The organism is Actinomyces provencensis (assembly GCF_900155435.1).
GTDB classification, from domain to species: Bacteria; Actinomycetota; Actinomycetes; order Actinomycetales; family Actinomycetaceae; genus Pauljensenia; species Pauljensenia provencensis.
In genome coordinates this window covers 2,603,368-2,661,038 of record NZ_LT700212.1, presented here as the reverse complement: position 1 = coordinate 2,661,038, position 57,671 = coordinate 2,603,368, and the positions used below count along the sequence as shown (strand labels likewise).

General features: G+C 69.3%; 38 protein-coding genes and 1 pseudogene (2 of these 39 only partly in view). 26 read left to right on the top strand and 13 right to left on the bottom strand.

Translation table 11 applies throughout. The features are described from left to right. The 3 genes from BQ9890_RS15470 to BQ9890_RS11585 form a co-directional block, all read right to left on the bottom strand. On the bottom strand, positions 1–2,799 hold part of the coding region annotated (locus tag BQ9890_RS15470) for a murein biosynthesis integral membrane protein MurJ (protein ID WP_075891675.1) (this coding region is incomplete at its 3' end). Its footprint begins 595 nt before the window's first position; 2,799 of 3,394 annotated nt are visible. Then, positions 2,800–5,046, bottom strand: coding sequence for a DUF6049 family protein (locus tag BQ9890_RS11590; protein WP_075891673.1), 2,247 nt, complete (start codon positions 5,044–5,046; stop codon positions 2,800–2,802). It lies immediately after the preceding gene. Next, positions 5,046–5,582: an NUDIX hydrolase gene (locus BQ9890_RS11585; RefSeq protein ID WP_078062413.1), complete on the bottom strand. Its 537-nt coding sequence runs from the start codon at positions 5,580–5,582 to the stop codon at positions 5,046–5,048. The genes BQ9890_RS11590 and BQ9890_RS11585 overlap by 1 nt, the downstream gene beginning before the upstream one ends. A 494-nt stretch (positions 5,583–6,076) precedes the next feature. Here BQ9890_RS11585 and BQ9890_RS11580 point away from each other — a divergent pair, with 494 nt between their 5' ends. The 6 genes from BQ9890_RS11580 (at position 6,077) to BQ9890_RS11555 (ending at position 14,772) form a co-directional block, all read left to right on the top strand. Further along, complete coding sequence (locus tag BQ9890_RS11580) at positions 6,077–7,513, top strand: CCA tRNA nucleotidyltransferase (RefSeq protein ID WP_407638916.1); 1,437 nt, start codon at positions 6,077–6,079, stop codon at positions 7,511–7,513. A 130-nt stretch (positions 7,514–7,643) separates the two neighbouring features. Beyond that, positions 7,644–8,315 (top strand): TetR/AcrR family transcriptional regulator, encoded by a 672-nt coding sequence (locus tag BQ9890_RS11575; protein ID WP_075891671.1) that lies wholly within the window; start codon positions 7,644–7,646, stop codon positions 8,313–8,315. Next, positions 8,308–9,276 carry an ABC transporter ATP-binding protein gene (locus tag BQ9890_RS11570; RefSeq protein ID WP_075891669.1) on the top strand — a complete coding sequence of 323 codons (969 nt, stop codon included), beginning with the start codon at positions 8,308–8,310 and terminating at the stop codon, positions 9,274–9,276. Before BQ9890_RS11575 ends, BQ9890_RS11570 begins: the two co-directional genes overlap by 8 nt. After that, complete coding sequence (locus BQ9890_RS11565) at positions 9,273–10,868, top strand: ABC transporter permease (protein ID WP_075891667.1); 1,596 nt, start codon at positions 9,273–9,275, stop codon at positions 10,866–10,868. The genes BQ9890_RS11570 and BQ9890_RS11565 overlap by 4 nt, the downstream gene beginning before the upstream one ends. 93 nt (positions 10,869–10,961) lie before the next feature. Continuing rightward, positions 10,962–12,425 carry an NADP-dependent phosphogluconate dehydrogenase gene (gene gndA / locus BQ9890_RS11560; RefSeq protein ID WP_075891665.1) on the top strand — a complete coding sequence of 488 codons (1,464 nt, stop codon included), beginning with the start codon at positions 10,962–10,964 and terminating at the stop codon, positions 12,423–12,425. A gap of 106 nt (positions 12,426–12,531) precedes the next feature. Next, the gene (locus BQ9890_RS11555; protein WP_078062592.1) at positions 12,532–14,772 is read left to right on the top strand and encodes a transglycosylase domain-containing protein; all 2,241 of its coding nucleotides are present in this window, start codon (positions 12,532–12,534) and stop codon (positions 14,770–14,772) included. 337 nt (positions 14,773–15,109) lie between these two features. On the opposite strand, the gene rplI is transcribed toward BQ9890_RS11555, so the two are convergent. The 6 genes from rplI to BQ9890_RS11525 form a co-directional block, all read right to left on the bottom strand. Further along, the gene (rplI, locus tag BQ9890_RS11550; protein WP_075891661.1) at positions 15,110–15,568 is read right to left on the bottom strand and encodes a 50S ribosomal protein L9; all 459 of its coding nucleotides are present in this window, start codon (positions 15,566–15,568) and stop codon (positions 15,110–15,112) included. Between the two features lie 23 nt (positions 15,569–15,591). After that, positions 15,592–15,834: a 30S ribosomal protein S18 gene (rpsR, locus tag BQ9890_RS11545; protein ID WP_043534730.1), complete on the bottom strand. Its 243-nt coding sequence runs from the start codon at positions 15,832–15,834 to the stop codon at positions 15,592–15,594. Positions 15,835–15,985: 151 nt separating this feature from the next. Then, positions 15,986–16,570 (bottom strand): single-stranded DNA-binding protein, encoded by a 585-nt coding sequence (locus BQ9890_RS11540; RefSeq protein WP_075891659.1) that lies wholly within the window; start codon positions 16,568–16,570, stop codon positions 15,986–15,988. A gap of 53 nt (positions 16,571–16,623) precedes the next feature. Further along, a complete protein-coding gene (rpsF, locus tag BQ9890_RS11535) occupies positions 16,624–16,914 on the bottom strand; it encodes a 30S ribosomal protein S6 (protein ID WP_043534766.1) in 291 nt (96 codons plus the stop codon). Positions 16,915–17,738: 824 nt separating this feature from the next. Next, a complete protein-coding gene (locus BQ9890_RS11530; RefSeq protein ID WP_075893130.1) occupies positions 17,739–19,181 on the bottom strand; it encodes a GuaB1 family IMP dehydrogenase-related protein in 1,443 nt (480 codons plus the stop codon). A 125-nt stretch (positions 19,182–19,306) separates the two neighbouring features. Then, positions 19,307–20,680 carry an MATE family efflux transporter gene (locus BQ9890_RS11525; RefSeq protein WP_143226330.1) on the bottom strand — a complete coding sequence of 458 codons (1,374 nt, stop codon included), beginning with the start codon at positions 20,678–20,680 and terminating at the stop codon, positions 19,307–19,309. A gap of 602 nt (positions 20,681–21,282) precedes the next feature. Here BQ9890_RS11525 and dnaB point away from each other — a divergent pair. The 17 genes and pseudogenes from dnaB (at position 21,283) to BQ9890_RS11445 (ending at position 48,878) form a co-directional block, all read left to right on the top strand. Then, positions 21,283–22,647, top strand: coding sequence for a replicative DNA helicase (dnaB, locus tag BQ9890_RS11520; protein WP_075891657.1), 1,365 nt, complete (start codon positions 21,283–21,285; stop codon positions 22,645–22,647). 309 nt (positions 22,648–22,956) lie between these two features. Next, the gene (locus tag BQ9890_RS11515) at positions 22,957–23,367 is read left to right on the top strand and encodes a hypothetical protein (protein WP_075891655.1); all 411 of its coding nucleotides are present in this window, start codon (positions 22,957–22,959) and stop codon (positions 23,365–23,367) included. Continuing rightward, positions 23,364–23,684, top strand: a complete 321-nt coding sequence (locus BQ9890_RS11510) for a hypothetical protein (protein ID WP_075891653.1) — start codon at positions 23,364–23,366, stop codon at positions 23,682–23,684. The genes BQ9890_RS11515 and BQ9890_RS11510 overlap by 4 nt, the downstream gene beginning before the upstream one ends. A 38-nt stretch (positions 23,685–23,722) precedes the next feature. Beyond that, the gene (locus tag BQ9890_RS11505; RefSeq protein ID WP_143226328.1) at positions 23,723–24,733 is read left to right on the top strand and encodes a hypothetical protein; all 1,011 of its coding nucleotides are present in this window, start codon (positions 23,723–23,725) and stop codon (positions 24,731–24,733) included. 351 nt (positions 24,734–25,084) lie between these two features. Next, positions 25,085–27,355 (top strand): annotated as a pseudogene (locus tag BQ9890_RS16730) (Ig-like domain-containing protein); the annotation flags it as partial. Between the two features lie 262 nt (positions 27,356–27,617). Next, the gene (locus BQ9890_RS11500; RefSeq protein WP_143226327.1) at positions 27,618–31,154 is read left to right on the top strand and encodes an Ig-like domain-containing protein; all 3,537 of its coding nucleotides are present in this window, start codon (positions 27,618–27,620) and stop codon (positions 31,152–31,154) included. A gap of 18 nt (positions 31,155–31,172) precedes the next feature. Beyond that, the gene (locus BQ9890_RS11495; protein ID WP_075891647.1) at positions 31,173–32,138 is read left to right on the top strand and encodes an AAA family ATPase; all 966 of its coding nucleotides are present in this window, start codon (positions 31,173–31,175) and stop codon (positions 32,136–32,138) included. Positions 32,139–32,221: 83 nt separating this feature from the next. After that, the gene (locus BQ9890_RS11490; protein WP_230297917.1) at positions 32,222–33,457 is read left to right on the top strand and encodes a DUF58 domain-containing protein; all 1,236 of its coding nucleotides are present in this window, start codon (positions 32,222–32,224) and stop codon (positions 33,455–33,457) included. Further along, positions 33,454–35,988: a transglutaminase TgpA family protein gene (locus BQ9890_RS11485; protein ID WP_143226326.1), complete on the top strand. Its 2,535-nt coding sequence runs from the start codon at positions 33,454–33,456 to the stop codon at positions 35,986–35,988. Before BQ9890_RS11490 ends, BQ9890_RS11485 begins: the two co-directional genes overlap by 4 nt. Then, the gene (locus tag BQ9890_RS11480) at positions 35,981–37,375 is read left to right on the top strand and encodes an RDD family protein (protein WP_075891642.1); all 1,395 of its coding nucleotides are present in this window, start codon (positions 35,981–35,983) and stop codon (positions 37,373–37,375) included. Before BQ9890_RS11485 ends, BQ9890_RS11480 begins: the two co-directional genes overlap by 8 nt. Beyond that, positions 37,368–38,336, top strand: coding sequence for a PP2C family protein-serine/threonine phosphatase (locus BQ9890_RS11475; RefSeq protein ID WP_075891639.1), 969 nt, complete (start codon positions 37,368–37,370; stop codon positions 38,334–38,336). Before BQ9890_RS11480 ends, BQ9890_RS11475 begins: the two co-directional genes overlap by 8 nt. Beyond that, positions 38,333–40,177, top strand: a complete 1,845-nt coding sequence (locus tag BQ9890_RS11470) for an FHA domain-containing protein (protein ID WP_078062411.1) — start codon at positions 38,333–38,335, stop codon at positions 40,175–40,177. Before BQ9890_RS11475 ends, BQ9890_RS11470 begins: the two co-directional genes overlap by 4 nt. Before the next feature lie 2 nt (positions 40,178–40,179). Then, complete coding sequence (locus BQ9890_RS11465) at positions 40,180–41,940, top strand: serine/threonine-protein kinase (protein WP_195907669.1); 1,761 nt, start codon at positions 40,180–40,182, stop codon at positions 41,938–41,940. After that, positions 41,937–42,788 carry an FHA domain-containing protein gene (locus BQ9890_RS11460; protein ID WP_230297916.1) on the top strand — a complete coding sequence of 284 codons (852 nt, stop codon included), beginning with the start codon at positions 41,937–41,939 and terminating at the stop codon, positions 42,786–42,788. Before BQ9890_RS11465 ends, BQ9890_RS11460 begins: the two co-directional genes overlap by 4 nt. After that, the gene (locus BQ9890_RS11455) at positions 42,785–47,233 is read left to right on the top strand and encodes an FtsK/SpoIIIE domain-containing protein (protein ID WP_075891630.1); all 4,449 of its coding nucleotides are present in this window, start codon (positions 42,785–42,787) and stop codon (positions 47,231–47,233) included. Before BQ9890_RS11460 ends, BQ9890_RS11455 begins: the two co-directional genes overlap by 4 nt. Positions 47,234–47,379: 146 nt before the next feature. Continuing rightward, a complete protein-coding gene (locus tag BQ9890_RS11450) occupies positions 47,380–47,646 on the top strand; it encodes a WXG100 family type VII secretion target (RefSeq protein ID WP_075891628.1) in 267 nt (88 codons plus the stop codon). A 104-nt stretch (positions 47,647–47,750) separates the two neighbouring features. Next, the gene (locus BQ9890_RS11445) at positions 47,751–48,878 is read left to right on the top strand and encodes a Tle-like phospholipase domain-containing protein (protein WP_075891626.1); all 1,128 of its coding nucleotides are present in this window, start codon (positions 47,751–47,753) and stop codon (positions 48,876–48,878) included. A 283-nt stretch (positions 48,879–49,161) separates the two neighbouring features. Here the strand turns inward: BQ9890_RS11445 and BQ9890_RS11440 are convergent, their stop codons facing one another. Continuing rightward, positions 49,162–50,580 carry an IS1380 family transposase gene (locus BQ9890_RS11440; protein WP_075891624.1) on the bottom strand — a complete coding sequence of 473 codons (1,419 nt, stop codon included), beginning with the start codon at positions 50,578–50,580 and terminating at the stop codon, positions 49,162–49,164. 900 nt (positions 50,581–51,480) lie between these two features. Here BQ9890_RS11440 and BQ9890_RS11435 point away from each other — a divergent pair. Continuing rightward, complete coding sequence (locus BQ9890_RS11435) at positions 51,481–51,672, top strand: hypothetical protein (protein ID WP_075891622.1); 192 nt, start codon at positions 51,481–51,483, stop codon at positions 51,670–51,672. Between the two features lie 10 nt (positions 51,673–51,682). Here the strand turns inward: BQ9890_RS11435 and BQ9890_RS11430 are convergent, their stop codons facing one another. Next, complete coding sequence (locus BQ9890_RS11430; protein ID WP_143226325.1) at positions 51,683–52,471, bottom strand: variant leucine-rich repeat-containing protein; 789 nt, start codon at positions 52,469–52,471, stop codon at positions 51,683–51,685. A 444-nt stretch (positions 52,472–52,915) separates the two neighbouring features. Here BQ9890_RS11430 and BQ9890_RS11425 point away from each other — a divergent pair, with 444 nt between their 5' ends. Continuing rightward, on the top strand, positions 52,916–54,325 hold the full coding sequence (locus BQ9890_RS11425) for a variant leucine-rich repeat-containing protein (RefSeq protein WP_143226324.1): 1,410 nt from the start codon (positions 52,916–52,918) through the stop codon (positions 54,323–54,325). Positions 54,326–54,346: 21 nt separating this feature from the next. Here the strand turns inward: BQ9890_RS11425 and BQ9890_RS11420 are convergent, their stop codons facing one another. Continuing rightward, a complete protein-coding gene (locus BQ9890_RS11420) occupies positions 54,347–56,335 on the bottom strand; it encodes a hypothetical protein (RefSeq protein WP_075891616.1) in 1,989 nt (662 codons plus the stop codon). 215 nt (positions 56,336–56,550) lie between these two features. On the opposite strand from BQ9890_RS11420, the gene BQ9890_RS11415 reads away from it, so the two are divergent. Further along, positions 56,551–56,856, top strand: a complete 306-nt coding sequence (locus BQ9890_RS11415) for a hypothetical protein (protein WP_143226323.1) — start codon at positions 56,551–56,553, stop codon at positions 56,854–56,856. Positions 56,857–57,183: 327 nt separating this feature from the next. Here BQ9890_RS11415 and rarD read toward each other — a convergent pair whose 3' ends face one another. After that, positions 57,184–57,671 carry the 3' end of an EamA family transporter RarD gene (rarD, locus tag BQ9890_RS11410; RefSeq protein ID WP_078062410.1) on the bottom strand. Its footprint extends 559 nt past the window's final position, so 488 of the gene's 1,047 nt are visible here — the last part of the coding sequence; the start codon falls outside the window, past its right edge; its stop codon occupies positions 57,184–57,186.

Here is a 57,671-nt window from a genome sequence, read left to right as displayed (position 1 = left end):
GGAGCCAGCTGCCGGGACGCCGGTGTCGCCAGCGGTCGGTCCGGGCGCCGGTGGGGGCGGGAAGGAGAGGGTGGCTGAGGGACCGGCCGCACCCGGGGAGTCCACCCCGCCGGGTCCGTGAAGAGGGTCCTCCGGCTCGGGGACCCGGGATGCCGACCCACCCTGCTGGTCGTCCTCGTCAGGGGAGACGTCGTCGGGGACGCCCTCGCCCCCCTGTCCCTGGTCGGACCCGGCACCGGCGTGGGGCCAGTGGGGACGCCCGTCCCCGGCGTCCCCCGCTGCAGCCTCGGGTACGGCTGCGGAGTCCCGCGTCTGCGTGGACGACGTGGCGTCCGTGTCGGGTCCGGGTGTGGCGGCATCGAACGGGACGTCCGGTGGAGGAACGGGCAGAGCGGTGTCGGCACCCGGAGTGAGGGCGGGAGCACCCTCCGGGGAGTCACCGTCGGCGGTACTCCGTCCGTCGTCCCGTGACCCCGGCCCCACGTGTTCCTCCGGAGGGGTCCTGCTGTCCTCGGTTCCCTCGTGTTCGGGTGCGAGCGGTGGCACCACCTGGGCGCCCCCGGCGTCGCGGGGACGGAGGATCTCGTCGAATGAGGGCAGTTCCTCGCGTCGACGTGCGGCGAGCCGGTCCACTGACAGGCGGGGGATGGCGGGGAACTCGCCGGTGTTGGTCAGGTCGGAGGCAGACCACGCGGCCCCGACGGCCGACCATGTCGTGGCCCCGGAGGCCTCCCCGTGACCGGCAGTGGCACCTGTGGGACCGTCCTCGTCGCCCTGTGCTGCCGTTGCCGGCGCCTCGGTGGGGTGGTCCTGCGGCGGGCGCACACGGTCCTCCCCGACGCGCTCGGCATCGGGGGCACCGGGTCCGGTGCCGTCCTGGTCCCGCTCCATGGCGCCCTCCGTGGTTCGACCATCCTGTGTCAACCCATTATCCCCGTCCCCGCCACCGGAGCGTCCCGCCACGACACGGCGGAGGGCAGTGGGCAGGGGGAGGCGCTGCGCGAGGGCGGGGAGGACACGTCCGGAATCCTCCGGGTCGATGAGTCGGAGCACCACTGTGTAGACCAGCGTGACGACCACCGCGACCAGGAGGAGCTTGCCCCCCGCCATCAGGTAGCGCACCAGGCGGGACCCGGGGTCGGAGACCGGCCCGAGCAACTGGATGACCCCCGCACCGACCAGGAAGGAGGCGACGGCGGCGATGAGGAACTTCAGGTAGGAGGCGACGATGCGACCGGGATTGACCTCGCGCACGACCCGCGCGACCCAGAACACGGCGATGAACCCCTGGAGCAGTCGGCAGGCGGTCTCACCCAGTGCCGCCCCTGCCGTCCACCACTCGGGGCCGGCCAGGGCGAAGACCGACCATCCGACGGCCACCTGGAGCAGGGTGGGCACGATGCCCATGAGGAACACCGGGCGGGCGTCCTCGAGGGCGAAGAAGACGCGCTGGCTCATGAGGACCATGCCGGTGGAGGCCACTCCCGGCATGAGGGCCAGCAGCACCCACGAGTAGGCACGGGCGACCTCGGGAGTGGCCCCGGGTGGCAGGGCCAATTGCATCATCGGGACGGCGCCGGCCATGAGGATGGCCGCGGCCAGCAGGGAGAGCAGGGAGATCAGGCGGACACCCTGGTGGTAGTTCGCAGCCATCGTCTCGCCGTCGCGGTCCGCGGCGGCGTCGGCCAGCCGGGTGAAGATCGCGGTGGCCAGGGAGACCGAGATCAGGGACTGCGGGACCATGTAGATCATGAACGCGGTGGTGTAGGAAGCGATCCCGGCCAGGAGGACGTCCTTGCCGGCCGCGAAGGTGTCCACCTGGGTGGCGAGGTTCGACGTCGAGAGGATCCCGATCTGGCTGATGCCGAGGGTGGCGAAGGTCCAGCCCGCCACCTTCGACGCCGTGCCGAAGGAGGTGCCGCGGAAGTGGAAGTCCAGGCGCAGGGAGACGTCCGCCCGGCGCATGGGGATGATCAGCACCAGGGCCTGGAGGAGGACGCCGAGGGTGGCGCTTCCCGCGAGGACCCAGAACTGGGCCGAGGAGAAGTCCTCGACGTGGAAGATCCCGTCACCCGGTGCCGGGCCCCACATGACCAGGAAGGCCACCAGCCCGGCGATGCCGACGATGTTGTTGACGACGGGAGCCCACATGTAGGGCCCGAAGATCCCGCGGGCGTTGAGGAGTTCCCCCAGCAGGTTGTAGACGCCGTAGAAGAAGATCTGGGGCAGGCACAGGAGGGTGAAGGCGATGCTGAGGGACCGCAGCTCACCCGAGTAGCCCTTCGCGAACAGCGTGACCAGGAGGGGGGCGGCCACCATGGCGAGCATGGTCGCCGCGAAGAGGATTGTCCCTGCCAGGGTGATCAGCCGGTTGACGTAGACGTTGCCGGAGCGGGACTTGAGCGCACGCACGATCTGTGGGACGAGGACGGCGTCGAAGACACCCGCGGCGAGCAGGTTGTAGACGGTGTTGGGAAGGTTGTTCGCCACGCCGAAGGCCGCCGAGACGCTCCCGGCCCCCGTGCCGATGCACGCCAGGAGCAGGAAGTTGCGGGCGAAGCCGAGCACGCGGGAGACCAGCGTTCCCGAGGCCATGACCATGGATGAACGCAGCAGCGACGTCCTGCGGGGTGCGCCGACGACGTCCGGCTCCCCGTCAGTCCCGGTGCCCGGACCCTCGATGGGCTGGGGCACGCCCGGAACGGCGGGGATCTCCGGGAAGGCCGGTACTCCGGCATCCGAATCCCTCCCCGGAGGGGGTGGGGGAGGCAGGGGTGGGGTCGCCCGCTCGTCACTCATTCATTCCTCCTCCGTTGCCGAACGGTCCCGAAGTCTACGGCGCACCGTGCGCGTCACGCCCACGACGAGCATCAGCGCCAGCAGTCCCGCCACCACGGCCGTGCCGGCGTCCTCCCATCCCGCGCGCATGCGCACGGTCACGGACTGGGAGTCGTCGAGGACCTGGCCGCCGGGCGTGGAGACCCGGTATCCCACCGTGATGTCACCCGAGCCGATGGCCGTCACGGGCACGTCCACCGACACGCTGGAGCCTGCGGGAATGGTGGACATCTGTGTGGACGTCACCCTCAGGCGTGGGTCGGAGGGCTCCAGTGTCACGACCACGTCGACGTCCCAGGGGAGGTCGTTGGTGACACGGACGGGGAAGTTCGCCGACTTGTTGATGAGGTTGACGGTGGCGGAGGGCTCCGCGCGAACTGCGGTGAGGAGGGAGTGGACGAGGTCACGGAAGTCGTTGAGCCGCCCCTCCCGCTCCGACTCGGTCCCCGTGGCGGAGAGGGTCTCCAGCGCCGAGTCCTCCAGGCGGTCCTGGAGGGCTCGGGGTTCCGGGATGGCCTCGGCCAGGGAGGAGGTGCTGGTCAGTGCCGAGGAGATCTCCGCGAATGCCTGCGTGGTGACCTCGTCGAGTGCCGGGGCCTCCCCGACGGTCCGGCGCTCCAGGTCCGTCGGTTCGGAGTCGACGACCTGGCTGAAGGTCAGGGGTTCGACCCAGCGCTGGCCGAGCAGTGCAGAGAGGCGGGACTCGAGGTCGGTGTCCAGTGCGGTCCCCCGGGCAGTGGGCACGAACAGGGTGCGCGACTGGTTGGGGAGCTCACGGGTGATGACCGCGGAGAGGGCGGTGAGCACCTGCTCCGTGTCGAGTCTGTCCGAGGCCGACGTCGGGTCCCAGCTGAGGAGGTCCGCCAGGGCCTCCTGCGAGGACAACACCGTGACGGTGGAGTCCTGCGCCCCCCGGACGGAGTTCTCACCCGTGGCAGGGTCGACCTCGACCCGTGCGACGGAGGTGAAGGAGACCTGGTCCGTCGGTGCCAGTGCACCGGGGGGTGCGATGAAGGTCTCCCCGGGGAATGCCTGGAGCACCTGTCGCCCGAAGGTCTCCGACGTGGGCCACACAACGTTGCGGACCACGTCCGCCGTACCTCCGGTGAGTCGGGTGGCGCGTGAGTCGGAGGCGAGGTCGAGGAGGTCCTTCGAGTCACTCATCGACAGGGCCGCGAGGTCGGCGTCCCAGCTGGGCAGTGCCACGACCTCCTGGGCGCGGTCCAGCAGGGTGCGTGTGTAGGACGTCATCGGCGGCCTGTCGTCGCCCCCCGAAGTGGGTGTGTCCCCGCCGGACGGGGGCGACGCGTCCTGGGACGGGGCGTCCGTGGCGGTGGTGGACGGTGAGGGGGTGGCGGAGGTCGTGCCGGGAGTGGGCGTGGACGAGGGCGACGTGGAGCCGGGGCTCGGCGTGACCGAGGGGGAGGGCGTGAGCAGGCCCGACTGCTGGTCCCCTCCGGAGTTGCCGCCCTCCACCCCCAGGAGGACCTCCGGGTCGATCGCGAGCGTCACACCGTCCGTGCCCGCCAGCCTCAGCGCTGTGGAGGTCTCCGTCGAGGAGTCGGTGGCGGAGGCACTGGTCCAGGGGACGAGGGTCCCGATGCGGGTGGGGGCGACCTCGTAGCCGGAGTCCCACACGAGGAAGGTGCGGTCCCGGCCGCTGGCCGCACCGGCGCTGACGTCCACGGAGAGGCCACGCGGTCCCCATCCGAAGGATTGTCCGAGGGGGAGCCGGGACGTCTCCAGGGTCAGGGAGAAGGGGAGGCTGGCCCCGGGCGACGGGGCCGAGTCGAGGGTGGCGGTGGCGACCAGGGCCCCCGCGAGCTGTGTGCCCGAGAGAAAACCCGTCAGCTGGTCCTGGGTGAAGGCGGTGACGGACTGGAGGTGGACCTCGATGTGGACGGTGCCCTCGAGCGCGGTGTCGGTCGAGTTGGTGATGGTGCCCGTGACGACCACGTGGTCCTGGGTGGTGAGCACGCGGGGTGCGAGGTCCTCGATCTCGACGTCCAGGCCGGAGTCATCGGCTGTCGTCGCGCTCCCGAGCACTGCGGGACGGGTGGTGTCCGCCGGGGTCCCCTCCGTGGCCGATGCTGGCGCCGTGAGAGCTGTCGGGACCATGAGACAGGCTGCCAGCAGCGTGAGCACCACTCCGCGGGCGCGGGCGGTGCGGGGGGCGATCCGATGCGGACCGGGTCGTCGCAGTCGCATCAGCCCTCCCGGTACAGGAGATCCAGGGCGAGCCCGACGATGCGTCGCTCATTGGGGTAGGCGAGTTGGCGCACGAGCTCCTCCAGTGGCACCCAGTCCGCGGCCTCGGCCTCGTGGTCGGGATCGCCCTCGACCGTGATGCTGCCGGAGACGTAGCCCATGAGGTAGTGGTGGACGACCTTGTGGACGCGACGGTCGGGCCCGGAGAACCAGTAGTCGATGGTGGCCAGGTGGCGGATGACACGCCCGTGGATCCCCGTCTCCTCCGCGACCTCTCGCAGGGCGGCCTCCTCCGGGGTCTCATCGCCCTCCAGGTGGCCCTTGGGCAGGCACCACTCGACGCGCCCGGCACGGTTGCGGCGGGCGATGATCGCGGCATAGGGGACGCCGTCGACCACGTCGACGACGAGTCCCCCCGCAGAGGTCTCGCCCACGACGGGCAGGTGGGACCCGTGGGCGTGGATCGGCCGCAGCGACGCGTGGCGCCGTGGTGGCCGGGGCACCCCGGGGCGGCGATCGGTCGAACGGGCGGGCATGAGTCCCACTCTAGGCGGGGATGGGGGGCGGAACCCCATCCGGCACCCTCCCGAGACCGAGCCGATGGCGGTCAGCACCGCACGGAGGGGCGTTCACGTCCGGCACGGGGGCACCGGGGTGGGTGCCCCCACGGTGTCGCAGCGGTCAACCGCACCCGGGCGCACCGCGTGCACGACCTGCGTCATCGCGCAGGTCACCACCGCAGCCCGCCACCCGGGCGCACCGCGTGCACGACCTGCGTGGTGGGACGGAGAGGGGCACAGTTCCCCGCGCCCACACGGACGTGGCACCCTTGGGGGCGATGACCGACCACGCTTCCTCCCCAGCACCACGTCCCTCCGCGGTTCCCGGCACCCCTGTCCCCGACGGGCGTGCCCCGTCCGCCACGACGCCCGTCACCCGGTCCCGTGGGGCCGCCTCCGCGGCGCCCGGTGAGGCGCAGGGGAGCGGGAGTGCGTCCGCCCTCGTCGGTGCCCATGACGTCCCCACCCTCCTGGCCAACGCCCAGCGCGCCTTCGCCCACCTCCCCGCAGCCGTCGTCGGACTCGGGGAGGTCTTCGAGGCCGCAGGCGAGGAGATCGCGCTGGTGGGGGGCCCGGTGCGCGATGCGTTCCTGGGGGTGGCGCCCCACGACTTCGACCTCACGACCTCCGCCCGACCCGAGCGCACCGAGGAACTGCTGGGCCGGTGGGGGGACACCACCTGGGACGTCGGGCGCGAGTTCGGCACCATCGGGGCCAGGAAGGGTGGGCTGGTGGTGGAGGTGACGACGTACCGCACCGACTCCTACGACATCGGCTCGCGCAAGCCCGAGGTGACCTACGGGGACTCCTTGGAGGGGGACCTCACCCGGCGGGACTTCACCGTCAATGCCATGGCGATGCGCCTGCCGGGAATGGTCCTGGTCGATCCGCACCACGGTCTCGAGGACCTCGCCGCGGCCCGGCTGCGCACACCCGTGACCGCCGAGCAGTCCTTCGACGACGACCCGCTGAGGATCATGCGTGCCGCGCGTTTCGCGGCCCAGTTGGGCATCGACGTGGACGAGGACGTCATGGACGCGATGGGTGCCATGGCGCACCGTCTCGCCATCGTCTCCGCGGAGCGCATCCGCGCCGAGCTCGAGCGTCTGATCGTCTCCCCCCTGCCCCGGCGTGGACTCGAGCTCATGGTCCACACGGGGGTCTGCGACGTGGTGCTGCCGGAGTTCTCCGCCCTGGTCGACACCAGGGACGAGCACAACCGCCACAAGGACGTCTACGAGCACACCCTGACGGTGCTCGACCAGGCCATGGCCCTGGAGACGGGACCGGACGGGCCCGTGCCGGCGCCGGACTTCGTGCTGCGCTTCGCAGCGATCATGCACGACGTCGGCAAGCCCGACACGCGCCGCTTCGAGCCGGGGGGGACCGTGTCCTTCCACCACCACGAGGTGGTCGGTGCGAAGCTCACGCGTCGGCGCATGAAGGCCCTGCGCTTCGACCGCCGCACCACCGATGCCGTCGTCCTCCTGGTGCGCCTGCACCTGCGTTTCCACGGGTACGGGGAGGCCGCCTGGACCGACTCCGCGGTGCGCCGCTACGTGACGGACGCGGGCGACCAGCTGGAGAGGCTCAACAGGCTCACGCGAGCGGACTGCACGACCCGCAATCGGCGCAAGGCCATGCAGTTGTCGGCCGCCTACGACGACCTGGAGGCCCGCATCGCCGACCTGCGTGACCGTGAGGAGCTCGACTCCATCCGCCCCGACCTGGACGGGGACCAGATCATGGGGATCCTCGGAATCGGTCCGGGGCGCGAGGTCGGAGCCGCGCGCACATTCCTCCTGGAGCTGCGCATGGAGCGTGGCCCCATCGGCGCCGAGGCTGCGGAGCAGGAGCTGCGCAGGTGGTGGGCCGAGCAGGAACAGGGGCAGGGCCGGGAGTCCTGAGCGGGTGGAGGGTGCCCGCGAGTTCGGACCCAGTCCGTGCGTGCGGCATCGCCGCAGTTCGGGGCGCAGCCTCGGGACGCCCCGGCGATCACACCCACAGCGGTGTTGAACGCGTGTTAAAGTACTGAACGTGCGTTCAAACACCGAGGGGTCCACTGCGGACCGCATCCTCGCGGCGGCCATCCGCCGCTTCGCCGAGGACGGCCTGGACGCCCCCCTGCGCGCGATCGCCGCGGACGCCGACGTCAGTGCGCCACTGATCCTCCACCACTTCGGGTCGCGGGCAGGTCTGCGGGCGGCCTGCGACGCACGGGTCGCGGCGGTGACGGGGGAGGCGAAGTCAGCCGTACTGGATCCCATGACCGGGGTCGCCTCCTTCACCGACCAGGCCTCCCGGGTCGGGGGGTATGCCGAGATCATCGGGTACGTCATCCGACAGCTCCAGGCGGGCGACGCGTCGACGGCGCGACTGGTGGACAGCCTCTCGGCGACCACGCTGGAGTACCTGGAGGCGGGTGTGGCGATGGGCACCGTACGGCCGAGCCTGTTCCCCGCAGAGCGTGCCCGGGTCCTCGTGGAGTCCTCATTGGGCGCCCTGCTCCTGGGTCTGCCCGCCACGGGTGGGCACATCGACCTCGCGCGACTCCCCGACCAGCTCGACGAGCTCTACCGACGCATCGCCGGCCCCTTCCTGGAGCTCTACACCCAGGGTCTGCTCACGGGGCCGGAACTCCTCGGGGCCCACCTGGACTCCGGGCCCGTCCCACCACCGTCACCGACCCAGGAGGATCCCGATGAGTGAACCCGTGATCGAGACCCGCGCACTGCGGAAGTCGTTCGGGACCGTCCAGGCCCTCGACGGCCTGGACCTGGTCGTCCCCCCGGGGGAGGTGACGGGCTTCCTGGGCCCCAACGGGGCCGGCAAGTCCACGACCATCCGCATCCTCCTGGGGATGCAACGGGCCGACTCGGGGGAGGCCCGTGTCCTGGGGATGGACCCGTGGGCGGACGCGGTCGAACTGCACCGGCGCCTCGCCTACGTCCCCGGCGACGTCACGCTGTGGCCGAACCTGACGGGCGGGGAGGCCATCGACCTCCTCACCCGCCTGCACCGCAGCACGGCCGACCGGCGCCGACGCGCCGAACTGCTCGAACGCTTCGAGCTGGACCCGACGCGCAGGACGCACACCTACTCCAAGGGCAACCGCCAGAAGGTGGCCTTGGTGGCGGCCCTCCTCACCGATGCGGAGCTCTACCTGTTCGACGAGCCAACCTCCGGACTGGACCCACTGATGATGGCCGTCTTCACCGAGGAGGTCCGGGCACTGCGGGAGCGGGGCAGGACGGTACTGCTGTCCAGCCACATCCTCGGCGAGGTCGAGGCGCTGTGCCACAGCGTCACGATCATCCGCGGTGGCACGGACGTGGAGTCCGGCACCCTGGCCGACCTGCGCCGCCTCACCCGTTCCTCCGTGGACCTCACCTCCGACATCGACCCCGACCGTCTGCGGCGCCTCCCGGGGGTCCACCACCTGACGGTGGACGAGGACCGGGTGAGCTTCGACGTCGACAATGCGGCGCTGGGCGCCGTGGTCGACGCGATGGCCACCGCGCACGTGCGCGGACTGCAGGTCACCCCACCCTCGTTGGAGGAGCTCTTCCTGCGCCTCTACGACTCCCACACCGCAGCGGCCGCACCGGACACCTCACCATCGGACCGTGACGGCTCCCTCGGTGGGCACCCCGGGGCAGGTACGCGATGATCACCGGGGCGGGAACACTGGTGCGCCTGGCGCTGCGGCGCGACCGCGTGCGGCTCATCGCGTGGGGACTCGGATTCCTGCTGACCATGTGGTTCTCCGTCGCCGCGGTGATCGACGCCTACAGCGGTCCGGGAGCGCTCGGGGCGCGTGCGGCACTCGCCCACAGCCCGGGCACCGTCGTCATCGCCGGGCCACTCTTCGGTGCCGACGAGCCCAGCATCGGGCCCGTGGTGGCCAATGAGCTCACCACCATGCTCCTGGTCGTCATCGCCGTCATCAGCGTGCTCTGCGCGGTCCGCCACACCCGCGCCGACGAGGAGGCAGGCCGCACCGAGCTGGTGCGCGCCCAGGTGACCGCCCGTCGTGCCCCGGCCGTGGCCGCCCTCGTGGCCGTGGCCACCCTCGACCTCGTGGTGTCCGCGACGGTCGTCATCGCACTGGTGGGGAACGACCTCCCGGTCGCGGACTCGGTGGCACTGGGAGTGTCCTGCCTGCTCACCGGATTCCTCTTCGGTGCGGTCGCGGCCGTGACGGCCCAGCTCGCTCCCTCCGCGCGTGGTGCCTCCGCCCTCGCACTGGGTGTCGCCGGGTCGGCCTTCGCCGTGCGTGCCGTCGGGGACATGCTGGAGCCCGCGACGGGATCGTGGCTCTCCTGGCTGTCACCGCTCGCCTGGGGACAACAGACCAGGGCCTTCGCCGACCTGAGGTGGTGGCCCCTGGCGCTCACGGTGGTGGCGACGGTGGTGGCCCTCGCAGTGGCGGCCGTGCTCTCGGAACGGCGGGACCTCGGCTCCGGGCTCCTGCCCTCCCGCGGGGGTCCGGGCAGCGCGGAAGCCTCCCTGCTGGGGACCGGAGGCCTGGCGCGGCGCCTCCTGCGTCCCTCGTTCCTGTCCTGGGGGACCGGCATCGTCCTCACCGCCGCCCTGACGGGATCCATGGCCCGGTCCGTGGAGGACATGCTCGCGGACTCCCCGGACATGGCGGCGTGGATCGGGGTCTCCTCCCACGACCTGGTCGCGTCCTTCTCCACCTATCTGCTCGGGTTCCTGGTGGTGATGACCACGGCCTTCGCCGTCTCGGCGGTACTCGTGCTGCGCGCGGAGGAACGCTCCGGTCGCGCAGAGCTCGTGCTCGTGTCGGGGGTCCCGCGCACACGGTGGGTGGGCGTGTGGATCACGGTCGTGGCGGTGGAGGCTGCGGTGATCCTCCTCGTCGCGTCCCTGGCCATGGGAGTCTGCACCGCGGTCGCCACCGGCGAGTGGCACTGGGTGGGGGACCTCCTGGTTGCCGGCCTGGTCAACCTGCCGGGCGCCCTCGTCGCCCCGGCACTGGCAGCGGCACTGGTGGCCTGGCTGCCGCGATGGGCGCCGCTGGCCTGGGTGCTCATGGGGTGGAGCGCCTTCGTACTGCTGCTCGGACCGGTGCTCGGGCTGCCGGGGTGGGTGGGGGACCTCTCGCCCCTCGAGCTGACCCCGAAGCTCCCGGAGGCCGACTTCCATGTGACGCCCGTGCTCGTCCTGACCCTCGTCGTGGTCGTCCTGGTGCTCCTCGTGCGTCCGGGGACCGCACGACGGGACCTCCTGACGGCCTGACGCGAGCGCCCTAGGATGGGAGCCACGCCGCCGGGCGCCCGGGGAGTCCGGCGGGAGGGACTGTCCGCCCCGCCCTCGTGAAGGAAGAACCACATGACCATCCCCACCCCAGCGGCAGCCAGCGCGGACATCGGCGTCTACGGGCTCGGCGTGATGGGTTCGAACCTGGCGCGGAACCTCGCGCGCAACGGGTACCGCACCGCCGTGTTCAACCGGACGCCCACCCGTACCGAGCACCTCATCGCCGCCCACGGAGACGGCTCCGAGGGCGTCTTCGTGCCCTCCCTGGACATCGACGACTTCATCCGCTCCCTGGAACGACCCCGCGTGGCGATCATCATGGTCCAGGCAGGGGCCGCCACCGACGCCGTCATGGAGCAGCTCGCCGAGCGCATGGAGTCGGGCGACATCATCGTGGACTGCGGGAACTCACTGTTCACCGACACCATCCGCCGGGAGGCCTGGGCGCGTGAGCGCGGCCTGCACTTCGTCGGAGCGGGTGTCTCCGGTGGTGAGGAGGGCGCCCTGTGGGGACCCTCGATCATGCCCGGCGGCACGACGGAGTCCTACGACCGCCTCGGACCCATGTTCGAGAAGATCTCCGCCCACTACGAGGGCGTCCCCTGCTGCACCCACATCGGACCCGACGGGGCGGGCCACTTCGTGAAGATGGTCCACAACGGCATCGAGTACGCCGACATGCAGGTCATCGCCGAGGCCTACGACCTGCTGCGACACGGGCTGGGCACCGGGCCCGCCGAGATCGCCGACATCTTCTCCCAGTGGAACACCGGTGAGCTGAACTCCTACCTCATCGAGATCACCGCCGAGGTGCTCCGTCAGGTCGACGCGGCCACCGGGACCCCACTGGTGGACCTCATCGTGGACCAGGCCTCCCAGAAGGGCACCGGCAAGTGGACGGTCCAGACCGCGCTGGACCTGGCTGTTCCGGTCACCGCCATCGGTGAGGCCACCTTCGCACGTGGTGCCTCCTCCGGCACGGCCCAGAGGGCGGCTGCACGGGTCCTCAACGGACACGCCGCCCCGCTGGAGGTCACCGACCGCGACGCGTTCGTGGAGGACGTGCGCCAGGCGCTGTTCGCCTCCAAGATCGTCGCCTATTCCCAGGGCTTCGACGAGATCACCGAGGGCGGTCTCATCTACCACTGGGACATCGACAAGGGCGCGCTCGCGCGCATCTGGAGGGCAGGATGCATCATCCGCGCCGCCTTCCTCGACGACATCTCACGGGCCTACGACTCCGCCCCGGACCTGCCGTTGCTGCTGGCCGCGGAGCCCTTCGCCTCCCGCATCCAGGACGCGGTGCCGTCATTGCGACGCGTCGTGGCGCTCGCGGCCTCGGCGGGGGTGCCGATCCCGGTGTTCGGTTCCTCCCTGTCCTACTTCGACACCGTGCGTGCGGAGAGGCTCCCGGCGGCGCTGATCCAGGGCCAGCGGGACTTCTTCGGGTCCCACACCTACCACCGCACCGACAAGCCGGGCACCTTCCACACCCTGTGGGCCGAGGAGGGTCGTCCCGAGGAGCAGTGGGACTGAAGCCGCGGACCGCTCCCCAAAGGTCGGTCACACCACACTCCATGGAGGATTCCCAGACTCCGTGCGTAGTCTGGGAGTTCGGAACAGCGCAGGGAAGGGTGTGCACGTGGCGAACGATGACGGGAAGATGGACTGGGACCAGGTGATCTCCGGTCCCGGATCGCCCTCCGACCCACCCACCCGCCGTCGTGGCGGCAACGGTGGCGGCTCCTCGCGCGCATCGGCGGGAGCCGACGGTGCTCCGAAGAAGCGCAAGGGCCGCATCGGGAGGCGCATCGGCCTGGGCATCGTCTTCACGGTGCTGGGGGCCCTCATCGCGGGGTTGGCGGCGTTCCTGGTGCTGTACATGCGTCTGGACGTGCCTGCCGCCGACGAGGTCGCCCTCGCCCAGACGACCACCGTCTACTACGCCGACGGGACGACGGAGATGGGGACCTTCTCCGACATCGACCGCACGATCATCGACACCTCCACACTGCCCGACTACGTAGGCCATGCGGTCGTGGCGTCGGAGGACCGGACCTTCTACACGAACGCCGGGATCGACTTCAAGGGCATCGCGCGTGCACTGGTCAACAACGTCACGGGTGGTGGGCGCCAGGGTGGGTCGACGCTGACCCAGCAGTACGTCGAGCGCTACTACATGGGTGAGACCACCTCCTACACCGGGAAGATCAGGGAGGCGGTCCTCGCGGTCAAGATCAACCGTGAGCAGACCAAGGACGAGATCCTCGGCAACTACATGAACACCATCTACTTCGGGCGGGGAGCCTACGGCATCGAGGCGGCCTCCAAGGCGTACTTCGGGCACCCGGCGTCCGATCTCACCCTGTCGGAGTCCGCGCTGCTGGCGGGCATCATCCCCGCTCCCTCCGCGTGGGACCCGGCGGTCGACGAGGACCAGGCGAAGGACCGGTGGCAGCGTGTGCTCAGCCTGATGGTCGAGGACGGGTGGATCGACCAGGCAGAGGCCACGGCCGCCACCTTCCCCGACACGATCGCACCCTCCAACGGGAACACGTCGATGACGGGGACCACGGGGTACCTGCTCCAGCAGGTCCGAGAAGAGCTCAAGGCGACGGACACCTTCACGGATGAGCAGATCGACACCGGCGGCCTGCAGATCATCAGCACGATCGACAAGGCGAAGCAGGACGCGGCCGTCTCAGCAGCGATGTCGATGACGGAGGTGGAGGGCTGGAACGGCGACCTCATGCACGTCGCACTGTCCTCCATGGATCCCGCCACGGGCGAGATCGTCGCCGAGTTCGCGGGTGCCGACTACCAGAAGCGCCAGCAGAACGCCGTCACCGATGACATCGCGCAGGCGGGCTCCACGTTCAAGGCCTTCGCCCTCCTGGCACATGCGGAACAGGGCGGCTCCATCCTCGAGACCTACGACGGGAACTCGCCCCAGACGTTCCCCGGGCTGGATGCCCCCGTGGGCAATGTCGACGGCATCTCCTACGGGACGGTCACCCTGGAGCAGGCCACGGCCTACTCCGTCAACACGGCCTTCGTCCACCTCAACCAGGAGGTCGGTCCGCAGGCCACCGTCGATGCGGCTGTCCGGGCGGGGATCCCGGAGGAGACGAATGGCCTGGAGGCCACGCTGCTGAACGTTCTCGGTTTCGCAGCACCCCACAACATCGACCTCACCCATGCGTACGGGACCATCGCCTCGGGAGGCCTCAAGGTCGAGCCCCACATCGTGCGTGAGGTCAAGGACTCCGAGGGCCAGGTCGCCTACACGACCCCTGTGAACCCCGAGAGGGTCTTCTCCGCGGAGGACGTCAGTTCCATCATGCCGGGGCTGGAGGCAGTGATGGCCCCGGGTGGGTCGGGTTACAAGGCGGCCGTGCTCAACCGCACCATGGCCGGCAAGACCGGGACATCCGAGGAACAGCGCTCCGCCCAGTTCGTCGGCATGGTGCCCCAGCTGGTGACGACCGTGTCGATGTACCAGTCCGACGAGGACGGGAACTCGGTGCCCCTGGACAACATCGGTGGCGTCTACGGGTTCCACGGTGGGGACTGGCCTGCGGACGTGTGGGTGAAGTACATGCAGGTCGCGGTGCAGGACCTGCCGGACGAGGGGTTCTCCTGGCTCACGACGAGTACGAGGGCGCCCTCGGTGGCCCCTGTGCCGACCCAGACCTACGCGCCGGAGCCGGAGCAGACGGAGACCCAGGCCCCGGAGCCGGAGCAGACGGAGACGGAGACCCAGGCCCCGGAGCCCTCGGAGCCGACGGAGCAACCGGTGACCCCGACCCCGACGCCCACACCCCCGACGCCGACCCCGACGCCGACCCCGACGCCGCCCGATGACCAGGACGGCGGCGACTAGTACGCCGGAGGGTGTCACCCGCGGAAGAGGACCCGGCCGGGGCCTTCCGTCCGGGGTCGGGATACCCGGAGGTGCAGTGACCGACGATCTCGGGGCTCCAGGTGGTCCTCACGGGCCCCTGGTGGCTCGTGAGATCGTCACCCAGTGCAGCAGACGGCTTCCGCAGTCGACCTCGGCGACCGGCGCCCGACCAGGGCAGCCTCCGACAGGACCGTTCCCGACACGCAGTTGGGGCCCCGATCCATTCGGATCGGGGCCCCAACTGCGTGCGAGGAGTGCGACCGGTCAGGGGGGTCAGCTGCTCAGCTGACACCGACCGACGGACCGGCCCGCCCGCTCACTTGGCGACGACGCGCACCTTCAGGGTCGCGGTGACCTCGGGGTGCAGGTTGACGAACACCGTGTGGTCGCCCAGCGACTTGATGGGCGTGCGCACGACGACCTTGCGGCGGTCGATGGACTGCCCCAGGTCGTTCTTGACGGCATCGGCGATGTCCGCGGTGGAGATCGCGCCGAAGAGGCGGTCGTTCGTGCCGACCTTGCCGGACACCGTCACGAAGGCGGCCTCCTGCAGGGTGTCGCGCACGACGCGCGCGTCATCGATCGAGGCGATCTCGCGCTTGCGGCGCGCGGCGGCCATCTGGTCGATCTGCTTCTGGGCGCCCTTCGTCCACTTGGTGGCCAGGCCACGGGGGACGAGGTAGTTGCGGGCGTAGCCGTTCTTGACCTCGACGACCTCCCCGGCAGTGCCGAGGTTGGCCACGTCGTGGGTGAGGATGAGCTTGGTGGTAGCCATGAGTCTTCTTCCTTCCCCGTCGGTCAGCGGCCGGTGGACGAGTAGGGCAGCAGGGCCATCTCACGGGCGTTCTTGACAGCCTTGGCGATTTGGCGCTGCTGCTGGACGGTCACGCCGGTGACGCGACGGGCGCGGATCTTCCCACGGTCGGAGATGAACTTCCGCAGGAGAGCGGTGTCCTTGTAGTCGATGTGGTCGATCTTGGCCGCCCGCAGCGGGTTGGCCTTCTTCTTGATGGGCTTGTTGCGAAGTTGGGGCTTCGCCATGATGTTCTCCTAGATGATCCGGACGGGCGCCTGCCCGTCCACGAGCGTGGTGTGAAGCGTTGCCGATGACGTGCACCGACGGTGTCGGTGCTGACGAGGGCGGACCCGCACGTCCCGTGGTCGGGACCGACGGGGGACGCCCTCGTGGACGTCAGAAGGGCGGCTCGTCCCCGAAGGAGGTCGCACCACCTGCATCGGTGCGCCATGGGTCGTTGGTCGACCCACCCGTCGGGGCGTTGTAGCTGCCCTGGTTGCCCTGTCCGCGACCGCCCTGGCCGTACCCGCCCTGGGGAGCCTGGCCACCCTGGGAGCCGTAGCCCCCCTGGTTGCCCTGCCCGCCCTGGCTGTAGCCACCCTGGCCGCCACCCTGTGAGGTGGTGCGGGTGACCTGCGCCTTCGCGCGGCGGAGGGAGGGGCCGACCTCGTCGACCTGCATCTCCACCACGGTGCGGCGCTCACCCTCGCGGGTCTCGTAGGAGCGCTGCGTGAGCCGCCCCTGGACGATCACCCGCATGCCCTTGCGCAGGGACTCCGCGACGTTCTCGGCGGCCTCGCGCCACACGCTGCAGCGCATGAAGAGGGTCTCGCCGTCCTTCCACTCGTTCGCATTGCGATCGAATGTGCGCGGTGTCGATGCCACCGTGAAGTCGGCGACCGCGGCACCCGAGGGCGTGAAACGCAGTTCGGGATCGGCGGTCAGGTTGCCGATGATCGTGATGACGGTGTCTCCGGCCATGTCGGCTCCTCGGTGTGGGTGGGTGCTCCGGCGCGGTGGCCGGGCGGGGTTGGTCAGTGGCTGTCGGGACGCTGGAGCTTGGTGCGCAGGATGGCCTCGTTGAGGTTCATCTGGCGCGTGATCTCCAGGGCGACGTCGGGGGTCGTCGTCATGTCGATGACGACGTAGATCCCCTCGGAACGCTTGTTGATGTCATAGGCAAGACGACGCTTGCCCCAGATGTCGACCTTCTCGACGGAGCCCTTGGCAGCGGTCACCTGCTGCAGGTACTTCTCCATCGAAGGGGCGACGGTGCGCTCGTCGATCTCGGGATCGAGGATCACCATCAGTTCGTAGGCACGCACGAGGGTACCCACCTCCTATGGTCTCTGCGGTCACGGTCCTTCCGTGACAGGAGGGTGTTGCGGCGGTCCGTCCCCACCCGGGTCGGGTGCGGGGCAGTCCGCCTGTCCACTCTAGTCGTGGGTCGGGTGGGCGTGCCACCCGCCCCGTGGGACTGTGGAGGTTGTGTGGGACACACCGGTCGAGGTGACCCGTCCGCGGGTTCCGGCCCACCCCGGACACCGGCTCCGGCCGGTCGTGGTTCCGCGGGGCTTCCGACCCGTCACCGTCACCGGTCCCGGTCCCGGTCCCGGCGCTGGGCAGCGGGGCAGTGGGGGCGCAGGGCAGTGGGGCGGCGCGACAGACAATGTGCCGTGCGGGGGAGGAGGGCGGAGCCGACCCTGCCCTCTGACCTGCGTCAACGGGCTCCGGGTGCCGGGGTTGCCGCATCGGACCGAACACATTGTCTGTCGTCGGTCGCTCGGAGGGAGCCGTTTGGCGGTGCGCAGGGCAGCACGGCAGACAATGTGCCTGCCACGGGTTGGGCGCGTTCCCGACCGATGGCTCTGATCTGCGGCGATGTTCGCGCGTATGGAGGTCGGTGGCGCGGGCGGGGCGCATTGTCTGTCGTGGGCTCGTGGGCTCGTGGGCTCGTGGGCTCGTGGGCTCGTGGGCTCGTGGGCTCGTGGGCTCGTGGGCTAGTCAGCCGGGCGGTAGGTCTGGCCGATCGGCCCGCCGGTGCACGCACCGCGACGGGTGGCCGGTCACCGGGTCCCGGGTGTCCGGACGGGGAGCGCGAGCCGGGATGCCGCGGGCTGCCGTGCGCCCAGCACCGGCTCCGGCCCGGTCACCAGGAACTGGGGACGGGACGGCCCTCGGCATACCCCGAGGCCGACTGGAGGCCGACGACGGCACGCTCGCGGAACTGCTCGATCGTCGCGGCACCCGCGTAGGTGAAGGAGGAGCGCACCCCGGAGATGATCTGGTCGATGAGGTCCTCCACACCGGGACGCTCCGGGTCCAGGTACATCCTCGAGGTGGAGATGCCCTCCTCGAAGAGTGCCTTGCGGGCCCGTTCGAAGCTACCCTCACCTGCCGTGCGGCGGCGGACCGCACGCTTCGAGGCCATGCCGAAGGACTCCTTGTAGGCGCGCCCCTCGTGGTCGTACTGGACGTCGCCGGGGGACTCGTGGGTGCCCGCGAACCAGGAGCCGACCATGACGTTGGAGGCCCCCGCCGCCAGGGCCAGGGCGACGTCGCGCGGGTGGCGCACCCCACCGTCGGCCCACACGTGGGCGCCGAGTTCGGCGGCAGTGGCCGCGCACTCGAGGACGGCGGAGAACTGCGGCCGACCCACCCCGGTCTGCATGCGGGTCGTGCACATGGCGCCCGGACCGACGCCGACCTTGACGATGGAGGCCCCTGCCGCGACGAGGTCGCGCGTGCCGGCGGCGGTCACGACATTGCCCGCGGCGATCGGCACGTCCGGGCAGGCGGCGCGCACGGCTGCGACCGCCTCGAGCATGCGGTCCTGGTGGCCGTGGGCGGTGTCGACGACGAGGACGTCCACCCCGGCATCCACGAGGGCGGAGGCCCGGCCTGCCGGGTCGCCGTTCATCCCGATGGCCGCACCGATGCGGAGATGTCCGCCCTCGTCGACGGCGGGACGGTAGATGCCGCTGCGTACGGCACCCGCGCGGGTCAGCAACCCCACGAGGCGACCCTGTGCGTCGACGACGGGGGCGAGCTGGCGGTGCGTGGCACGGAGGCGGTCGAAGGCCTCGCGCGGGTCGATGCCCTCGGGCAGGGTCATGAGTTCGGTGGACATGACGTCGCGGACCTGGGTGAACCGGTCGACGCCGGTGACGTCCTTCTCGACGACGAGGCCGACGGGGACGTTCGTGTCGGGGTCGACCACGACGGCCGCGCCGTGGGAGCGCTTGGGCAGCAGGCCCAGGGTGTAGCCGCAGGTGTGGTGCGGTTTCACCGTGACGGGGGTGTCGTAGACGAGGTGGCAGGCCTTGACGTTGGAAATGGTCTCGATGACGAACTCGACGGCGATGTCCTGGGGGATGATCGCGAGGGCACCGCGGCGCGCCACGGTCTCGGCCATGCGCTTGCCGGACACGGCGGTCATGTTCGCCACGACCAGGGGGATCGTCGTCCCGCTGCCGTCATCGGTGGTGAGGTCGACGTTCGTGCGCGATCCCACCGAGGATCGTGACGGCACCATGAAGACGTCGTCGTAGGTGAGGTCGAAGGAGGGCAGGAGGCCGTTGAGGAAATCCACGACCCCACGGTATCCGGATCGGTCGGTCCTGGACAGGGTGGGGGTGGGATTGGGTGGGGGCGCGGGAGTGGCAGTCGGAGGGAGCGGATGGAGGGGGCGGTGGGGTGGGTGGATGGGTCCAGCCGTCACCGGGCGGCCGTGGAACTCCGACCGGCGCGCGGAACCAGCGCGTGCCGCGGGGACCACCAGGTCCGCCAGGCGTTGCACGCCCCTCGACTGGCCAGGAACAGCCCCCCGAAGCACGCCCACAGCCACACCATGGCCCGCGCCTGACCGCCCACGTCCAGGACCCCCGCTGCCTGCACCCAGTGCAGCAGGACCCACAGGCCCGGCAGGTACACGGCCAGGGTCACCAGCCCCGCCACGGCGAGGTAGCGCCCCTGGGAGGCGCCGATGAGCACGCCGTCCAGAAGGAAGACGAGCCCCGCCAGTGGCATGGAGACCGCGGCCGTGAGCAGGGCGGCGGTGGCGATGCGGCGCATGCCGGGGTCGGTGCCGAAGAGCAGGGGGATCCAGGGGGAGGCCACCGCGATCACCCCTCCGAGCACCACCCCACTGCCCAGTCCCCACCAGGCCAGACGGCGCAGCAGTTCGCGAAGCCGGCCGACGTCCCCCGCCCCCAGGGCGTAGCCGACCAGGGCCTGGGCGGCGATCGCCAGGGCATCCAGGACGAAGCCGGTCAGGCTCCACACCGAGTTGACGACCTGGTGGGCGGCGAGGGCCTGGGTGCCCGCGGCCGTGGCCACGACGAGCGTCGCCAGGAGCGCCACGCGCAGGGCGATGGTGCGCACCAGCAGGGGCGCGCCGTCCAGCGCTGCCCCCCACACCCCGCCTGCCGAGGGGCGCAGTGGGACACCGAGGTGACGGGCCCCGCGCACGACCACCCACACCAGGGCCACGGCCATCAGAGTCTGCGCCACCGCGGTCCCCGCACCCGACCCGGCGATGCCGAGACCTGCGCCGTAGATCAGCACCGCATTGGCGACGACGTTGAACGCCGCCCCACCGGCGGCCACCACCAGGGGCGTGCGGGTGTCCAGCAGCCCGCGCAGCGTGCCGGTGGCGGCGAGCACCACGAACATGCCGACCAGTCCCGGCGCGGAGGTGCGCAGGTAGGCCACGGCGTGGGGGGCGACCTCGGGTCGTGCCCCGAGGGCATCGACGAGGGCGGGACCCCCGATCATCAGGGACGCGGCAGCCAGGATCCCCAACCCCGCCGCCAGCCACATCGCCTCGATGCCCGAGCGCACGGCCCGGTCGGGGTGTCCGGCGCCCAGTGCCCGCGCCGCCAGGGCGGTGGTGGAGTATGCGAGGAAGACGAAGACACCGACGACGGTCTGCAGGACCGTGGAGGCCAGCGCCAGGCCGGCGAGCTCCGCGGTGCCGAGGTGGCCGACCATGGCGGAGTCGATGAGGACGAAGAGGGGCTCGGCGACCAGGGCGCCGAGGGCCGGGACGGCGAGGCCGAGGATCTGGCCGGTGAGGGTGCGTGCACGCACCGGCGAGGGCGCCGGATCCCTGGACGAACTGCCGGACGAGCTGCCGGTCGGGTCGGTGGACGGGCCGTGGTCGGAGGGTGCGTGGTCCCGGGCCGGAGGGGTCTGCGCGGGGGCCTCCGGGGAGGTCCCCGCATGACCCCGGACCTGCGCTCCGTGTTCACCCCGCAGACCCTCAGGCGACACCTGAGGGTTGCCGTCCACATCCCGCGTGTCGTCCACTGATCCGTCCCCAACTCTTTGTCCACACTCTGTTGACAGGTCTGTGGACAACTACCCTGACCGCCGCGGCGGGATTCCGCGGTTCCCGACGTTCCGGTGCATTCCCGGTGGTCCGGGCGTCCCCACCCCTGTCCACAGGCATTGTGCACGACGCGCCGTTCCATCCACACCTTGTCCACATGCAGTCCACATCGAGGGTGGCGGAGATGCGCATGGGAGCGTCTACGCTCACGTGTGCGCGAACGGATCGGTACCCGCGGTGGGGACCCCTCCGGCAGCGCAGTGCGGGCCGCCCTCGTCAATGGGGACGGACCACGGGGCGCCACCCCGGCGCCCGTGCCACGCGACCCGCAGACCCATCGACCCGAGGAGGACACGAACCGATGGCCCCGGACCCCGACTACGACCGCACCCCGCCCCAGGACATCGAGGCCGAGATGTCCGTGCTCGGGTCGATGATGCTGTCACGCGAGGCCATCAACGACGTCACCGAGGAGATCCGCGGGGCGGACTACTACCGGCCCGCCCACGAGACCATCCACGACGTCATCGTCGACCTCTCGGGCCGCGGCGAACCCGCGGACGCCGTGACCGTGGCGGGTGAACTGCAACGCCAGGGTGAACTCCAGCGGGTGGGCGGGGCCGCCTACCTGCACTCCCTCATCGCCTCGGTGCCCACCGCGGCCAATGCCGGGTACTACGCGCGCATCGTGCGTGAGCGCTCCCTGCTGCGCCGGCTGGTCTCGGCGGGCACGCGCATCGTGCAGCTGGGCTACGCGGACTCCGGCGGTGATGTCGACCAGATCGTCGACCAGGCCTCCCAGGAGATCTACGCGGTGGCCGAGCGACGCGCCACGGTCGACTACGTGCCCATGAGTGAGATCTCCGAGGGGATCCTCGACGAGCTCGAGGAGATCGAACGCAACAAGGACAAGCTCCACGGCGTGCCCACCGGGTTCGCGGACCTAGACCGCCTCACCCAGGGGATGCACCCCGGACAGATGATCATCGTCGCGGCGCGCCCCGCCATGGGCAAGTCGACCCTGGCGTTGGACTTCTGCCGCTCCGCGGCCATCCACAACTCCACGACCGCCGTGATCTTCTCCCTCGAGATGTCGCGCTCCGAGATCGCCATGCGCCTGCTCTCCGCGGAGTCGGGGGTGTTCCTGTCCAAGATGCGTGCCGGTGACATGACCAGCCAGGACTGGCGCAAGGTCTCCGAGACGACCTCGCGCGTGTCCGAGGCGCCCCTGTTCATCGACGACTCCCCGAACATGGCGATGACCGAGATCCGCGCCAAGTGCCGCCGCCTCAAGCAGCAGCACGACCTGGGGCTGGTGGTGGTCGACTACCTGCAGCTGATGACGTCCGGACGCCAGGTGGAGTCACGCCAGCAGGAGGTCTCGGAGTTCTCCCGTCAGCTCAAGCTGCTGGCGAAGGAGATCGAGGTGCCGGTGGTGGCCGTGGCCCAGCTGAACCGTGGTCCCGAGTCCCGTACCGACAAGAAGCCGATGATGGCCGACCTGCGTGAGTCCGGGTCGTTGGAGCAGGACGCCGACGTCATCATGCTGCTGCACCGCCCCGAGTACTACAACTCCGAGGAACGCCCCGGCGAGGCCGACATCATCGTGGCCAAGCACCGCAACGGTGAGACCGCCACCATCAAGACCCTCTTCCAGGGGCACATGGCCCGCTTCGCGAACTACACGAACCGCGACGAGCCCGGGGGTGTGGCCCAGGCGTCGTGAGCGAGATGGGTCGGGCGACGGGTGAGTCGGCCTGGGGTGTGGGGGTGTCGGGGTGACCGCGTGTCTGTGAACGTGCGCAATCCGGGGAGTCCCGCCGCATCGTCATCGGACGAGGTGCGAGCAGAGCAGGGAGACGGGTACCTCTGATCCTTCCACCCAAAGGAACGAATCAGGGTGGACAGGGTGTACGAATTCTTGCACTCGTTTCGGGCAGCGAGCCAGACCTAGGCTCGAGTCGACCCGAGGGTCTGTCATGGTTCCGGTTCGGCAGGATCCTCGGTTCGTCCATCCTCACAGAGAGAGCCGACCATGGCGAAAGAACACAAGTACCACAGGTCCCACATTGAGATCGACACAGCGCTGAGCCAGGACAGAGCGCTGGAACTGGTGCGACAGACGCTCGCGACCAGGAAGGGCCTCGTCCTGGATGAGCAGGACGGGAAGCGCATCGTCGTCGTCCTCAAGAACGCCTTCGGCTTCCCATTGCTGCACTTCGACGTCACGGCCACTCAGTTCGAAAACCGCACCCGCCTGACGACGAGTCTGTTGGACTACAAGACGAGCCAGATGACCTACCTCTACTTCATCCCCGTGGGTCCCAAGACCATCGAAGGCTACGGAGAGTACCGCCGGTTCATGAACGCGCTCCAGGAGGTCTTCGCTGCGGCTGACCCGAGTGCGCGAAGTGCCGTCATCGAACGTGACACGGTGACGGCATGAGTGCGGATGCGCGCCGGGTCGCAGAGATCGTCGGCGCGGTGATTGTGGGCATCGGATTGGTCTACTGGTACTCGACTCCTTCAGACGTCATCGTCGGCCCCATCGTGGTGATGGTCCTCGGGTTGGTCATTGCCGGGGGTGCACGCCTGCTCGCAAAATCCGAGGAGGACTCCTCCACACACGAACTCGCCGAGACCTTGCGCGGCGAGCAGCAACGACGCGACCACGGAGTTGGCCATACCGGTGTCCCTGCCGTGGTCACCCCTGACGACCGCGATGTTCCTCCTGCGACCGCGCCCATCCCTGGCCGGGACTGAAGAACTGTCCGATGAGTCGTCGAGGAAGCGCTCCGACCGTGTTCGCCACGTTGGCCATCGGGTTGTTCTCGCTAACTGCATGCACTCAGGGAGTGGATGGTCAAGCTGACAACTCCGGTCATACAGCCGGGGATCCGCTCGTCAGCGCCGTCGATCGACACGCGCAATGTCCTGAGAGCACCCTCGAAGGGTTCAGGAGCAATGGTGACAACGTCGTGGAGGACGACGTCTCCGCAATAGAGAAGTCGATCTCAGTCAAACTGCCGGGAGAGCCGGCGTGTGTCCTCACTTCTGACTGGTCCTCTGTCGGATCCACCTCGTTCTACGTCTTCTGGGCCGACTACGACGAGAGCTTCGTGGACACCGTGGGCGGAGCATTCTCGGACGCCGGCTACGCAATAGCTCCGGACGGCCGGAGCTACTCCGGAGGCGGTACGAGTGTCACGATCGCATCCTTCGCCGCAGGAGATCCGAACTGGACAGGGGACTTTGGTGGCGATGCTCTGGTCGTCCTGACCGGATCATTTGACGGGCATCCGGGAACGGAAGCCTCGATCAAGGGCAAAGTGTCGCTGAACTGGGAAGACGCGTGCCTACTGTCGCTCGAAGAGGTGAATGAAGTGTGGCAGTCGAGTGGATACACCTTCGAAACGGTCGAGCCGGCGGGGGATGACCAGACGGGGTGCGCCTACTCGACAATCGCAACGGAGCATGTACAGGTTCAGGTCACGTCGTACAGTTCAACGGGTATGTTCGGGTGGGCGGCGGACACACAGTGGGCAGCGCCGGATCAAGAAGCCGCTGCAACGAATGCCTGCAATGCGGCATCCTCCGTCGACCCCTATCTCGGGGAGTTGCAGGCGGTCTGCGAGACGATCCACGGCGTGCCCACGGTGATTGCAGCGGACCGCTTGGACGCGCTCGTCTTCATGCCGGGCGACTACTTCTACGCCGTCGGTGTTTTTGGGATCGGTGGGACCGACTCCTTGCGCGTGCCGCTCGCGGACACGGCAACCCTGCTCAGCAGTCGACAACCCGACGGCGGATGACCAGGGCGTGCGACCGGCGGGACCGAGCGATGATCGCGTTGCGGCGTGGGTCCCGGTGTCCACAGGGGGACCGGCTGGTGTCCGGACGGCTGCCGAGGAAAGGGCTCACGACACCACGGATGATGCCTGTCATGTCCGAAGGCGGGGAGGATCCATCAACTGAGACTCCCGTCTCACAAGTTGTACTCGGACCAGATGTCGCCCAAATCAATCCATTTCCCTCCGATTTCTGGTCTCTGGAGGTGACGGACGCAGAGGCATCGAGGTTGACATGTGCAACAATCCCGATGGCCTTCCCTGTCATGGAGTCGACAGGCTCTGCGCAGGTTCCCATCAGGAAGGTGTGCACGGATGAACACCCGGATTCTCAGACGCCGCATGCGCGGAACCGTCGCCACCTTGGCGACCGTGTCCGTCTGCATCGCTGCCCTGGTGAGCCCCGGTGTGCGCACGACCGAGGTCGATCTCAACGACGGCGGTGTCTGGGTCACGAATGGCGCGTTGCGTCTGGTAGCGCACCTCAACTATCCGGCACGCCAGCTTGATTCCGGGCTGCGCGCGGCCTCCGAGGCCTTCAATGTCTTCCAGGACGGCGAGAAGGTCTTCGTCGCTGACGCCGAGGCATCCACACTGACGCCCGTCGACGTCGCGAACACCGCGCTGCAGGCCCCGGGTGACTTCACGGGTCTGGCCACCACGGTCGACGCGGGCACGGTCGCAGTGTCCGATGGTGCCACGGGGCGGGTCTGGGCACTTCCCGCCGACTCGTACGCGGGCTTCCTGCCCGACGAGGTCGACCCGGACATCACGGACATGCCCGGAGCCCTGGCGACTGTGGGTCTCGACGGTTCGGTCCATGCAGTCTCGGCGAAGGCAGGACGAGTCACCAGCATTGTCCCCAAGGGATCCACGCACGACGTCGACAGCAGTGATCTGGAGGGTGTCGGTGCGGACGACACGCTCCAGATCGCATCGGTCGGGTCGGATCCCGTGGTGCTGGACCGCAACACCTCCACGGTGTACCTCCCCGGGGGAGGGATCCAGGTGCTCGAGGGCGAGGACCTCACCCTGCAGGAGTCGGGGCCGGAGTCCGACTCGGTGGTCCTCGCTTCCGACTCAGCGTTGCTGCTCGTCCCCCTCAAGGGTGGAGAGGCCACGGTGGTGCCGGCCGAAGGTGGGCCGGGCAACCCCTCCAGGCCGGCATTCCACCGCGGATGCGCCTATGGGGCATGGGCAGGGACGGGTGCGTTCCTGCGCGACTGCGCCTCGGACACGGATGACGTGTCCCTGCAGGTCGACTCACTCACCACCGCCGAGCAGGCGGTCTTCCGGGTCAACCGTGACGTGATCGTGCTCAACGACATCGACTCGGGGGGCCTGTGGTTGCCCGATCTGGACATGCTGCAAGTGGACAACTGGGACCAGATCGACTCCCAGCTGGAGAGTGAGAACCAGAGCGACGAGGACTCCGTCGACGAGACGCAGGAGATCCTCCTCCCGGACCGCACGGAGAAGAACACGCCACCGGTCGCGGCGGACGACGACTTCGGGGTGAGGGCCGGTCGCACGACGATCCTGCCCGTCCTGCAGAACGACTCCGACGCCGACGGTGACTTCATGACGGCCACACCCGTCTCGCAACCCTCGTTGGGAACGGTCGGGGTCGCGCGCGACGGAGCCGCGCTGCAGATCACGGTGGACGCCGCGATGACGGGTTCCTCCGTCTTCGAGTACGAGGTCTCCGACGGACGGGGAGGGACCGCGCGCGCCCGGGTCACCCTGAGCGTCCACGGGGACGACGTCAATGGTGCCCCGGTACAGACCGTCGTTCCCGCGGTGTCCCTGGGGCAGGGGCGCACCGCGACGGTCAACGCACTCGCGAACTGGTACGACCCCGACGGCGACCCCTTCTACCTGGAGAGTGCCGTGGCACCCGAAGGTATCGGGGCGAGGTCCCGCGAGAACGGGACGGTCGAACTCACGGAGCTCGGTCACGGTGCCGGCAAGGACTCGGTGGTCCTCAACGTCTCCGATGGTCGTGACGTCGGCGAAGGGTCACTCGCACTCACGGTGAAGGACAGCGGCAACGAGCCCCCGGTCGCCAACACGGACCACCTGGTCGTCAGGGCGGGATCCTCCTCCACGATCTCACCCCTGGCCAATGACACGGACGCGAACGGTGACACCCTGCGCCTGGTCCAGATCGAGACCGCACCGGCAGGGATCTCCGCCGAGATGGACGGCACCCTGGGCACCGTCACCGTGGAGGGACGCGACCCGGGCACCTATTACCTCGGCTACGTCGTCACCGACGGTCCCGCGACAGCACCTGGTGTCATCCGGGTGGACGTCATCGATGCGGACGCCTCGGCGCCCCCCACCGCGGAGGACGACCTCGGGGTCCTCCCCGAGGGGGGCCAGGTCCTCGTGGACCTGCTCGCCAATGACTCCGACCCCACGGGAGGCGTGCTCACCGTCCAGCAGGTGACGGTGCCACCCTCGTCCTCCCTGGTGGTCGCCCTCGTGAACCACCAACTCGCGAGGATCACGGCACCGCGCGGGCTGACGGCCCCCGAGACCTTCACCTACGTTGTCTCCAACGGGTTCGACACCGCCCAGGCGTCCGTCACGGTGATTCCCGCCCCCGCGTTGACGGGCACGGAGCCCCCGGAGCTCACCGACGACGAGTTGGTCGTGCGCCAAGGCGATGTGGCCGCGGTGTCCGTGCTCTCCAATGACCGTTCGCCCGGTGGACTCAAGCTCACCGTCGACAGCGAGCTGAAGCACGAGATCGGCGCCGACCTCGCCACGGTCTTCCTCTCGGACAACGTGGTGCGCGTGCGCGGGGGGGGAACGCGCAGGCTCCGGGAAGATCATCTACACCGTGCGGGACTCCATGGGCAACGTCGCCTCCGCCACCGTCCGCGTCACCGTGGTGGCGATGGACGAGGACACCAACACCGCCCCGCGTCCCCGGGACATCACCGCGCGCACCATCGCCGGGAAGTCGGTCACGATCCCCGTGCCCCTCGACGGGATCGACCCGGAGGGCGACTCCGTGACCCTGGTCGGTCTGGGATCTGCCCCCAAACTCGGCACGGTCGAGGTCGAGGGGACCTCCTTCACCTACACCGCCTCCGAGGAGGCCTCGGGCACCGACGCCTTCACCTACGTCGTCGAGGACCGACTGGGCAAGCAGGCAACCGGCCGGGTGCGTGTCGGGGTGGCCCCCAGTGCGGGTGCCAACCAGAAGCCCGTGGCCGTCCCCGACGTCGCCCAGGTCCGCCCGGGCACGAAGGTGTCGGTGGCGGTCCTGTCCAACGACATCGATCCCGACGGCGATGACATCACCCTGGACACGGAGCGCATCGTGTCCCAGGACCCGGGAGTGGAGGCCACGGCCCGCTCCGGGCGCCTGGTCGTGACGGCGCCGGGAGCGGAGGGGAGCTACGTCATCTCCTACGGGATCTCGGACGGGGCCGGGGGCACCGCGGAGGGCCTGTTGACGCTCGTCGTGCGCAGGGATGCGCCGCTCCTGGCGCCCATCGCCCGCGACGACGAGGTCAGTGCCGCTGACGTCCTCGCCGCGACCGGGTCAAGCGTCCAGGTCCAGGTGCTCAGGAACGACGAGGACCCGGACGGCGACATCGCCGATGCCACGATCACCTCCCCGGACCCCGGCGTGACGGCAGGTCACGACGGGACCGTGACCGTCACACTCCAGCCGACCAGTCAGGTCCTCATCTACACCGTCACGGACCCCACCGGGCTCGCCGCTTCGGCAGTGATCCGCGTGCCGGGGACCGACGTGACGAGGCCGCAGGTGGACACGCGCACCGTTCCCATCAAGGTGAAGGCGGGCGTGGCCACCGACATCCCCGTCAACGACCACGTCGTCACGAGGGCGGGGCGCAGTGTGCGCATCACCTCGGAGGACAAGGTGTCCGCAGGTATCGGATTCGCCGGTGGGCAACTGGTCAAGGACCCCACGACCCTGATCTACACCTCGAAGCCCGAGTTCTCGGGGTCGACCTCGGTGACCCTGGAGGTCACGGACGGGTCGGACCTCAATGACTCCGCGGGCGTCGTGGCCACCGTGACCCTGCCCATCGAGGTGGAACCGGGGGAGAACCGGCCCCCGGTGTTCACCCCCACAGCAGTCGAGGTCGCGGCCGGCGAGGATGCCGTGTCCGTCGACCTCGCCCCGATGGTGACCGATCCGGACAAGGACGACCCCCGGTCGATGTCCTACCGGATCGAGGGGGGTGCGCCGTCGGGGATCACCGCGTCGGTCTCCGGGTCCGTGCTCAAGGTGTCCGCGGGTGCCGACCTCGCCCGCGGAAGTGCCGGGGTGCTGGCCGTGACGGTGGATGACAAGAAGGGCGGGACGACGAAGGGGGAGGTCCCCATCTCCGTGGTCGCCTCCTCGCGACCGCTGGTCCAGACGTCGGAGGCGGAAGTCGTCCTCAACGCCTCGGAGTCGGCCACTGTCGACATTTCCGCCCACGTCACGAACCCATTCCCGGAGAAGGGACCCGTGACGCTCGTCGGGAGTCCCCAGGCCGGGTCGGGAGGCCGCGCGAGCGCCTCCGGGACTAGCATCTCCGTCACGGCGGACGCCGGTTTCAGCGGCACATTCACCGTCACCTACCGGGTCGTGGACGTCACCAAGGACCCCACCCGTGAGGTCCAGGGCATCATCACGGCGACGGTACGCGACCGTCCGGGGGCACCCACGAACGCCTCGGTCGTCTCCAACGGTCCGGGCACGGCGCAGGTGTCCTGGAGTGCAGGCGCGGCCAACGGCGCCACGATCTCAGGGTTCACGGTCACGGACCACACGCAGGGGGACTCGGTCCAGTGCGGGGTCGTCACCTCCTGCCTGGTGCCCGGTCGCACCAACGGCGTCGAGCACACCTTCTCCGTGACGGCCACCAACGAGGTCGGGGAGTCCGACGCCTCGAACCAGGCGACCACGATGATCGACATCGAGCCCGAGGCCCCGGGCGCCCCGACCCTCACCGCGGGGGATCGTGAGGTGACGGTGACCTGGAGCGCGCCGCACAACGAGGGGTCTGCCATCGAGGAGTACGTGCTCAGCCTCTCCCCGGGCGGGCCGCGTTCCTTCGCTCCCCAGGGCTCGGGCACCCAGACCCAGGTGATCTCCGGTCTGACCAACGGGGTCGAGTACACCGCGACAGTCGTGGCCCGCAATGCCAAGGGCAGCTCACCGACGTCCCAGGTCGGGCCTGCAGCCGTCCCCTACGGCGCTCCCGGTCCGGTCAGTTCCGTCAGCGCGCAGTATGCGAGCCTGGGCACCGGGACCGGGCAGGTCGCCACCGTGAACATCTCCTGGGCGCCGCCCTCGGACACCAACGGGCGGGCCATCGAGTACTACACGGTCACCGGTGGGGGCGTCACGAAGCAGGTGCAGGCAGCCTCCGGGACCTCCACCTCCCTGGAGGGTGTCGGCTTCTCCGCCGCCCAGGTCCAGTTCTCCGTGACGGCCACCAATGACGCGCCCAAGGCGGCGGCGCGTACCTCCCCCGCGACCTCGACGAGCACCTGGGTGGTCGGCCAGCCGTTGGCACCCACGATCTCCTCCGTCACAGCGACGGGAGCGGACAACCAGGCGACGATCTCCTGGTCGCCGAGCGCCGCCGGCCAGGGGTGGAACCCGGGCGAGCTCTCCTATGAGTGGTCGGCGGGGGGTGCCTGGGTGGCGCTCTCCGGCAACACGATCTCCGGGAACGGGCTGTCGAACGGGCAGGCTGCCACCGTCCAGATCCGCGCCGTCGGGTCCAAGACCGGGTCCGGCGCGACATCGCCGGCATCCAACGGGGCGACAGTGACCCCCTACGGGCCGCCGGTCGCGCCTGGCATCAGCTGTACCGGAGGTGACCAGAAGGTCTCCTGCTCCTGGTCCGGAGGTTCGGGAAATGGACGAGGAGCCACCTTCGCTCTCTCCGGTGATGCCTCGGGCAGCGTCGGCGAGTCAGGGAGCAGGGACATCGGTGCGGGGCCCTCCGAGACCAAGCGGGTCTGTGTAACGGTCACGCAGAGTGAATCCGGGCGTACCGCGCAGAACTGCGCGCAGGGGGTTTCGAACACACCCAAGATGCGTGTCTGGGTGACGCAAGACGGGCAAAGAGTCACCTATCACTGGGAGAACATTCGCGCGGGTCAGTGGAATCAGCAAAGTGTGACCCGATTCCGGTGCTGGAGTTCCAATGGGAATGCAGCCGATATAACCACCGATCACCCGGGTTCTGAAAATGCGTCAGTTGCAGCGGCCCTCAGTGTGGGGAATGGCTCAGTCACGATTGATTGCGGAGCACTGCAGCAGGGATACACGACGTACTCCATCGAGCCGTGGAAGTACGGTCCTTGGCTCTATTCCGGTTCGTCAAAGTCTGAGTAGCTTGAAGGAGTTTCCTCCATGACCGTCACCAGTGAGAACGCACAGTGGTTCGCCGACACCTTCGGTCGGATCGCCGACAATGTCGGCAAGGCCGTCCTGGGCAAGGAGGACGTGATACGCCTGGCGTTGACCTGCATGTTCACCGAGGGGCACCTGCTCCTGGAGGATGCCCCGGGAACGGGCAAGACGGCGCTCGCCCGTGCCATCGCCGCCACCGTGCAGGGCACCCACTCCCGCATCCAGTTCACACCCGACCTGCTGCCCTCCGACATCACGGGTGTCACGATCTACGACCAGCGCACCGGCTCCTGGGAGTTCCACAAGGGTCCGGTGTTCGCCTCCATCGTCCTGGCGGACGAGATCAACCGCGCCTCGCCCAAGACCCAGTCGGCACTCCTGGAGGTCATGGAGGAGTCCCGCGTGACCGTCGACGGGGTACGCCACGAGACGGGGCGTCCATTCATGGTCATCGCCACCCAGAACCCGGTCGAGCAGGCGGGCACCTATCGGCTCCCCGAGGCCCAGCTGGACCGCTTCCTCATGAAGACCGAACTGGGCTACCCCTCGCGCGAGTCCGGTATCGAGATCATCCTCGGCTCGGCCGCCCCCGATCGTTCACGGACACTCTCACCCGTCATCTCCACGAAAGCCGTCGCCGACATGGCGGACCTGGCCGCCGACAACCACGTGGACCGCGCGATCGCGGACTACGTCCAACAGCTCTGCGAGGCCACCAGGAACGACCCGACGGTCCGTATCGGAGTCTCCACCCGTGGAGCCATCGCCATCACCCGGGCTGCTCGCGTCTGGGCGATGGCCCAGGGCCGCAACTACGTCACCCCCGACGATGTGCGCACCCTGGCGGTCCGGGTCTGGGCGCACCGTCTGGTCCTGGACCCCGATGCAGAGTTCGGTGGTGCGACCCGCGAGTCCGTCGTCGAGGCGGCGCTGGCAGGGGTTCCGGCGCCCACGGTGAGGGGCTAGGACCGGTGGACCGCCATTCCGTCGCGACAGAGCGGCACAGGAGGAGCGACCTCGGACGCCTGACGCGCCTGAGGTTCGCCCTCGTGGCGCGCGCCCGCCGCCTGGCCGAGGGCGGACACCGCGTCGTGGGCCGGATGCGCCGGGTCCCGCTCCTCTCCGGACTCGTGGCTCTGGTCGCCGCGGTCACCCCGCTGGGGTGGGGAGTCGGAGTGGTGGCGGCCTCGGGCCTGGTGGTCGGTCTGCGCACCAACTGGACGGAACTGGTGGCGGTCGGCATCTCGTCCGCAGTGGTCCTGGCGCTGTCGCTGCTGTGGTCCCTGGGACGGTCGGGGCACCACGTCGCCCTCACACTGGAGCGCCCCTGGGTGACCGTGGGCGAACGTGCTCTGGGTGAGCTGGTCGTCTCGAACCCTTCGTCCCGCGCCCTGCCCGCCGTGCTCGTCGAGCTCCCTGTCGGGGCGGGGACCGCTGCCTTCGCAACCGGCCGCCTCGCCGCCGGGGAGGAGCACGCGGAACCCTTCGGCATCGCCACCACCCGCCGCGGGGTGGTGCAGGTCGGCCCGGCGACCGCCGTACGTGGGGACTCCCTGGGGCTCGTGCGCCGGACCCAGACCTGGTCGGAACCCACGGAGCTGTTCATCCACCCACGTACCGTCCCCGTCAACGCCTCCGCGATCGGGTTCATCCGTGATGTCGAGGGCGCCACAACCCAGGACCTCTCCTCCGCGGACGTCTCCTTCCATGCCCTGAGGGACTACGTGGCCGGTGACGACAGGCGCAACATCCACTGGAAGACCACCGCGCGCACCGGTCGGCTCATGGTCCGCCAGTTCGAGGAGACGCGCCGTGCCCATCTGCTGCTGGTCCTGGACCTGGACCGGGACGCCTGGATGGACGACGAGGAGTTCGAGACGGGTGTCTCGGCGGCTGCGTCCCTTGCCCTGGCCACCATGCGTGACTCCAAGGAGGTCTCGATCATCACCCAGTTGGGGGCACTCAAGACACCGACACCGATGCGGGCCATGGACTCACTGTCCGGCGTCGACCGCCTCCTGGGTGCCGAGCGACTTCCCGAGCTCGCTCGCAAGGCCGGCTCTGAGGTCCCCCAGGCCTCCGTCGCGGTCCTCGTCACCGGTTCAGGGACCTCCCTGGCCTCCCTCCACGCGGCACTGGCGCAACTGCCCCTCAACACGGTGTGCACTGCAGCCCGGATCGAGGAGGGCAGGCCCCTGGACCTGCACACGGTCGGGGGATTCCCTGTCGCCACCGTCCCGGCCCTGGAGGACTTCGCCCTCGCCATGCGAAAGGCCCTGGGATGAGTGCGCCGACCAGCACATTGGAGTCCCCGGCCCCCCCACCGACCAGCTGGGCGGAGCAGGCCCGACAGGAGCGCACCCTGGAGGAGACCGCCCGCAGGCGAGCCCGTTCCCGGGCGCGACGCAGCGCCCGCGTCCCCCGTCACCTCGACCTGGGTGCCATCATCGCTCTGCTCACAGTGGCGGCACTGACCCACGGAGGGGTGTTCGGCGGACTGTCGGGATACGTGGCTGCCCTGGGAGGCGTGGCCGTGGGTGCGGGGACCGCGCTCCTCGCCGCCCGGATGCGCATGCATGCTCCGATGACGGTGGTCGCGGTACTGATCGGGTACCTGGCGCTGGGGGGTGCACTGGCACTGCCGCGCACGACCATTACCCATGTCGTCCCCACCCTGCGCACCCTCCAGTTGCTGGTGGTGGGGATCGTGACCTCGTGGAAGGACCTGCTCACGGTCCAGCCACCGGCGGGAGCGTTCATCGGCCCGGCGGTCATGCCCTACCTCGCCGGCGTCCTGTGCTCCTCGATCGCGGTGTCCGTGGTCGTGCGCACGCGTCGACCACTGTGGGCCCTGGCACCTGCGGCCGTTCTCCTGCTCCTGGGGATCCTCTGGGGTTCCCAGTCCGCCCCGCTCGCGCTTCCCGTCGGGGTCGCCTGGGGAGCGCTCGCACTGGTCTGGGCCGGAGCGTGCGCTGCACGTCAGCGGCGCGAGGGCGGACGCGGGACCGTCGAGTTCGAGGGAGCAGGTCGGCGTCCCCGGACGCGACGACTGGTCGGCGCGACAGTGCTGGTGCTCCTCGGCGCGCTCTGTGCGGCCACCCTCTCCCCGGTGCTGGTGGACGGCGGCCACCGCTCCGTCCTGCGTGACCTCGTCGAGCCGCCCCTGGACCTGCGCGAGTACCACTCCCCGATCTCACTGTTCCGGACGCTGAACACCGACCAGGCCGACGCCGAACAGTTCACGGTCTCGGGACTCCCGGAGGGGGGGAGGATCCGCCTGGCCACGCTCGACACCTATGACGGGACCGTCTTCAAGATCGCCGGGGACGCGGCGGAGGCAGGCTTCAGACACGTCGGCACGGAGTTCACGGACACACCCCTGGCCGCCGGGGCGTCCACCGCGCACGTGGCGGTGACGATCTCGGGCTACACGGGCAACTGGGTGCCCGGCGGTGGTGCGACTCGGTCCCTGGACTACACCTCCTCCCGGCAGGACGAACTCGCGGAGGCCCTCTTCTACTCCGACTCCCTGGTCACCGGCCTGTCCACGGTGTCCCTGCAGGAAGGCGACTCCTACACCGCGGAAGTCGTGACGGGACGGGAGTGGAGCGACCAGGAACTCGAGGGCAAGGCCTTCATGCAGGTCCCAATCCCCGAGGACACGAACGTCCCGGCCTCCGTCGCCGAGGTCGCCTCCACGATGGTGGCCGATGCCACCGCCGGCATCGGCCAGGTGAGGGCCATCCAGCAGAAGCTCCACGACGGGGGCTTTTACTCCGACGGGACCGACGGCCTCTCCCTGCCGGGACACCGCGCGGACCGCCTGGAGAAGTTCCTCACCGACGAGCAGATGATCGGTGACGACGACCAGTACGCACCCGCCATGGCACTCATGCTGCGCTCGCTGGGCATCCCCTCCCGGGTGGTCATGGGCTTCCACCCCGACGAGGGCGTCCAGGGTGACGTCACGATCACGGGCAAGGAGACACACGCCTGGGTGGAGGTGCCCTTCGACGGTGCCGGGTGGGTGGCCTTCGACCCCACACCCCCCAGGGACCAGGTGCCACAGACTCAGGTGCCGAAACCCAAGCCGAACCCTCGCCCCCAGGTGCTGCAGCCACCCGACCCTCCCGAGGAGCCTGCAGAAGTGCCCCCCGATGTCGTCGAACAGCCCGACGACGACCGTGAGCCGGAAGGTTCGTGGTGGGACACGGTGCTGGTGGCACTCGAGATCGCCGGGGTCGGGATGCTCCTCGTGTCCCCCTTCGTCGCCATCGTGTCCGCGAAGGCCCGGCGCGCCCGTCGGCGTCGGCGTCGGGGCCCGCAGGACGTGCGTACCGCTGCCGCCTGGGATGAGGTCGTGGACCGGGCGACGGACCTCGGTGTGCTCGTCCCCGCCACGGACACCCGCTCCGACCAGGCGCGCAGCATCGACACCCAGCTCGGGGTCGTGGACCCGGCTGCCGGGGACACGGGTTTCCACAGGTGGGACGAACCGCGCACCCGGACGCTCGAGCTGGCGACCCAGCTCGACGGGATCGTCTTCGGGGCGGGAACCCTCGACGAGGGGACCGGGGAGCGTGCCTGGGTGGGGGGCGGCGAGGTCATCGCGGCCATGCGGAGACAGGTCCCCAGGCTCCGGCGCCTTCGTGGGACGTTCTCCACCCGTTCACTGCGGGCCAGGAGACGGCGGTGGCGCGACCGTTGGCGGGAGTGGCGGCTCAGGAGGTCGGAAGCAGCGGTGCGCAGGGCAGGGGAGCAGGACACGGGCACCGGGAGCTCGGTGCGAGAACCAGTGAGGAGCGGAAATGGCTGAGATGAAGGTGCAGGACAAGGGACCTCTCACAGTCCCCGCCCACCTGGGCGGGGTCGTCGCCGTGGGGAACGGTCCGAGGATCAAGGCAAAGGTGCTGGACGGCGTGTTCAACGCTGCCGTCTACACGCTCCCCCAGTTGCTCCTGGCGGGCGCGGTCAACTCGGGGAACTACGCCATGTTCGGCTTCCTGTCGATGGTCGTGGTGGTGCTGCCCCTCGCTTGGGTCGTGTTCCTCCTCGTCATGTTGGGTACGAAGGGCCAGACTCCCGGACTCGCACTGGCGGGGATCCGTTGGGTGAAGTTCGCCACCGGTGAGCAAGGAGGTGCCAACGCGATCGGGAAACTGTTCCTCGAAGGTGTCATCAGCTCGGCCTCCTTCGGGATCGCGCCGCTGGTGATCTGGTTCTCCAGTCAGGACGAGGCGAATCGCCACTGGTTCGACCGGACGACGGGAATCGTCTCCATCAGCACGACGGAAGGCCGCGATCCCAGCACGGAGTCGGTCCCGCCTGTCCTCGTCCGCGACGGCACGGAGCCGGAGCCGCCCCAACCCGCACGACAGCCGTGGGATGCCGCCCGCCCCGTGGTCGGAGATGCTCCTGCGGTGCAGGCGGGCACGAGCATGCCACCCGTACCTCTGCCCCCCTCACGCGGGGAGGCCGCAGCCGAGCCCGTCCCGGGTGGCCGTGGGTCCATGCCGCCTGTTCCCCCTCCTCCCGGCGCCGGTCCGCAGGAGTTCCCCCTGCACGGCCCCTCACCGACGTCGGCACCCGCACCGGTGGGAGACGCCGGGGCCGCCACGGCGTTCATCGGCGAGGTCCCCTGGGCCCCGCCCTCGTCCTCCTCCGTGGGTGCGGTGCCAGCCACCCCACGAACGCCCAGTCCTGCACAGCCCGCCCCGGCACTGCCCGAGGTACCGGCTTGGCTCCTGGACGAGCCTGCCGCCGCACCGGGTCCCCAGCCCACAACAGGGACTGCACCTGTGACCGCCGGCGCGGCTCCCGTGCCCGTCGTCACTGCGGAGGAGGACCTCGAACGCACCGTTGCCCGCCGACCCGTCGGTTCCCTCCGACTGACCTTCGACGACGGCACCCAGCACCACCTCGTGGGCACGGGCCTGGTGGGACGGGACCCGGCGCCCGATGCCACCCATTCCGGGGCTGAGCGCATCCCCCTCCACGACCCCGCCCGCTCGATCTCCAAGACCCACCTCGCTCTCACGGTGCAGTCCGGTGCGGTCCTGGTCGAGGACCTCCACTCGACCAACGGCACCCGGGTGGAGAGTCCCGAGGGCGCGATCACCTCGGTGCTCCCCGGGGCACCACTGCTGGCCAGCGTGGGATCCACCATCCACTTCGGGGACAGGTCGGTGGTCGTCGGTGGTTGACACCCCCACCTCCCTGCCACGAAGTGTCCCCACCGCAGACCCGCCGGAGGGGCCGGACGGTGGCGCCCCTCCCCACGTCCTCGTGCGCCACGGGGTGCGGACCGATGTCGGGTGCCGTCGCGAGCACAACGAGGACTCCTACGGGGCGCGCTTCCCGTTCTTCGTGGTCGCCGACGGCATGGGAGGCCATCGGGAGGGGGCGCTCGCGTCCGGGATCGTCGTCGACCAGCTCCTGCAGGAGGCCCACGAGGGCGACTTCGCCAGCGCAGCCCAGGTCTCGGAGTCCATCGCCCATGCTGCGCGACGTGTCTCCGGACTGGGCGAGGGAACGGGTGACGGACAGGGGGCCCCCGGCTCGACCCTGACGGGACTGGCCTTCTCCACGCACCGCGGCAGGCCCTGTGTCCGCGTCTTCAACATCGGGGACTCCCGCACCTACCTCCTCTCCGGGTCGGAGTTCTCGCAGGTGACCACGGACCATTCCGAGGTCCAGGAACTCCTGGACGCGGGCTCGGTGACGGAGGTGCAGGCGCGGGCCCTCCCACGACGCAATGTCATCACGCGAGCGCTCGGGGCGGGGTCGGGACCCGTCGTCCCCGCTGACCACTACATCGTCCCGGCCCTCGCGGGGGACAGGTACCTGCTGTGCTCCGACGGCCTCAGTGGGGAGGTCACGGACGCGCTCATCGAGATGGTGTCGCGCGCCGTCGCGGATCCCCAGCAGGTGGCCGATGAGCTGGTCTCCATGGCACTCACCGCCGGCGGGAAGGACAACGTGACCGTCATGGTCGTCGACATCGTCGAGGCCTCCCCGGCGTGGGACTACTCCACCGGGGAGGGAACCACCCTCACGCGAGAGGGTGACATGCCAGCCGATGACGACACGATCCCCACGACGACGGTTCCCGGCCAGACGGGCCTCGCTGCCCACATGCCCGGCACGGAGAAGGAGCACTCATGACCCACTGCACATGGACCACAGGGAGGTGTCCAGCGGCAGTCACTCCCCGGGGCGTCATCGTGCTCGAACCCGGGCGGGAGGACCTCGTCGCCGGTTTCTGGGAGGAACTCAATGCGGGCGCGGATCTCGGCGCCCTCCTCCAGTCACTGACCTCGGCGTTCGCCGCGGACCTGGCAGCGCTTCCCGCTTTCGTCGCCCTCATCAACGAGGGGGGTACCGCCCACATCGCGGTGCGTGGGGTGTTCGGGTTGGTGGTGCGGTCCTCCGAGGGTGCCCACAGTCTGAGCAGTGGCAATGTCATCACCTGGTCGGAGCACCGACTGCCCCGGGTCGAGGGGTGGTCCGTCACCTGCCCGGCGGAGGATCTCGTCGACACGACCTCCGAGTCGGCATGGAGGATCATCAACGGCGTCGTGCCCGTCCAGTCGCTGAGTTGGGGCGCGGACGGGTCCGGGGCCCCTGTCGCCATCGGACACGACGAGGTGTCGGCGCGGGGCTCGGCGGACTCCCTCGCGCCGACCGGGGAGCTGACCGCGGATGAGGTCCACCCGACCGGGGGTGACGCGGTCCTGGGCGGGGGTGGGAACCCACAGGCGCAGCAGGGCTCGCCGACACGGATGGACAGTGGGACGACCGCGGACCCGCTGCCGGGTGGGTCAGGTCGAGCGCCCGGGACACCCACGGAGGCAGGGGTGACCTGGTCGGAGTCCGCAGTGGCGTTCACGCTCCCTCCGCCCGGGGAGACCTCCGTCGCCCACGGTGGTGTCCTTCCGGGTGACGTGCCACCGGACGGGCAGCCACTCAGCGGTGGGAGGCCGGTCGGGTCGTCGTCGGAATCGGTGCACCAGGACGCCGGGGAAGGACTCCCGGACCGGGGTCCCGCGAGCCCGCGGGACGTCGGTGGGGCAATGTCCGGGTCCGGGGACTTCTCGGACCTGTTCTCCGACCACACGATCCACCACGCGGTGGAGGAGGCCGCCGTGCGTCACGTGCGTGACGACGATGCGGACGAGGCAGCCCGTCCCCGGTCCGACGCGCCCTCCGGGACGGGACCGTCCGAGGCAGCCGGTCCTTCCGTCGGTGCGGGAGCACTCCCCGATCCCTCCCCGGCTGCCGGGGACGTGCCGGTGGCACCTTCCCCGAGCCCGACAGGTGGGACGGTGGGCGGAAGTGGGCCCGCGTCAGCGGGGTCTGGCGGCGCAGTGTCCGGCGCGGACGGCACCGGGTTCTTCGTCGATGCGGTCCCGACGCCGGGGGCCGTGCCCCCGGCGCCCGACGCGGGTGACCACGACGGCCACACGGTGCGCTCCACCAGGCTGGACGAGCTGCGGGCCAGGGCGCGCGAGATCGCCGGCAGCGTGGCGAGCACGGTCGACGGATCGCCCGAGGGCCCCGAGGTCCTGGCGATCCTGTGCGTGGAGGGGCATCCCAACCCCACACACGCCTCCGTGTGCCGCACCTGTGGGGAGGGGATGAGTGATCGATCCGTGACGATCCCACGCCCGAACCTGGGTTCCCTGGTGATCTCCACGGGGGAGACCGTCCCCCTGGACCGTGATGTCATCATCGGGCGTCGCCCCCGCTACGTCTCCCAGTCCGGCCGACCTGAGGCCCATCTGGTGCCCGTTCCCAGTCCCAACCAACAGATCTCGCGGACCCACTGCGAGGTCAGGGTCGACGGCTGGGACGTGCGGGTCCGGGACCTCGGGTCCAACAACGGGACCTTCCTGATGCGCACGGGCCAGGAACCCGTGCGCATCAGTGAGTCCGCTCCCCTGATCGTGCGTCCCGGCGACGTCATCGACCTCGGGGACTCGGTGACCATGAGGGTGGAGGCCTGACCGTGGCGGAGAGGGAGGGGGCACCGCGCATCCCCAACGCGGAGTTCAGGAGCCACCTCGGAAGCGGTGGCTTCGCCGACGTCTACCTCTACCGTCAGCGCATGCCCGAGAGGGACATCGCCGTGAAGGTGCTGCGGGGCGACGCCAGCCCCGAGCAGAACAGTGCCTTCGAGGCCGAGGCGAACCTGATGGCGCGCATGTCGGCCCACCCGTCCATCCTCTCCGTGTTCGGCGCGGGTGTCACGGAGGACGGACGCTCCTACCTGGTGATGGAGTACTGCCCACCTCCCCACATGGGACAACGGGCGCGTCAGCGCCAGTTCACGGTTCCACGAGTCCTCGACATGGGGATCCGGATCGCTGGTGCCGTGGAGACCCTGCACCGTTCGGGCATCCTCCACCGCGACATCAAGCCCGCGAACATCTTGGTCACGCAGTTCGGCCATCCCGTCCTCACCGACTTCGGGATCGCCGTGGCGACAGGCCCCGGCGGGACCAGTGGGGACTCGGGGTTCTCCGTGCCCTGGGCGCCTCCGGAGCAGCAGACAGGCTCCGGTCCCTTCGGCCCCGCCATGGACGTCTACTCACTGGCGGCGACCGTGTACACGTTCCTCACGGGCCGCTCCCCCTTCGAGGTCGTCGGGGGGGACAACCGGGAGATCGCGATGCTCAACCGGGTCTTGCGCGCCCCCGTCCCGCGCACGGGTCGTGCGGATGTCCCCCCGGAACTGGAACGCATCCTGGCGATCGCCATGTCCAAGGAACCCGCGCGCAGGTACTCCTCCGCCCTGGACCTGGCGCATGCACTCCAGCAGGTCCAGGTCGACATGCACCAGCGCAGCACGCCCATCGACGTCCTCGACGAGTCCGTGCCCGATGACCTCGATGAGGATGCGGAGGACGCGACCCGCGCACGTTCCTTCGCCATGATCGACCCCGATGGGCCCCCCACCGGACCCGGTCCGACCAGGGACGTCCGTGATCGCCCGCGTCCCGACGAGGACGGGACACGGGCGGTGGTCCCGCGGATCGACCCGGGTGGCTCCGCCCCATCGCGCCCCGTCGGTGCCCCGGGAGCGGTGGACGTCCCGCACTGGAAGCCCTCCGCTGTGCCCGCGTCCGCATCTGCGGATCGGATGGGTACGTCCCGGACGGTCGAGGGTCTGGACCGGACGGTGCACCGCAGCAGCGCCCCGGCAGGTGGCCCGCCGACGCCCGGCGTCCCGGCACCGGCGCCGTCAGGCGTCCCCACACCGGCTCCGGCGACCGGAGGGATCCAGGACGTGGACGTGGCCGTTGGGCCCGGAACCCCCCCTGGCACAGCGGCTCACCCCGACACGGCGCCACCCTCGCGAGGTCGGTGGGTCGGCCTGCTCGTCGCCGTCCTCGTCGTCCTCCTCGTCGTCGGGTTCGGGGCGTGGACCCGCTTCCGGGGCGAGGGGACGACGGAGGTGGTGGACCCCGGCAGCACGTCCGAGGCGCCCGCCGGTCTTCCCGTCGCCTCCTCCGGCGCGGGGGTGGAGGGACTCTCGGGAGAGGTGGAGGGCACATCGGTCGTCTTCACCTGGGAGGGGACGACGGGGGAGGGGGACTCCTACCTCTACAGGGTCGTGGACCCCCTGGAGAACCACCAGGTCCGCGAGACGAATGACACCACCGTCACGGTCGACCCCGTCCAGGGCCGAACCTGTCTCGAGGTCGTCCGCAGGGATTCCTCGGGGAGGACGACCTCCCCGGTGACAGAGTGCGTGGAGACACCATGAACAGCGCAGCACGGGCAATGGAGCACCTGGTCCCAGGCCAGGGAGGGACGCCCTCACCGACGGGGACGCCGACGGCGATCATCTCCTTCTGTGGGGAGGAGTACCACCTGGACCCGGCGGGCAGCTTCGTGGTGGGTCGTGAGGCGGACCTGTCCGTCGACGACAATCCCTTCCTCCATCGGCGCTTCCTCGAGATCTTTGCGCGGGACGGGTTGTGGTGGATCGAGAACGTCGGGTCCCGCATCGCGGCGACCGTCGCGGACTCCTCCGGGATGATGCAGGCGTGGGTCGGCCCGGGAGCGCGGCTGCCCCTGGTCTTCGAGGCGCTGACGGTCGTCTTCTCCGCAGGTCCCACCACCTACGAGTTCGACATCGACATCCCCGGTCCCGCCTACATGCGTGCGGGTGGTCCCGTGACGGGAAACGGTGAGACGACAGTGGGCGAGGTCCGCTTCACCCCCTCCCAGTTCCTGCTGGTCCTGGCCCTGGCAGAGCCCTGGCTGCTGCGGGCAGGTTCTGGGCCCGTCGACATACCGAGGTCTGCAGAAGCCGCGCAGCGCCTGGGATGGCCACTCACCCGTTTCAACCGCAAGCTCGACAACGTGGCGGAGAAGCTGGACCGCCTGGGGGTGGGGGGACTCAGGGGAGGGCCGGGCCAACACGCGAGGTATCGGCGTGTGCGCCTTGTCGAGTACGCGGTCGCCGCCCGGTTGGTCACCCGGGACGACCTGCATCTCCTGGACGAGGAGCGTGCGCGGAACCGGGCGGGAAGCGTCGCCGGCAATGGCGCTGCCACTGCCACTGCCAGGGCCACGGCCACGGCGGGTGCGGGGCGGGGGGAGCGATGAGGATCAAGCTGACCCTGCGTGGCAGGGGAGCGGAAGGGATCGACCTGCAGGTCACTGCCGACAACACCGCGACCGCCGGTGATGTCGCAGCGGCACTCGCAACAGCTGGTCCGACGGGCAGTGGTGCGCCCGTGGACCCGGAGTCGGTCACGCTGCGCATCATCGACCCCCTGGCGGACCGGGTGCTCAACGTGCTCTCCCCGACTGCCCTCGTGACGGAGTCCGGGTTGAGGTCCGGTGCGGTGGTGGACATCGTCGACGCCCAGCAGTCGACGGGGTCCGGATCCGCCAAGGCGGCCGAGCTTCGCGTGCTGGCCGGCCCGGACCGGGGGATGGTCGTTCCACTCCCCTTCGGTTCGACGACCGTTGGGCGCTCGCGGACCTGCGACGTGACGCTGACGGACCGACTGGTCTCGAAGAGACACATGCGGGTCACCGTCGGAGCCGGGGTGGAGGTCCATGACCTCAACTCGGCCAACGGTGTGGTGGTGGGCGACCAGCGGGTCCAGAGGACGGGTGTGGGGGCCGGGGACGACGTGCTGGTGGGTGACACGACACTGCGGATCACCCAGGTGAGGAAGCCGGACGCGGGTCTGGCCGAGAGCACTGACATCGGTTTCACGCGTCCCCCACAGCTGCTCCCCCGGGTGGGTGTCCAGCAGGTGAAGGTCCCGCAGGCTCCCGAGGCCCCCGACAGGGGACGTTTCCCCGTTCTGGCGATGATCGCCCCACTGGTCATGGGAGCGGTCATGTTCGCCGTGACCCGGCAACTGCTGTCGGTCGTCTTCGTGGCGCTCTCGCCCCTGCTGATGATCGGCAACTGGATCGATCTGCGCTGGCAGGAGAGGTCTGCCCGGAAGAGGGGCCTGGAGTCCTTCTCGGGCGCGCTCTCCCATCTGCGCGAGGAGCTCGACGGCCACCGCCGGGCCGAAGTGGAGGCGCGCCACTCCCAGTACCCGAGCATCGACCGGGTGGTCACGGCAGTCCTGCGCAGGGACGGACTGCTGTGGGCGCGGCGACCGGAGAACCCGGAGTTCCTGCGGATCCGCCTGGGTACTGGTGGCGATGCGGCTTCGGTCGAGTTCGAAGTGGACGATCCGGGTAGGGGGATTCCTGAGTGCGTCGCGGCCGCTCAGTCCCTGGTGGAGGAGTTCTCGACACTGCAGGACGTCCCCGTGGTGGCGGACCTGCGTGCCAGTGGTGGCCTGGGTCTGTGCGGAACCGGGGAGTGGCTCCAGCAGGTCCAGTGCGCGGTGGTCGGCCAGGTGGTGTCCCTGTACTCACCTGCGGAGGTGGTCATCGCCTGCCTGACCTCCGGCGAGCGCCTGCCCGGGTGGCAGTGGCTGGAATGGCTGCCGCACGTGAGTTCCCCGCACTCGCCGCTGGACGGCATCCATCTGGCTGCGGACCCCGCGACGGGAACGGAGCTTCTCGCCTCCCTGGAGGGCCTGCTGGATGCGCGCAGTGGTGACGGTGCCGGAACATGGGCGGGCGCTCCGCACCCCACGCGCGGTCCGGAGGGGTCCGACACGAAGGACCCGACGTACCCGAACACGCTTCCGGCGGTCCTCGTGGTCGTCGACGGGTCGGGTGTCGACCGCGCGCGTCTGAACCGTCTCGCGGAGAGGGGACCCGACCACGGGATCTACTTCGTGTGGTGCGCCGAGGACTTCAACGACCTGCCTGCAGCCTGCCGGACCTTCGTGGCCATCGACGACCGCACGGGGGCGGTGGGGGAGGTCAGGCGCTCACGCGTGGTCCAGCCCGTCACCCTGGACCGGCTGCCGGTGGTGGACGCGGCCCGCCTGGCGCGCTCACTGGCACCCATCGTCGACGCAGGTGTGCCCGTGGACGACGACTCGGACCTGCCGGGGTCCATCTCCTACGTCCAGATGACCGGTCATGAGCTCGCCGACAACTCCGAGGCAGCGCTGGAGCGCTGGCGGGCCAGCGGGTCGGTGTCCGACCGGAGTCCCGGCGCGCAGCCACGCGCCCAGTCCCCGGTCAGCCTCGCGGCCCTGGTCGGGCAGGGGGTCGCGGCGCCGGTGAGCCTGGACCTGCGCACCCAGGGACCCCACGCGTTGGTGGGTGGCACCACGGGCGCCGGGAAGTCGGAGTTCCTCCAGGCATGGGTGCTGGGAATGGCCCAGGCGCTGTCCCCGGACCGCGTGACCTTCCTCTTCGTGGACTACAAGGGTGGGTCCGCATTCGCGCGCTGCACGGACCTGCCCCACTTCGTCGGTCTGGTCACCGATCTCTCCCCGTACATGGTGCGGCGAGCCCTGACCTCCCTGAGGGCCGAGTTGCACCACCGGGAGAAGCTGCTCAACGCCAAGAATGCCAAGGACCTGGTGACGCTGGAGAAGCGGGGGGATCCTGACTGTCCGCCCTCGTTGGTGATCGTGATCGATGAGTTCGCGGCTCTGGTCGGGGAGGTTCCCGAGTTCGTCGACGGGGTCGTGGATGTCGCACAGAGGGGGCGGTCCCTGGGCCTCCACCTGATCCTGGCCACCCAGAGGCCGGCCGGGGTGATCAAGGACAACCTACGGGCGAACACGAATCTCCGCGTCGCCCTGCGCATGGCCGACGAGGCCGACTCCCAGGACGTCCTGGGGGATGTGCTCGCCGCCCATTTCCCGCAGGGTGCGCCGGGACGCGGCGCCGCCAAGACCGGACCCGGACGCATCACCGTGTTCCAGTCGGCCTATCCCGGCGCGCGCACCACCCAGGAGGCGAAGGTGGCTGCGGTCGGGGTCGAGGAGTTGGGGTTCGGCTCCCCTCGCGCCTGGCAGGTGGCCGAAGCGCCGCGTCCCAGCGGTGACGTCGCCCAGGACATCGACCGGGTCGTGGACACGCTACGGAAGGCCGCGGATGCCGGGGGGATCCCGGAGCCACGCAGACCCTGGTTGCCGGACCTCGCCCAGACCTACAACATCCGGAACCTGCGTCAGCGCACGGACTCCGAGCTGGTTCTCGGCGTGATCGACGTCCCCGAGGACCAGGCTCAGGTCGCGGAGTACTTCCGCCCCGACAGGGAGGGCAACATCGCCTACTACGGCGCGTCGGGCTCCGGGAAGACGACGGCCCTGCGGTCCCTGGCGATCGCCGCTGCGATCACGCCTCGCGGCGGACCCGTGGACGTCTACGGCATCGATTTCGCGGGGGGTGGTCTGGACATGCTCCGCGCGCTTCCCCATGTCGGGGATGTCGTGCCGGGTGACGACGAGGAGAGGGTCTCGCGTCTGGTGGACATGCTTGCGGGCCTCGTCGAGGAACGGGCGGCGCGCTACTCCGCAGTGCGGGCGGCAGACCTGGGGTCCTACCGGCGCATCTCGGGAAGAGGGCACGAACCGCGGATGCTGCTCCTGGTGGACGGCATCGGGGTCCTCGCCGAGGAGTACCAGGCGTCGGGCAGACGCCTGAGGACCTGGAACAGGTTCCAGCAGATCCTCCTGGACGGTCGCGCCGTCGGTGTCCACGTCGCGGCCACGGCGGACCGTCAGCAGGCCGTGCCCAGCTCCCTGGCGTCGAACTTCCAGCGCAAGGTCGTCCTTCGGCAGACGGACGAGGACGCCTACCTGTTCTTCGGTCTCCCCAAGGACGTCCTCGACCCGACCAGCCTGCCCGGTCGTGCGATGCAGGTCGGGCGCCCGCAGCTGCTGCAGCTGGCGATCCTCGGGGACAACATCAATGCCCTGGCCCAGGCGAGGCTCATGGAGCAACTGGGTGGCTTCATGACCGAGCAGGGCAGGGTGAGGCCTCCGGCAATCGGTTCGCTACCCCAGCTTGTCGAGGGCGCGACCGTGGCACCGGTCCAGGACGGACAGCCCGTCATCGGCATCGACGGGGAGACCCTGGCGCCCCTGGGCTTCCGTCCGGTGGGGACGCTCTGCGTCGGTGGGGCGCCACAGACGGGTCGCTCGAATGCCGTTGCCTGGGTGGTGCATGCCCTACGGTCGCAGTGTCCGGGGGCGGTGTTCCTGCACGCGTCCTCGGGGCGCTCCGCGTTGGTCGGCCGCTTTCGCTGGAAGGACAGTGCGAAGGGGTCTGACGAGGTCGCGCGCATGCTGCAGGGTTCACGCGCCCTCTTCGAGGAGGCGGCACCGGAGGGCACCCCGGGCGTGGTGCTCGTGGTCGAGGGGTTCGCCGACCTCGTCTACACGGCCGCGGACCAGGAGCTCGCCGAGGTGATCGGTCTGGCCAGGTCGAATGGGCACCTCGTGGTGGGGGAGGCAGACCTGGTCGGTTGGGGTCGGGGCGGGGGACTGTCATCGGCGCTTCGGGGCGGGCGTGCGGGAATCGTGCTCTGTCCGGCTCTGGGGGACGGGGACACCGTGCTCGGCACCGGCGTTCCCGCCGTGCCCGGTCGCGAGATGACGCCTGGGCGAGGCTATTTCGCACAAGGAGGGAAGGTGCACAAGATCCAGGTGCCACTGCTGGTGTGAGGGGATGGGGAGTCCTCCCCATTGTCACTCATGCCAACCACTGAAATGCTGCCTGTCAGAGGGAACAGGAATCCTCTGGGGGTGTCCGACGGACAACCGGCGGACGGGACCACACGACGACACACACGGAATGAACGGAGACGACCATGGCGCTGTACGGGATGGACATCGAGCAGGTCCGGCAGTTGGCGAACCAGCTCGGCCAGAAGGCTGAGCAGATCGACCAGATCATCCAGGAGGTCAGCAGTCGGCTCGGCGGCACCGACTGGAAGGGTCCGGATGCCGACCAGTTCCGCAATGACTGGCAGGGAACCCTCACGAGCCAGCTGAGGAACGTCGCCCAGACCCTGCGCGACACCCAGACCCGGGCGAACCAGAATGCCGCGGCACAGGAGCAGACTTCGGCGAACTGAGCCGAGGGCGGGTGGGACCCACCGTCGGGTCCCACCCAGTCGCAGTCGGACGCAGTGGATGCGAGGCCCTGATCGCTGCGGGGCGCAAACGGGAGGAGAGGCACATGGGACTTGTCGGTGCTGACGTTGCCCAGCTGAGGGACTTGGCAGGCGTGATGCGTCGCAATGCGGACATCCTCGAGCGGGACATCGTCGGCGTGATCGTCGCCTCCCTCCGGGTCAGTCCGTGGGCGGGGACGGACGCAGAGCATTTCAAGCAGATCTGGACCTTCCAGAGTGCCAGGCAGATCTGGAGTGCTGCCATGCGATTGCTTGAGGCTGCAGACGTCCTCGATCGCAACGCCGACGACCAAGACAAGGCATCCGCGTCCGACGGGACCGGAGGCCGAGGAAGGATCCCGGCAGCTGACCGTGGCCGCGGCAAAGGGAAGAAAACCACGGCAAATCCCGAGGGCTTCACCGAACCTCGCGGTGGCAAGTATGGCCTCGCCAGGGACTGTCTCGATCTGTCGATGGCCACCTACGATCACACCGTCGGCCCGCAGCATGACGGAAAGCTTCCCGCGGGGTGGAGTGAGGTCTCCTCGAGCGAGCTCAAGAAGATGGGACTTGACCCGAAGCTGCTGGGCTCAGTTGGTGACGATTTCGCCGCCACGCTGTACCGAGACGTCGATGGACGATACGTCCTGGCGTTCGAGGGGACAGATCCCGGCGACGCGCGTGACTGGTCGGTGGACATCGCAGGTGCGACGCTGCTGTCCACGCAACAGGTTCATGCAATCAATCTCACGAACAAGATAAAGGAAGCCCTCGAGAGGAATGGACTGGACAGCAGTGCACTCACCTTGACGGGGCACTCCTTGGGTGGGGGATTGGCGTCGATTGCGAGCATAGGAACAGGTGTCCCGGCGGTGACCTTCAACGCAGCGGGCGTCAGTAGTGGGGCAATTGCCTATGCTGCTGGGGCGAATGTGCTGGGTGGAGAGAAGACCGGGTCGTTGTTGAATGCTCTGGGCGGTGTCACTGCCTATACCTCATCGGCTGATCCCGTCTCCATTGGGCAGGATCTGGCTCCCGGAGTACCAAGCGCGTACGGAGAACGAGTTCGCCTCTCGGCTCCAAGTGGAGGCGGCGAACGGGGCGTCTGGGACCGTGTTGTCTACGAGCACATGGATGAGCCCCTGAGGAAAGGGCTCGATGAGCTTGCGACGAAGGAGGGGGAGGGATACTAGAGCAACCCTGGACCCGGACTTGAATGGCTCTTCGTCATTCAGCGTGGTTTGGTGGCTCTTCATGATTGAGGGATGCTCATATATTCGTCAAGCGGCGGTTTGGTGTTAGCCTCGATCTTTCATCGCGGGCTTGTGGGGTTGTGAGGGCGGCGTCGGTGCCGTTGTGTGAGCCCCATTGTTGCTGGTGGGTATGGCGTTTGCCGCCATGTCGTTGGCGGTGGGCGGGATTCCTGGGTCCAGGTGGTGCTCGGGGCTGTGGGTGAGTGGTTCGGGTGTTGACTGGTCAGCTGGTGTCGAGGGTCGGTGTCAGGGAGCGGAGTGTGGTGATCGCATCGGCCAGAAGGCTGGCGTAGGGATGGTGGTCGGCGAGGTTGAGGATGCGCGCTCGGGCGTGGCGGGTGAGGACGGCTGGGACCTGGTAGAGGCGGTACCTCAGCCGTTTGACCTCCCACCTGCGTGCCTCGTGGTGGGTGAGGGCGAGGGTCTGCATCCAGGCGGTGAGGCCTGGTGCGAGTTGGACGATGTGGACCCAGATGCGGTTCTGGTTGAAGGAGTACAAGGGCAGGTTGCGTAGCCCCGTTTCCTTGGCCAGGCGTATGCGGTCCTCACAGCGGGCCCGACGCCGGTGACGCAGTTCCAGGTCAGGGATCTGGTGGTGTGGGCAGCCGGGGGTGGTGTTGGTGGCAAACGCGGTGATCCTCATGCCGTCGACATCTTCGAAACGCAACTGGGCTCCGGGGTGGGGGCGTTCTTTGCGCACGATGACGCGCATACCTGTGGGCCATGAGGTGAGGTCCATGACTCCGGTGAGTTCCGCGACCCACGCCCCCTGCCTGACTTGGCCGTCGGCGTCCAGGGCTGGACTCCACGCTTCCTGGGGCAGTTGGTGGAGGAGGTCGGGGGTGTCGTGGGGCAGCGTGAACCCCAATGAGTAGGACAGGCGCCGCGTGGTGAGCCACTTGGTGAGGTCATGGGTGGCGCCGGCCCCGTCGGTGCGGACCAGGACACTCTTGTTGCCCCTCCATTTGGGTGAGTGTCCGGGCAGTTGGGCCAGGGCGGAGCGGATGACCTGGATGTGATCGCGGGCAGTGTTGCTGCCGGCGTTGCCGGGGCGCAGTAGTACGGCCAGCGGCTCCCCCGTCCCGCCCTCCCCGTGGTCAACGAAGGCACACAAGGGATGGAATCCGTATCCCCTCTTGAACGTCGGCGCAGCCTGCTCCTTGTCCGAGTGGGAGGTGAGGAGGGTGGCGTCCAGGTCGATGATGAGCGGCTTTTTCGCCGTGCACCCGTGGTCGGGTGCCTGGGACCCGGCAAGATCCCACGCCCGCTCCCGCACGCAGGCGCGAGCCTTGTTGATGGCCCGCACGGCTTTGTCGGCATCACCGGCCAGGGTCTGGATCACCCGCGAGACCGTGGGATCTGAGGCCACGCGCCCATAGACACCCGGCTCACAGCGGACCATGTTGATGTCAGCCAGACAGTCCCCACCCAGGGCGAGAGTCAGTGCCAGGTCGAGGACGATCTTGGCGGGGTCGTGGGAGGACAGGGGCTTGCGCCACGGGGCCAAGGCACGCGACAGGGCCCCCTCCAATCCGAGGGCTCCCACGGTCTCCACCAGGAGCGCGCCGCCCGCCTGGCCCACCGCGCTCGAGGGACGGACCTTGGGGGACACGGCAGGGTAGAACCCGGTAGTCTTCTTCACCTGAGGGGTGCTCCACTTCTGGACGGAAATCGGATCTCAACTACCCGTATTTTCCCAGATCAGGAGCACTCCTCAGTTTGTCTCCCACCCCTCGAGACACCCCAACGATGAAAGCCCGAGGTTAGGTGAGGTAGTCGTGGTGGGCGGCGACGACTGTGGGCGGCGACGACGGTGCGCTTGGTGGAGTGTCCACGCTCAATGTTGGAGGGCGTGGCGATGGAGCATTTGGGGTCGTCGACGGCTTGGGCGAGGGTGAGGTGGGCGTTCTCGCGTAGCGGCCGCGGTTCGGCGACGTCGATGGGCGTGGGCGGGTTCGTGATGATGTGGAAGACCTCGCGTGCTCACGGACCGGCGAGCGGAGACATTGCAACAGGTGAGGATGCGGGTGAGGGATCGCCACACCAGAGCGTGTTCCTTGATGGTCGCACCGTAGAGGTGGCAGGAAAGAACGGCGAGGGGGTCTGTGGCAACTCCGTCGGATAAGACCCTGAGCAATGCGGTGTGACGGTGGACGGCGAGCAGTATGCAGACAGAACACTTGAAGCCTCAGTTTGTGGGTACGTCGTACGAGCATCATCCTGTCGGATCGATCGCCAACGTCAGTCGCACGAACTACAGCGTGCTGTCGAACCTGGGCGACGGTGATCTCCTCATCCGGTCCGAAAAGGCGGTTCCCGCCGCTGGACGTCCCACCGATGCTTGGTGTCTCATCACACCAGACGCGCAGATGGCCGAGACACTTGTTCGCGAGGTCAACGGTGTGGATCCTTGGACGATCTTCGGCGCTTGGGTCGACCACAGTGACCGCGGGACCTTCTACGGGAGTGGTGGGACGTGGTACGCCCAAGATGGGCAGGTCCTGCGAGTCCTTCCGTCGGAGTTGGGGTTCCCCGTCGGCTCTTGCCCGAAGGGGTCGTCTTCGGAGCCACGATTGACCAGTACATCGCATATGACTTCGCTGAGGACAAGACGGCCGTGCTGCCTGAACCAGACCATCCGATCGCGCGGGTCAACGGTTGGACCCTGTGGGAGTCAGGCATGCTCCAGCCGTCGGGGGAGGACCTGCGCGAGGTGCTGCCGGAGTTCTCCTGATCGGATCCCCTCAGCGGTGATCACGTGGGTTCGCGAGCTGGTGCACATTCATGTACAGCTCGAACGCCAGGCGGTTGAGGAACAGGTAGATGACCCATTCCAGCGGTCCGGCGACGATCCCGAAGAACATGAGCATGAGGCCGAGCCCCGGAGAAATGTTGAGCAGCTTGAACCCGGCGATGACGGGGAACAGGAAGAGTGCCAGAGCGGCGAGGCCATTGAAGAGCCACAGGGCCCGGGATGCCAACGGGAGCAGTCGTGGCGTCATGGGCACGGAGAAGTCGTCCCGGACGATCTCCCGGACCAGGTCTGTCGTCACTGAAGAGGTGGAGGCTGCACGCGGTTGCGCGGGGCTGTGCGGCAGGGGAACGCTCTCGGGCCAGGAAGCTACGGGCGAGGGGCCCGTCGGTGTGGAGGCCTCCGGGGGGAGGGGAACTGTATCCGGTGAACCTGCTGGGGTGGGAACCTTCGTGGCCCCCGGCAGGTCTCCGGTGCGTGCAGGGAAGTCCGTGGCGATTGCGGGGGAGGCCTCCTTCCCCACACCCGGGGCCGTCAGCGGAGCCGCCGCAGCCTCGTGGTCCCGTCCGTTCGCCAGTGGTGAGATGTCAGCCGCGTCGGGTCCCGGAGGGATGGAACCCGCGCGGGTCTGCTCGAGCAGCCACTCACGGAGGTTGGTCGACAAGCCCGGGTGCGTCAGGACTGCCTCACGAAACTGGGGGAAGCGCATGTAGACCTCGGCCAACTGCGCCGCCGACGGGGAAGGTGTCGCGAGTACCTGTGCTGCCTCTGCCTGGTCCATGTGGTTCATCCTCCTGATTCGCGGTCCCTTCTCCACCAAGGCAACGACGCGACACGCCATTCGCGCAATGGGGAGCACTACCCATCGAGGACCCGCCGGGAGGCCTGGCTGCCAGCCGCGGTCCTCCGCCCTGTCAGGAGCGGGGCGGGACGTGGACGGTCAGGAAACGGGGTGGGTCGTCCCGTTGAGGGAGATGAGGGTCTGTCCAACCGGAGGCACGTACTGATCCCCGCCGCTGTCGACCGATGATCCGCCGGGGCTGGCGTTGGGGAGCATCCCCCATGCGGACCTCCCGAACAGTGGGGTCCACACTTGCTGGACGGGCACCGTGCATCCTCGGCTAGCATGACCATGGGTCTTCACGGAGGGCCACAAGTCGGGTGCGACCGTTTGACAGTCATGACGGAACCGACCCTGGGTGGGTGGGGCGCGAGGAGGGCGATCGTGACCGAGGACGAACATCAGCATGCCGTCGCCATGCAGGCGGACTGGCGGGCCGCATGTGACCCGGCGACTCCCCTTGCGCTCCTCGCCACGATCGTGGAGTACCGCCCGGACCTGCGAGCACACGTGGCCTCGAACCCGTCGGCCTATCCAGAACTGCTGTCATGGCTGTCGATGCTCGGGGACCCCGCAGTGGATGCGGCGTTGGCCGCCCGGGGCGGGAGCGCTTCAACGGTCGCACCTCCCGTCACGACCTCGGAGGCGCCCGGGACCCGAGTGGTTCCCGATGGGCGACACCTGGGCGTCGACACTGCAGATCCGGCGCACGTCGGTCCCGCGGTCCCGCCCTCGTCCGCTCCCGGTACGACCTCACAGCTTCGTGTGTTCACCCCAGGGGTGGTGGCCGCAGCGATCCTCGTCCTCGTCCTCGGTGGTGCGACTGGGTGGGCGCTCGCGGCCGCCCGGAGCACATCCCAGACCTCGTCGGACCCAGCCGCCACCAGCACCCCTGGGTCGGACGGCGCTGTGACCGGAAGTGGGGCGACACCGCAGGGAAGCGAGACGGACTACGTGACGAAGTGCGGGACGCCTCCGACGTTCACTCCCGAGCAGGTGGTGGACGAGGACGGGGCGCTGGAGGTGGTCGTGGTCGTCCGGGCGACGTGCCCCTCGGGGGATGTCCTGAGCGGACCCGACAACCAGGTCGTCGTCAACGGTCCCTCCTCGGCCAGCGGGTCCGGCAGTGCTGATGCGGTCGTCGCCGCAGGGACGTTCGACTTCTCCGACGACCCGCTGTACGTCCCAGAGTCAGGAGTCCGTCTCACGCTCACCTTCGGTGAGGGCCATTTCTTCCGCACGGCACGCGACATCGACGTCACGACGGTCCTCGTCCAGTGCACACCGGATCCGTCCACCGCGCCCACGGGGGTGACGGCCGACCCCGGCAGTGGCTCCGGGGCCGCTGCGGGACCCTCGTCGGGGGCCGTGGTGACGACGTCCTCCGGCGCCGTCACCACGGACTCCGAACAGGACTCCGCCGACGCCCTGCGGTGGCAGGCGGACCACGACAGGCCCAGCGTCCTGGGCACGCTCGACGGGAAGTGGACGCCACAGTTGTCCTCGAAGAAGCCGGGCCTCGTCGCGGACGGCAGGACATGGGACAACACGTCGACACTGGCGGAGTTCCTCCGACTGCGCCAGAGGTATCCGGACACCCTGCTCCTCAACAGTGACGAGTGGTCCGTGTTCGACGCAGGCGGTCACTGGTGGGTGACGATCGCGGGCGTGCCCTTCGACACCGCTGCGGAGGCCAACTCCTGGTGCGACGAACAGGGTCTGGACGGCGAGCACTGCTATGCCAAGTACATCGACCCCGGCGGCACGCCGGAGCACACCACCGAGCACCGCTGAGAACGATGGGGTGGGAGTGATTCAGAACCCCTCGATGCGGTCATCCGCCAGGAACGCGCCGTGCCCGGTGGTGCTGTCCCAACAGGTCATGCCCGCCTCGTCACTCGCGCAGGCGAAGCGCCCGTGACGGACCACATGCCCGTACGCGACGACCTGCGGGGCCACCGGCGCCTGCCCTTCTGCGGCCAGCATGTAGCCGGGGGCGCCGCCATTGGAGGTGACCTCGGGGACGTCCTGTCCGTCGAAGCCGATGAACCACCGGGTGCCGAGCGGATCACTGCCGAGGCTGCCGTCCTGCAGGAGGGAGGCGACCCCGCAGCCCACTGACTCGTCCGTGAGGTCACACCCGATGTTCCCGGAAGGGGAGATGATGAGTGCGGTCCTGGTGCCGTGGTCGCCGTCCCAGACGGCAGTGATGTCCTCCGCTTCCGGGGGGAGCGGTCCGCCTGCGTCCGCGTGGGCACCCTCCACGGGAGGGGAGGGAGAGGAGGACGCCGCTCCATCGGGTGCTGACGAGGTCGAGGGTTCCGTCGCGGCGTCCGAACCTGAGGACGTGGGCCCCCACCCCGTGAGAGCGGTCCCGCCCTCGTCGACGGTGACGAGAAGGTCGGGTCGGACCAGCGTCGCCGCGGCCAGTGGTCCGGACACCCAGCTGATGGCGCGGTCCGCGGTGTCGAGGACGACCACCCGGCTGGCACTTCCGCGCGAAGGGGCGAAGAAGGCGAGGGCACTCGAGCCGTCGTCGGAGACGCTCGCGTCCGACCAGTTCGTGAAGCCACAGGAACCTCCGTCCTCTGCGGAAGGCATCAGCCAACCGTCCAGGCTGGGGGGCAGGTCCACATCGGTTCCGTTGATCGTGACACCGGGGCACTCGTCTCCCACGGGGGCGGTGGGAGCGACGACGACGGCACCGGCCGGGGGCGCTGTGGTCTCCGTGGAACGGGAGAGCATGTCCGCAGTCGTGGCCAGTCCACCGGGGGAGACGACGAAGGCACGCCCGGCTTGCGACGGTGCCAGAGGACGCACCCCGTCCACCTGCCGTCCGTGTGAGTCCCAGGCCGCGATCGATTCGTAGTCCGAGCTGTACGCGATCCATCCGTCCCTCATGGGCCGCAGGACACTGTTGGACCCGACCGCCAGCTCCCAGTCGATGCCGGTTGTGTCCAGTGAGGAGAGTTCTCCGGTGGTGGCATCGAGGAGTTGGGCGCTGGGGCCTCCTGGGAGCACAGGGACGATGACGTGTCCGTCCTCCGCCCGGATGAGGGCGCCGACCCCACTGACAGGACCGAACAGTTCCTGTTCCCACGTCTTGTTCCCCTCCGCATCCCACGCTGCGCACTGGTTGCCGTCCGAGCAGGTGAGCAGTATGTCCTTCGGAAGCACCAGGAGGATGTCGTGAGTGTCGACGGAGGGGGTGGGGAAGGTGGCGTCATCGATGGGGAGGACCTGCTCGGAGAGGACGAAGTGGTCTCCCCACCATCCGGCCAGGCCTTGGCTGTCAGAGCTGCCACCGGAGGAGACCGCCTGGTCCCACAGGGTGACGGGAGGTTGGTCGGCTGAGGTGAGGGCAAGACCGGTCACCCGCATCTCCTCGCCGGAGATCGCCTGGATGACGGCCACCCGGGTGGGTGTCGTCACCAGCTCCACGTAGGTGCCCGTGTCGCTGGCCACGGAAGTGGGGTCCAGCGGGATGCTCCACAGCTCGGTCACGCCGTTCGTCCACGCTGACGAGGGCGTCGCCATGGTGGAGTAGGGCTCGGGAGCCTGGTGCAGGAGCCCCCACGCGCCTGCTCCTCCGAGGCCGCCGACGAGGAACGCAGTGACCAGCAGTATCGCGATCCTCGCCCGCCGTCCGCGTGGCTGCGCAGCTCCGGGCAGCGGAGCAGGGGCGTCAGGGTCTGCGGAGCCCATGGAGGGAGCAGCGCCCATCCCGGCGGGGGACAGCGGACCTGACCGAACTCCCAGTTCGGGCATGGACTGGTACCGGGGCTGGTCGGCAGGGTGGTCCATGGGGTCCTCTCGAAGTTCGGCCCGCTCCGGTCAGTCTGGGCGTCGGCATGGGCATGCGTGATCATCCTCGCGAGTCCTCACCTGCCCCGGAATGGGGATCTGTCCCCATTGTCAACCCGCGCAGCTCTCCGGACCATGGATCCCATCAGATGTTGGAGGTGTCCCGCCAGGTCGGGACCACGAGCACGCCCGGTCCGGGCGGGGAAGAGGGAAGCATGGGGAGGGGACTTCTGGTGGCAGCCGCGTCCGCGCTGCTCATCGCGGCGTTGGCAGGATGCTCGTCGGCCAAGGCCATGACATGTTCGGAGTACGGCTCCAAGGACAGCTCGGGAAGGACGGCGGCAGTGATGAGTCTGATCCGGGCACACGATCTCGAACCGACGTCCAGCGCCTACGGGACCGCGATGGTTGCCGTCGATGTCGACGGGTTCTGCGGCATCACACTCGTCGACGGGCAGGCCACGCAGAACCAGGACAGTGCCATTGACGAGGGCGTGAACTGGTCGGAGTACGGCGACTGAGTGGGCGTGCGGGGGAAGTCGCTGGCATGGGCGGGAGGACCAGCCGTTGGGAGGTTGCAGACGGTGCGCCCCACGGCCTTGGCATGGCCGTTCACTCAGTCGGCTGGCTGTTCACCGAGGGCTGCGGACGGGTGCTGCTGGTGGTCGCCCGTCATGGACCCGTGTCGGCCACCGTGGTCGCCGGGTGCCAATGTGTCCTGGTCGTCAAGACGTCAGCATTGCCCACTGAGGAGCCGCGTGGCGCGGACGTCGAGGCAGTGCGCAGGCCGGGCCGTGGTGCGACGTCGGGTCGGGTCGGGCCTTCCGGACGATCATGTGTGTCCGCCGTCAACCCAGGTCGGCCCGAGCTCCAGCCCTCGTGAGCTTCCGTGCGCGCCGGATCTGGCCCACCCAGTCGACCCCCAGCACCACCAGCGCCACCCACACGATGGCAGTGCCCGCCCAGCGCGCGGGCTCCATGGTCTCGTGGAAGACGAAGAGCCCGATGAGGAGCTGCATGATCGGGGCGACGTACTGGATGAGCCCGAGGATCCCCAGCGGCAGGCCCTGGGCGGCCTTGGCGAACATGATGAGCGGCACCATCGTGAGGAAACCGGCTCCGACCAGCAGTGCGAGGTGCCATCCCCAGGCGGTGCCGCCGTCGCGCGCGAGGTCGTGGAACGAGGTCTGGCCGTTGACGACGAGGTGGACGTAGTAGCCGAGCAGCAGCGGACTGACGGCAGCGGTCTCGATGGCCATCCCCTCCAGCGGGCCCACGCGGGGGGCGACGTCCTTCTTCACCAGGGCGTAGAGACCGAAGGAGATCGCCAGGGTGA

Excerpts from the sequence above, each read along its gene's own strand:
- BQ9890_RS11590 (WP_075891673.1), bottom strand. The coding sequence starts at position 5,046 with ATGCGACTGCGACGACCCGGTCCGCATCGGATCGCCCCCCGCACCGCC.
- BQ9890_RS11585 (WP_078062413.1), bottom strand. The coding sequence starts at position 5,582 with ATGCCCGCCCGTTCGACCGATCGCCGCCCCGGGGTGCCCCGGCCACCA.
- BQ9890_RS11570 (WP_075891669.1), top strand. The coding sequence starts at position 8,308 with ATGAGTGAACCCGTGATCGAGACCCGCGCACTGCGGAAGTCGTTCGGG.
- BQ9890_RS11565 (WP_075891667.1), top strand. The coding sequence starts at position 9,273 with ATGATCACCGGGGCGGGAACACTGGTGCGCCTGGCGCTGCGGCGCGAC.
- gndA (WP_075891665.1), top strand. The coding sequence starts at position 10,962 with ATGACCATCCCCACCCCAGCGGCAGCCAGCGCGGACATCGGCGTCTAC.
- rplI (WP_075891661.1), bottom strand. The coding sequence starts at position 15,568 with ATGGCTACCACCAAGCTCATCCTCACCCACGACGTGGCCAACCTCGGC.
- rpsR (WP_043534730.1), bottom strand. The coding sequence starts at position 15,834 with ATGGCGAAGCCCCAACTTCGCAACAAGCCCATCAAGAAGAAGGCCAAC.
- BQ9890_RS11540 (WP_075891659.1), bottom strand. The coding sequence starts at position 16,570 with ATGGCCGGAGACACCGTCATCACGATCATCGGCAACCTGACCGCCGAT.
- dnaB (WP_075891657.1), top strand. The coding sequence starts at position 21,283 with ATGGCCCCGGACCCCGACTACGACCGCACCCCGCCCCAGGACATCGAG.
- BQ9890_RS11515 (WP_075891655.1), top strand. The coding sequence starts at position 22,957 with ATGGCGAAAGAACACAAGTACCACAGGTCCCACATTGAGATCGACACA.
- BQ9890_RS11510 (WP_075891653.1), top strand. The coding sequence starts at position 23,364 with ATGAGTGCGGATGCGCGCCGGGTCGCAGAGATCGTCGGCGCGGTGATT.
- BQ9890_RS11495 (WP_075891647.1), top strand. The coding sequence starts at position 31,173 with ATGACCGTCACCAGTGAGAACGCACAGTGGTTCGCCGACACCTTCGGT.
- BQ9890_RS11485 (WP_143226326.1), top strand. The coding sequence starts at position 33,454 with ATGAGTGCGCCGACCAGCACATTGGAGTCCCCGGCCCCCCCACCGACC.
- BQ9890_RS11480 (WP_075891642.1), top strand. The coding sequence starts at position 35,981 with ATGGCTGAGATGAAGGTGCAGGACAAGGGACCTCTCACAGTCCCCGCC.
- BQ9890_RS11470 (WP_078062411.1), top strand. The coding sequence starts at position 38,333 with ATGACCCACTGCACATGGACCACAGGGAGGTGTCCAGCGGCAGTCACT.
- BQ9890_RS11460 (WP_230297916.1), top strand. The coding sequence starts at position 41,937 with ATGAACAGCGCAGCACGGGCAATGGAGCACCTGGTCCCAGGCCAGGGA.
- BQ9890_RS11455 (WP_075891630.1), top strand. The coding sequence starts at position 42,785 with ATGAGGATCAAGCTGACCCTGCGTGGCAGGGGAGCGGAAGGGATCGAC.
- BQ9890_RS11450 (WP_075891628.1), top strand. The coding sequence starts at position 47,380 with ATGGCGCTGTACGGGATGGACATCGAGCAGGTCCGGCAGTTGGCGAAC.
- BQ9890_RS11445 (WP_075891626.1), top strand. The coding sequence starts at position 47,751 with ATGGGACTTGTCGGTGCTGACGTTGCCCAGCTGAGGGACTTGGCAGGC.
- BQ9890_RS11430 (WP_143226325.1), bottom strand. The coding sequence starts at position 52,471 with ATGGACCAGGCAGAGGCAGCACAGGTACTCGCGACACCTTCCCCGTCG.
- BQ9890_RS11420 (WP_075891616.1), bottom strand. The coding sequence starts at position 56,335 with ATGGACCACCCTGCCGACCAGCCCCGGTACCAGTCCATGCCCGAACTG.
- BQ9890_RS11415 (WP_143226323.1), top strand. The coding sequence starts at position 56,551 with ATGGGGAGGGGACTTCTGGTGGCAGCCGCGTCCGCGCTGCTCATCGCG.